This window comes from Actinomyces sp. zg-332, assembly GCF_011751945.2.
In the GTDB taxonomy this organism is placed as follows: domain Bacteria; phylum Actinomycetota; class Actinomycetes; order Actinomycetales; family Actinomycetaceae; genus ZJ293.
Window position 1 is genome coordinate 1,499,458 of the sequence record NZ_CP064951.1, and the last position, 41,372, is coordinate 1,540,829.

At 34.7% G+C, this 41,372-nt stretch carries 39 protein-coding genes and 1 tRNA gene (1 of these 40 running past the window's edge); 15 read left to right on the plus strand and 25 right to left on the minus strand.

What is annotated here, in order from left to right:
- Nucleotides 1-230: the end of a heavy metal translocating P-type ATPase gene (locus tag HCQ94_RS06015; RefSeq protein ID WP_166982634.1), read on the plus strand. 2,248 nt of this gene lie to the left of the window's left edge; the window shows 230 of its 2,478 coding nt (coding positions 2,249-2,478); its start codon lies beyond the left edge, outside the window; the stop codon is at nucleotides 228-230.
- A 73-nt stretch (nucleotides 231-303) separates the two neighbouring features.
- Nucleotides 304-975 carry a DedA family protein gene (locus HCQ94_RS06020; protein ID WP_232525724.1) on the plus strand — a complete coding sequence of 224 codons (672 nt, stop codon included), beginning with the start codon at nucleotides 304-306 and terminating at the stop codon, nucleotides 973-975.
- Nucleotides 976-1,288: 313 nt separating this feature from the next.
- Here HCQ94_RS06020 and HCQ94_RS06025 read toward each other — a convergent pair whose 3' ends face one another.
- The 8 genes from HCQ94_RS06025 to HCQ94_RS06060 all read right to left on the minus strand — a co-directional run bounded on the left by HCQ94_RS06025 (nucleotide 1,289) and on the right by HCQ94_RS06060 (nucleotide 9,196).
- On the minus strand, nucleotides 1,289-2,119 hold the full coding sequence (locus HCQ94_RS06025) for a cytochrome c biogenesis CcdA family protein (RefSeq protein ID WP_166982636.1): 831 nt from the start codon (nucleotides 2,117-2,119) through the stop codon (nucleotides 1,289-1,291).
- Nucleotides 2,120-2,929, minus strand: coding sequence for a DsbA family protein (locus HCQ94_RS06030; RefSeq protein WP_166982638.1), 810 nt, complete (start codon nucleotides 2,927-2,929; stop codon nucleotides 2,120-2,122). It abuts the gene before it with no gap.
- 462 nt (nucleotides 2,930-3,391) lie between these two features.
- On the minus strand, nucleotides 3,392-3,841 hold the full coding sequence (rplI, locus tag HCQ94_RS06035; RefSeq protein WP_166978257.1) for a 50S ribosomal protein L9: 450 nt from the start codon (nucleotides 3,839-3,841) through the stop codon (nucleotides 3,392-3,394).
- A 15-nt stretch (nucleotides 3,842-3,856) separates the two neighbouring features.
- Nucleotides 3,857-4,090 (minus strand): 30S ribosomal protein S18, encoded by a 234-nt coding sequence (rpsR, locus tag HCQ94_RS06040; RefSeq protein ID WP_166978255.1) that lies wholly within the window; start codon nucleotides 4,088-4,090, stop codon nucleotides 3,857-3,859.
- Nucleotides 4,091-4,161: 71 nt separating this feature from the next.
- A complete protein-coding gene (locus tag HCQ94_RS06045) occupies nucleotides 4,162-4,668 on the minus strand; it encodes a single-stranded DNA-binding protein (RefSeq protein WP_166982640.1) in 507 nt (168 codons plus the stop codon).
- A gap of 12 nt (nucleotides 4,669-4,680) precedes the next feature.
- Complete coding sequence (gene rpsF / locus HCQ94_RS06050; RefSeq protein ID WP_166978251.1) at nucleotides 4,681-4,968, minus strand: 30S ribosomal protein S6; 288 nt, start codon at nucleotides 4,966-4,968, stop codon at nucleotides 4,681-4,683.
- A gap of 308 nt (nucleotides 4,969-5,276) precedes the next feature.
- Nucleotides 5,277-7,349: a transglycosylase domain-containing protein gene (locus HCQ94_RS06055; RefSeq protein WP_166982642.1), complete on the minus strand. Its 2,073-nt coding sequence runs from the start codon at nucleotides 7,347-7,349 to the stop codon at nucleotides 5,277-5,279.
- A 413-nt stretch (nucleotides 7,350-7,762) separates the two neighbouring features.
- Complete coding sequence (locus HCQ94_RS06060; RefSeq protein WP_166982645.1) at nucleotides 7,763-9,196, minus strand: CCA tRNA nucleotidyltransferase; 1,434 nt, start codon at nucleotides 9,194-9,196, stop codon at nucleotides 7,763-7,765.
- 168 nt (nucleotides 9,197-9,364) lie between these two features.
- On the opposite strand from HCQ94_RS06060, the gene HCQ94_RS06065 reads away from it, so the two are divergent.
- The 6 genes from HCQ94_RS06065 (at nucleotide 9,365) to HCQ94_RS06090 (ending at nucleotide 18,401) form a co-directional block, all read left to right on the plus strand.
- Nucleotides 9,365-9,871 (plus strand): NUDIX hydrolase, encoded by a 507-nt coding sequence (locus tag HCQ94_RS06065; RefSeq protein ID WP_166978245.1) that lies wholly within the window; start codon nucleotides 9,365-9,367, stop codon nucleotides 9,869-9,871.
- 56 nt (nucleotides 9,872-9,927) lie between these two features.
- The gene (locus HCQ94_RS06070) at nucleotides 9,928-12,126 is read left to right on the plus strand and encodes a DUF6049 family protein (protein WP_166982647.1); all 2,199 of its coding nucleotides are present in this window, start codon (nucleotides 9,928-9,930) and stop codon (nucleotides 12,124-12,126) included.
- A 161-nt stretch (nucleotides 12,127-12,287) separates the two neighbouring features.
- A complete protein-coding gene (gene murJ, locus HCQ94_RS06075) occupies nucleotides 12,288-14,492 on the plus strand; it encodes a murein biosynthesis integral membrane protein MurJ (RefSeq protein ID WP_166982649.1) in 2,205 nt (734 codons plus the stop codon).
- 134 nt (nucleotides 14,493-14,626) lie between these two features.
- Complete coding sequence (locus HCQ94_RS06080; protein ID WP_166978239.1) at nucleotides 14,627-15,889, plus strand: MFS transporter; 1,263 nt, start codon at nucleotides 14,627-14,629, stop codon at nucleotides 15,887-15,889.
- Nucleotides 15,890-15,968: 79 nt separating this feature from the next.
- Nucleotides 15,969-17,078 (plus strand): lysylphosphatidylglycerol synthase transmembrane domain-containing protein, encoded by a 1,110-nt coding sequence (locus HCQ94_RS06085; RefSeq protein ID WP_166982651.1) that lies wholly within the window; start codon nucleotides 15,969-15,971, stop codon nucleotides 17,076-17,078.
- 27 nt (nucleotides 17,079-17,105) lie between these two features.
- Nucleotides 17,106-18,401, plus strand: a complete 1,296-nt coding sequence (locus HCQ94_RS06090) for a chloride channel protein (RefSeq protein WP_166978235.1) — start codon at nucleotides 17,106-17,108, stop codon at nucleotides 18,399-18,401.
- Between the two features lie 107 nt (nucleotides 18,402-18,508).
- Here the strand turns inward: HCQ94_RS06090 and dnaB are convergent, their stop codons facing one another.
- Nucleotides 18,509-19,855: a replicative DNA helicase gene (dnaB, locus tag HCQ94_RS06095; protein WP_166978233.1), complete on the minus strand. Its 1,347-nt coding sequence runs from the start codon at nucleotides 19,853-19,855 to the stop codon at nucleotides 18,509-18,511.
- A gap of 419 nt (nucleotides 19,856-20,274) precedes the next feature.
- Between dnaB and HCQ94_RS06100 the strand changes: the two genes are divergently transcribed.
- A tRNA-Thr gene (locus HCQ94_RS06100) sits at nucleotides 20,275-20,350 on the plus strand.
- 489 nt (nucleotides 20,351-20,839) lie between these two features.
- Here HCQ94_RS06100 and HCQ94_RS06105 read toward each other — a convergent pair.
- A complete protein-coding gene (locus HCQ94_RS06105) occupies nucleotides 20,840-21,358 on the minus strand; it encodes a ClbS/DfsB family four-helix bundle protein (RefSeq protein ID WP_166978232.1) in 519 nt (172 codons plus the stop codon).
- A 321-nt stretch (nucleotides 21,359-21,679) separates the two neighbouring features.
- On the opposite strand from HCQ94_RS06105, the gene HCQ94_RS06110 reads away from it, so the two are divergent.
- Nucleotides 21,680-22,096 carry an ATP-binding cassette domain-containing protein gene (locus HCQ94_RS06110; protein WP_166982653.1) on the plus strand — a complete coding sequence of 139 codons (417 nt, stop codon included), beginning with the start codon at nucleotides 21,680-21,682 and terminating at the stop codon, nucleotides 22,094-22,096.
- A gap of 469 nt (nucleotides 22,097-22,565) precedes the next feature.
- On the opposite strand, the gene HCQ94_RS06115 is transcribed toward HCQ94_RS06110, so the two are convergent.
- Entirely contained in the window at nucleotides 22,566-24,104 is a 1,539-nt protein-coding gene (locus tag HCQ94_RS06115) for an alpha/beta hydrolase (RefSeq protein WP_166982655.1), read from the minus strand.
- Between the two features lie 126 nt (nucleotides 24,105-24,230).
- On the opposite strand from HCQ94_RS06115, the gene HCQ94_RS06120 reads away from it, so the two are divergent.
- The 3 genes from HCQ94_RS06120 (at nucleotide 24,231) to HCQ94_RS06130 (ending at nucleotide 28,183) form a co-directional block, all read left to right on the plus strand.
- On the plus strand, nucleotides 24,231-25,040 hold the full coding sequence (locus tag HCQ94_RS06120; protein WP_166982657.1) for a hypothetical protein: 810 nt from the start codon (nucleotides 24,231-24,233) through the stop codon (nucleotides 25,038-25,040).
- 99 nt (nucleotides 25,041-25,139) lie between these two features.
- A complete protein-coding gene (locus tag HCQ94_RS06125; protein ID WP_166982659.1) occupies nucleotides 25,140-26,690 on the plus strand; it encodes a Re/Si-specific NAD(P)(+) transhydrogenase subunit alpha in 1,551 nt (516 codons plus the stop codon).
- Between the two features lie 2 nt (nucleotides 26,691-26,692).
- Nucleotides 26,693-28,183, plus strand: a complete 1,491-nt coding sequence (locus HCQ94_RS06130; RefSeq protein WP_166982661.1) for an NAD(P)(+) transhydrogenase (Re/Si-specific) subunit beta — start codon at nucleotides 26,693-26,695, stop codon at nucleotides 28,181-28,183.
- Nucleotides 28,184-28,541: 358 nt separating this feature from the next.
- Here HCQ94_RS06130 and HCQ94_RS06135 read toward each other — a convergent pair whose 3' ends face one another.
- Entirely contained in the window at nucleotides 28,542-29,450 is a 909-nt protein-coding gene (locus tag HCQ94_RS06135) for an alpha/beta hydrolase (RefSeq protein ID WP_166982663.1), read from the minus strand.
- A 415-nt stretch (nucleotides 29,451-29,865) separates the two neighbouring features.
- Between HCQ94_RS06135 and trxB the strand changes: the two genes are divergently transcribed.
- The gene (gene trxB / locus HCQ94_RS06140) at nucleotides 29,866-30,825 is read left to right on the plus strand and encodes a thioredoxin-disulfide reductase (protein ID WP_166982665.1); all 960 of its coding nucleotides are present in this window, start codon (nucleotides 29,866-29,868) and stop codon (nucleotides 30,823-30,825) included.
- A gap of 202 nt (nucleotides 30,826-31,027) precedes the next feature.
- Nucleotides 31,028-31,357 carry a thioredoxin gene (gene trxA / locus HCQ94_RS06145; protein WP_166978222.1) on the plus strand — a complete coding sequence of 110 codons (330 nt, stop codon included), beginning with the start codon at nucleotides 31,028-31,030 and terminating at the stop codon, nucleotides 31,355-31,357.
- 322 nt (nucleotides 31,358-31,679) lie between these two features.
- On the opposite strand, the gene HCQ94_RS06150 is transcribed toward trxA, so the two are convergent.
- The 13 genes from HCQ94_RS06150 to rpmH all read right to left on the minus strand — a co-directional run bounded on the left by HCQ94_RS06150 (nucleotide 31,680) and on the right by rpmH (nucleotide 41,199).
- Complete coding sequence (locus tag HCQ94_RS06150; RefSeq protein WP_232525725.1) at nucleotides 31,680-32,663, minus strand: D-alanine--D-alanine ligase family protein; 984 nt, start codon at nucleotides 32,661-32,663, stop codon at nucleotides 31,680-31,682.
- Nucleotides 32,664-32,672: 9 nt separating this feature from the next.
- Nucleotides 32,673-33,953 (minus strand): aminotransferase-like domain-containing protein, encoded by a 1,281-nt coding sequence (locus tag HCQ94_RS06155; RefSeq protein ID WP_166978220.1) that lies wholly within the window; start codon nucleotides 33,951-33,953, stop codon nucleotides 32,673-32,675.
- A gap of 79 nt (nucleotides 33,954-34,032) precedes the next feature.
- Nucleotides 34,033-35,091, minus strand: a complete 1,059-nt coding sequence (locus tag HCQ94_RS06160) for a ParB/RepB/Spo0J family partition protein (protein WP_166982667.1) — start codon at nucleotides 35,089-35,091, stop codon at nucleotides 34,033-34,035.
- Nucleotides 35,092-35,093: 2 nt separating this feature from the next.
- Nucleotides 35,094-35,972, minus strand: coding sequence for a ParA family protein (locus HCQ94_RS06165; protein WP_166978216.1), 879 nt, complete (start codon nucleotides 35,970-35,972; stop codon nucleotides 35,094-35,096).
- A gap of 128 nt (nucleotides 35,973-36,100) precedes the next feature.
- A complete protein-coding gene (locus tag HCQ94_RS06170) occupies nucleotides 36,101-36,970 on the minus strand; it encodes a DNA-methyltransferase (protein WP_166982669.1) in 870 nt (289 codons plus the stop codon).
- Between the two features lie 134 nt (nucleotides 36,971-37,104).
- Nucleotides 37,105-37,464 (minus strand): ArsC/Spx/MgsR family protein, encoded by a 360-nt coding sequence (locus HCQ94_RS06175; RefSeq protein WP_166978212.1) that lies wholly within the window; start codon nucleotides 37,462-37,464, stop codon nucleotides 37,105-37,107.
- On the minus strand, nucleotides 37,461-37,880 hold the full coding sequence (locus tag HCQ94_RS06180; protein WP_166982671.1) for a hypothetical protein: 420 nt from the start codon (nucleotides 37,878-37,880) through the stop codon (nucleotides 37,461-37,463). The genes HCQ94_RS06175 and HCQ94_RS06180 overlap by 4 nt, the downstream gene beginning before the upstream one ends.
- A 23-nt stretch (nucleotides 37,881-37,903) precedes the next feature.
- Nucleotides 37,904-38,695, minus strand: coding sequence for a 16S rRNA (guanine(527)-N(7))-methyltransferase RsmG (gene rsmG / locus HCQ94_RS06185; RefSeq protein WP_332835446.1), 792 nt, complete (start codon nucleotides 38,693-38,695; stop codon nucleotides 37,904-37,906).
- Nucleotides 38,696-38,750: 55 nt separating this feature from the next.
- Complete coding sequence (locus tag HCQ94_RS06190; RefSeq protein WP_166978206.1) at nucleotides 38,751-39,257, minus strand: Jag family protein; 507 nt, start codon at nucleotides 39,255-39,257, stop codon at nucleotides 38,751-38,753.
- A 71-nt stretch (nucleotides 39,258-39,328) separates the two neighbouring features.
- A complete protein-coding gene (gene yidC / locus HCQ94_RS06195) occupies nucleotides 39,329-40,435 on the minus strand; it encodes a membrane protein insertase YidC (protein ID WP_166982673.1) in 1,107 nt (368 codons plus the stop codon).
- A gap of 27 nt (nucleotides 40,436-40,462) precedes the next feature.
- Nucleotides 40,463-40,708, minus strand: a complete 246-nt coding sequence (gene yidD, locus HCQ94_RS06200) for a membrane protein insertion efficiency factor YidD (protein ID WP_442858902.1) — start codon at nucleotides 40,706-40,708, stop codon at nucleotides 40,463-40,465.
- Nucleotides 40,674-41,060 carry a ribonuclease P protein component gene (gene rnpA / locus HCQ94_RS06205; RefSeq protein WP_269775636.1) on the minus strand — a complete coding sequence of 129 codons (387 nt, stop codon included), beginning with the start codon at nucleotides 41,058-41,060 and terminating at the stop codon, nucleotides 40,674-40,676. The genes yidD and rnpA overlap by 35 nt, the downstream gene beginning before the upstream one ends.
- A 1-nt stretch (nucleotide 41,061) precedes the next feature.
- Entirely contained in the window at nucleotides 41,062-41,199 is a 138-nt protein-coding gene (rpmH, locus tag HCQ94_RS06210) for a 50S ribosomal protein L34 (protein ID WP_120789077.1), read from the minus strand.
- Nucleotides 41,200-41,372 lie beyond the last annotated feature (173 nt).

The window sequence follows — 41,372 nt, forward strand, 5'->3', positions numbered from 1 at the left end:
ATATAACTCTGCTAAACAGCGACATAGAGTTGATTTCTAAAACATTCAAAATTGCTAAAAAAACAATGAAAATTATAAAACAAAATTTATTATGGGCATTTGCTTATAACATTGTAGCTATTCCAGTAGCAGCTTTTGGATTAATAAACCCAAGTGTAGCTTCTATAGCAATGGTTACCTCTTCAATAATAGTTGTGACAAACTCTTTACGATTGCAAAATGTAAAATAAGTCATAACTTTTACATAAATCTTAGGTTATAGTTATATGTGAATATATAGATGCTAAGACGTTAGGAAAGAACTTGTTTACTGCTACCTCTTCATTCTCATCAATATGGGAGTATCTAACAAATCCTGAAGCTTTACTGCTCGCCATGGGACCATGGGTGCTAGTTGCAGTATCTCTAATTGTATTTATAGAATCTGGAGTGTTATTCCCAGTTCTTCCCGGAGACTCACTAATATTCACTGCCGGATTATTACACATACAACTAGGAATAGGTTTACCAACATTAATCGTATCAATAACAGTATGTGCTTTACTAGGTAATATTGTAGGTTACATACTAGGTAAAAAATACGGCAGACGCTTTTTCAAGGATGACGCACGCTTCCTTAAAACTGAGTATTTGGGTCAAGCAGAACAATTTTTTATAAAATACGGTGGACGTTCACTAGTCTTAGCTCGTTTTGTTCCTTTTGTCCGCACTTTTATTCCTATAGCAGCAGGAATAGCAAACTACAACATTAAAAACTTTACTAAATGGAACCTAGTAGGAGCATTACTCTGGGGTGCTGGATTAACTTATTTAGGTTCTTTACTAGGTAATATCTCTTTTGTAAGACAAAATATAGAAATATTAGCAATAATAATCGTGTTTGTTTCGATAATCCCAATGATTGTTGAGATTGTTATAAATAAGAGAAAATCAAAGAAAAACTCTGACATTATAAATCAAGATATTCAAAACTAAAACGACACTAAAGCAGCAAGTGTGAACAAATAACCGAAAGAAGCATATAAGCTAAGGGGAATCGTATAATTTACAATTCCCCTTAGAATTTACTAACACATACTCCATGCAATAAATAGTTGTTTCAATAAGAATGTACTTTAATAAAAGTGTTATAACACCTAAATCTCACATAAATTCTTATAAAGTGAAATTTCAGATAAATGATTTTAAAGAATTATACTTACCTAAAGAAACTCAATTAAATATCCTTAATGTTTCACGTGAAACAACCGACTGTTTGAAAGAATAACTACCGTAAATTCCATAAATGTTAGCGTTTCTTCATAAGCTCACGAACAAGTAGGGCAAGAACTATCGGCAATATTATTATGACCAGAACAAAAATCCAGTTCGGTATTACTGAGCCAACAAAAGCAGCTGATGACTCTATATCTCCATAAGAACTTGCGTCAATTCCAGTTATGTTAAAGCTAGGTATAAATAGAAATAACAAACCTAATATTATAAAAATACCACCTGAAATAATATTACCAACTGTAGTATTTCTACCAAATAGTTTTACAGGCTTAGGCTGTAATAATTTGCGTTCATTAATCCTTAGAACATCCCAGAATAATGCCATTAGGGCAACAGGAGTGACCATTCCAAAGCCATAAATCAACATCATAACAATCCCGGTAACAACACTGCCTGTTATAATCGCTGATCCTAAAACTGCTCCTAAAATAGGTCCTGAGCATCCTCCACCTATAACGGCGTATCCAAAACCTAGTAGAAAAACACCAAATACTGAAGATGAATTTTTGTTTTTAGCACTTATTTTAGCTGACAATCCAAGCTTAGGTAGAGGGACCTTGATAGAAAATACTTGCATGAAACCTATAAGGATAATCAATGCTGCAACTACCATGGATATAGTAGGAAAATATATTTTAAACAACCCACCAAGCTCTCCAGCCAAAGCCCCTAAAGGAACTAACCCTGATATTAAACCTAAATAGAATACTAGCGTTCGTGATAGTAGCTGCTTTGAAGAATTAAAAGCATAAGCAAAAAATGCTGGCAAAAGCATCGCTGAGCAAGGAGCCAACAAAGTCAACAAGCCACCAACGTATGCTATAGCAAAATTTATCTCAAACATTTACTTCAAAACCTTTTTAAGCTGATCGACAAGAGTAGCAGCAACGTATTCTTTAGGTACAGCACCATTTAAAAACGCTTTACCAACAACTGTTGCAGGAGTCCCATTAATTCCCCAAGAGGAGTATTTTAAAACATTTTCATCTAACTCTTTGTAAATAGCAGGATCGTTAATTACTTTGGTAAATTCCTCGATATTTTCCACTCCTGCTTCTTTAGCAAGACTAATCACAGAATCCTTATTATAAGACTGATGACCTGATGTTGTAGCCTTTGAAAAAGCAAGATTCATGTATTCACGGAATTTACCTTGTTTTCCAGCGGCAATGGCACCAGCAGCCGCTACATCTGAGCCATCAGCTTTAAAAACAGCAAAAGGCATATATTTGATACGCACTTTACCAGCATCAACTAATTTATTGACTATATCATATGACTCTTGGTGAAATTTCGCACACATAGGGCAAGAAAAATCACTAAATTCTACTACGGTCAGTGGTGCATTAATATCACCATAAGCAGTTGGATAGCTTTCGTCATATTGACTTATTTCTTGAAGAAATTTAAGAGTTTTTTCATCTTTTATATCTTCAGCTGCTTTACTAGGGTCATCTACTTTTATACCAAAAGTCTCTTCAGATTTTTTAGACTCAGATTTCTTACTAACACTACTCGAAGTTTTTTGTTTCGGATTTGCGTCTTCGCTTGAAAATGCCCAGATCGAAATAAAATACCCCGCTACTGCACTAACTATTACTAAAATCAAAAACACTAAAGCTGCAACTTTCTTGTTTGACTCTGGCTCGTACATTTTCACCTCTTCGTTTGTAAGTGTACGTTTTTATTTTGTGTACATTTATTAAAATAAAAATAAATAAAAGATTCTTTTTCTGAACAGCTATATGTATGTTTTTATTCCCTAATTAATAAAAATAAACAGCATGTTATTCTTTTATTGATAACATATTTATCAAATTATTTTCTAAACTTATAAACTAGCTCAATCTGAATTCAAATATTACTGATTTTATACCCTCTGCAAAATTCATTATTTTTTCTCATAAATAATTCACTATTTCGTATTATGCATATTTTATTCAACAAATAGTAAATATGAACTATCCAGAATTTTGCTTTTACCCTCAAGTTTTATAATAACTAAATTGCGAAATTTAGAAAATTATTTTAGAACAAGTATTAAAATTTCAACATTAAAAACAAATGACACCAAATTCAAAAAGTAAAGAATTTGATGCCATTTGAGTAAAATCTATTAAGCAGATACTACCTGAATCTTCAAGAATGAATCAACTTCTGGATGCAATTTAACAGCAACCTTGTAGTGACCTGTTGACTTGATAGTGTTTTCGATGCGAACCTTACGGCGATCGATATCAATGTTTAGGCCTTCTTTAACTGCTGAAGCGATTTGGCTTGTGGAAATAGAACCGAATAGACGGCCACCTTTACCAGCATGTGCCTTAACAACAACAGTTGATTCTTGTAGAGTGTCACGTATTTCTCTAGCCTTTTCAACATCAGCAATCTCACGTGCACGACGTGCTGCACGCATCTGATCAATCTGACGCTGTGCTCCCTTTGTCCAAGGAGTAGCTAGATTACGTGGTAGTAGGTAGTTGCGTGCGTAGCCATTCTTTACTTCAACTACGTCTCCTGCAGCACCTAGATTATCAACGTCATGAGTTAAAATAATTTTTGCCATAGCATATCCCCCTTATTAGCGACTAGAGCTAGAATATGGCAACAAAGCCATTTCGCGAGCGTTCTTAATTGCTTTAGCGATAGCGCGTTGCTCTTGTACGGATACACCTGTTACACGACGTGCACGAATCTTACCACGGTCGGAAATAAACTTACGCAATAGCGCAGTATCTTTATAATCAATTTTGCCAACTTTAACTGCACGAACTGGTGCAACTTTTTTCTTGGCTACCTTTGGCGCTTTGGCCATGATTGCTCCTAAAGTTTAATCTAAGAGAACACATAGTTCTCCCCACGAACTAACAAGTTCAAAGTTTAATATCAGAAAGGAGGCTCTTCACCAAATGAGCTTACACCAACCGATGAAGGCCATGGGTCTTCATTCTGCATAGGTGTAGCTTCTGCTGGTACAGAACCGTTTGCAGCATATCCATTATCTGGACTTGAGTAATCGCCACCGCCGCGTGATGAACGCTTAACTTCAGCAGTAGCATAACGTAATGACGGGCCAACTTCTTCAACTCTAATCTCAAAAGCAGTACGGCGTTCGCCTTCACGTGTTTCGTAGGAACGCTGAGTCAAACGACCGCGTACAATAACACGCATACCTTTCGAGAGAGAATCGGTAACATTCTCAGCAGCGCCATTCCAAACAGAACAACGCATAAATAATGTATCACCGTCACGGTATTCTCCTCTTGCACGGTCAAATGTGCGAGTAGAAGAAGCAACGATGAAAGATGCAACAGCTGCACCAGATGGTGTAAAACGCAATTCTGGATCAGCAGTTAAATTGCCAACAATAGTTACTGTAGTTTCGCCAGCCACGTGTACTCCTAATTATGCTTCTGGGCGCATTAACTTGGTGCGTAACACATCTTCATTTAGACTTAGCTGACGATCAAGTTCCTGTGCCTGTGCTGGAGTTGCTGTCATGTCGACAACAACATAAATTCCTTCTGAGTGCTTGTTAATTTCGTAAGCCAAACGACGCTTGCCCCAAATATCTACATTTTCAACTGAGCCACCATCGCCTGTGATAACTTTAAGTATCTTTTCCATTGTTGGAGCAACTGTACGCTCGTCAACAGTTGGAGAAAGAATAATCATCATCTCATATTTACGCAAATTCCCCACCTCCTTTGGACTAAACGACCACGGTCCTTCCGTGGCAGGAGGGTTTGCGTGTATGCAAAACACATACCCAGTTATTATATATCAGTTTTTAAAAATTACATACTTGAAGAAAAGATAAACTTAAAAATAAGTTTGAAAATACTGATAATTTATAAATTCTAGTTCAAGAATTATTCTATTTTACTTAAACTTTTAGTATGTGTATTTACGACACAAACTTGTATCTTAAATAGTTATAGGCCTATTAACAACAGGCGATAAAATTTCACCCAAAACTAATAAGCCTATAATCTTTATACTTATTGACCTGGAGCTGAAGGCTGAGACGGATTTGCTGGTTGCTCCGTCTGAGGAGACTGCTGATCTTGTTGCTCTTTCTCAGCTTCTTGTTCCGCAGCTTCCTCTTCTTCTCTCTTACGCTGTTGTTCTAAACGTCGCTGTTCCAAATATCGACTCTGATTATAAGTTTCCAAATACTTACCTGAACGCTTAGGGAACTGCTCATTAGGCTGATTCTTCAAAACTACAGCCATATAGTTCTTCCAAACTATAGTCGGAAAACTCTCACCATAAATTTCCCTATAACCACCAAATGGGGTAATAGTTTCAGGTTCACCTTTTGGACCAACCTGATACATAGCTACAAGCGTATAAAGCGAAGGAGTCCATCCGGAGAACAAAGCAGCTTTATTATCCTCAGCAGTACCTGTCTTACCAGCAATAGCGTGATTCAAAGTTCTGACAGCACCACCATGTTCCCTAGTTGCTTGAAGACCAGCATAATGTACTTCATTAATAAGATCCTCAGGAAATACCCTTTCCCCAGGTTTCTTACCTTTATAAACTACATTACCCTTAGTGTCTACAACATTTTCAACGATATAAGGACCATATTTAATTCCCCCAGAAGCAATAGTTGTAAACGCCTTAGCCAAATCTATAGGATGAACAGCTGAAGCACCCAATGTATTTGACAAATAAGGACCAAGCCCTGGCGAATTAGCAGGAATACCAGCCTTTATCGCTGTGTCCATAGTCTTTTCAGGACCAATCTTCTTATTCAAAGCGACAAAAGGTGTGTTAGCTGAATAAACCCAAGCTCGCAACAAACTAATATTCCCGTAAGAAACATTTCCATAGTTTTTCAAGGTATATCCATCAATAGTCATCGGTGAATTTCCAGGAAAATAAGAGTTTAAACTTTCACCATTTTGCAAACCTGCAATCAATGCAAAAGCTTTAAAGGTCGAACCTGGCAAAACATAATCATCAATAACAGCATTACGCTGAATCTTCAAATAATCTTCGCCACCATATTCAGCTTTTATAGCACCAGTTTTACTATCAATACTAACAAGCGCTGTACGCATGTTTTCAGCATGACCAGATGGTAGCTTAGCCACAGCATCAACAGCAGCATCTTGCTTATCTTTATCAATTGTAGTAACGATTTTATAACCGTTAGTATCCAGATCATCACCAGATAATTTTCCACGGTTTTCTAGTTCTCTACGAACATGTTCTAGTAAATAACCTGTGGAACCTGAATATTTATTTACAACAGTAGGTTCGATTGTTTCAGGGAATTTTAAGTCTTTCTTTTCTTTGGCAGCAATCATTCCGTCTTCACTCATGTATTTAATTACACGGTTCCAACGAGCTTTAGCCATATTAGCATCTATAGCAGGATCCCAAGCAGATGGAGCAGGAATGAGACCAGCTAGCAAAGCAGCCTGAGAAAGTGTGAGCTCAGAAGCACTCACATTGAAATATGCTTTTGCTGCTGCTTCAATACCGTATGCTCCACGCCCAAAGTAGATTGTATTTAGGTAAGAATCCAAAATTTCTTGTTTTGACACACGACTATTTATTTTCAAAGCTAATACAGATTCACGAATTTTTCCGATATATCCGCCGCGGCTACCTGAATAATAATTTTCAACATACTGCTGTGTAAGAGTGGAGGCACCTTGTCTTGCACCACCAGTTACATTGTTAACAGCCGCACGAATTATACCTTTAATGTCTATGCCATTATTGCTATAAAAGTTACGATCCTCAGACGCAATTACAGCATCTCCCACATATTTAGGAATAGTTTTAGTGTCTATAATAGTTCTGTTAACCTTAGAAAATTCACCCATCAAAGTTTTGCCATCAGAGTAGTAAACTTTTGTTGTCTGAGCCAAAGCTAATTCAGAAGGCTTAGGAATCGGTATTAGCAAATAAGTTAAAACAAATACTAATAAACCAGCTAATACACTCAAAGCCCCAGTTAAAAGAACTCCTCTAAGTATTCTTTTCCCCAAAGGACGCTTAGCCTTTGCAACCTTAGTCTTTCTCTTAGACGACCTTGAAGGTTTAGGAGACATTCTTACCCCAATTCATGAAATAACATTTCATTATCGAATAACTTACTAAACATTAAGTATAAGCATTACTGCTGTAAATGAGTAATTATTCAATTAATATTAATGAGAAAAGAGGATAAAAATAGAGTAAAATCATACTATAAAAAGCTATCAAAACACTTATATTTCAACAAAAATACTCAATACCAATCAGCATTAGGTAAAATAAAGTATTTCATAAAGACTTATCACAATGACACAAAACTTAACAAACCGAAGTAAATTTCAAATCTATACGCAAACAGTATGAAAGTAACAAAAATAGCTACATTAAACACATGATTAAAAAGTTTTACCGAAATCAAGGAAAGAAAAACTAGACTCAAAACAAGTAACACAAGTAAATAAATAAAATGTTTTATCTAAATCTCAGATTATTTATTTTCTTCCCACCACTGTAACAAACGCTCAGTAACAGCTTCTTTACCTAGCATACCTTCATCTAGACGTAAATTAAGCAAAAACTTATACGCTTTTCCAACCTGAGGTCCAGGTGATAACTGCAACAACTGCATTATTTCTTCACCGTCAAGCTCTGGTCTGATAGCAGCAAGTTCTTCCTCTTCGCGTAACCTTTGAATTCTGTTTTCTAAATCATCATAAGCTGCTGACAATATCTGAATTTTACGCTTATTCCGAGTAGTACAGTCTGAACGAGTTAAACGATTTAAACGCTCTAACATAGGACCGGCATCAGCAATATACCGACGTACAGCTGAATCCGTCCAAGCTCCCTCACTATAACCATGAAAACGCAAATGTAGAGCAACTAAATGGGTAACATCTTTTATTGTTTGCTTATCAAACTTCAAAGCACGCATACGCTTATAAGTCATTTTTGCACCCACTAATTCATGGTGGTGGAATGAAACCGTTCCATCTTCTTCAAATTTACGAGTAGCTGGTTTACCAACATCATGCATTATTGCTGAAAAACGTAACTTAAAATCAGGTTTTGGAACTGGACCTTGATCATCAGTTTCTAAAGCAATGGCTTTGTCTAAAACCGTCAAAGTGTGCTCGTAAACATCCTTATGTCTATTATGCTCATCAACAGTTTCTCTCAAAGCACTAAATTCTGGTAAAACAATATCGCACACGCCTGTATCAACAAGTAGTTCTAAGCCCTTGCGAGGATGTGAAGAACAAATTAGTTTAACTAACTCTGCTTGAACTCTTTCAGCTGAAACTATTTCAAGACGGTCCTTCATTTCAGACATTGCTTCATAAACATCTGTAGCAACTTCAAAACCCAATTGCGCAGAAAAACGAGCAGCCCTCATTATCCTCAAAGGATCATCATCAAAAGACTGTTTAGCACCAACTGGTGTTCGCAAAATTCCGTTAGCTAAGTCATCTAGACCATTGTAAGGATCAACAAGTACCATTGCAGGTAAACGCATAGCCATAGAATTAACTGTGAAATCTCGACGAGACAAATCACCTTCAAGGTTATCCCCAAAAGCTACTAAGGGTTTCCTGCTTTCAATGTCATATTTTTCATCACGATAAGTAGTCACTTCTACAACCACATCACCATGTTTTGCACCGATTGTCCCAAATTCTTTACCTATAGCCCAAGTGGTACCCCAAGTGCGTAAAATACGTTCAGTATCATCAGGAAGAGCAGAAGTTGTAAAATCAAAATCGTGGGGAGACAATCCTAAAAAGGCATCTCTAACAGGACCTCCAACTAAAGCTAAGTCAAAACCTTCTTCGGCAAATTTTGTAGCTAAGTCCATTATTGATTCTGGTAAATCTGACAAAACTTTTAATGCATTAGCATATAGAGCTGTATTATCCTGCATTTTTTCCTTAAATATATAAAAAGTTGATACACAAATATATTAGCCCATTAAAGTAAAATACTATAAGCAAAGTAAACTTTAACGCTGAAAGAAAAATTTTAACTTAAAAATTGAATTTCATCATTATTATGACTATCTTTTTTTTCATTATCAGTTAAAGTAATTAATATGTCCTTAAAGCACAACAATCTTGATCCTAAGCTACCTATAAAAACTTTGCGTACTAAAAACTCACATCTGCCTATAGTACACGAGACTTCAGCAGGCGGAATTATTCTTAAAGTCGAAGATGGCAAAGGATACGTAGCAGTAATTTCTAGGCGCAATCGTGCCGGGAAACTAGAGTGGTGCCTGCCAAAGGGACATTTAGAAGGAAAAGAAACTGCTCCAGAAGCCGCTGTTCGAGAAATATTTGAAGAAACTGGAATATATGGCAGACCTTTAAAGCATTTGTCAACAATTTCATACTGGTTCGTTGGTACTAAAAAGCGTGTACATAAAGTCGTACATCATTTTTTACTTGAAGCTTTAAGCGGTGAGTTAACCATAGAAAATGATCCTGATCATGAAGCAGAAGATGTTGCTTGGGTGGAACTAGAAAAAGTTTCATCACAACTAGCCTACCCAAATGAGCGACGCATAGTGAATATGGCAATTGACTTATTAATAAACTAGAATTTACTACAAGAGAATAATTTAATGAGCTGTTTGACATAATTGCAAGGATGAAGATGCATAGACACAATGACATAAACTTTATAAAGCATTTATCTATAATTTTTATGTCTTGTTTACTAACAGTAATCCTTATGGTCACATCTTTAAATGTACTCACAGCAAATGCAACCGTGAATACACTAAATGCTGTAAAAATAACTACCCCTAAAGACGCCAATAAAGATACAAAAAAACTAGACTTATCTATTGTTGATATGTCGCCTAAAACGATTTACGATGACAAAAAAATATCATTTACATTAAGAGTGACTAACAACACAAATAATACCTATACGAACGCAAATTTAAACGTATATGTAGAGAAAAAAACCCCTATTAGTAGACTAAATTTAAAAAAGCAACTAAAAACTAAAACTTACACTGAGTATGAATTAGTTGAATCTAAGCAAATCACTGAGATAACACCAGGCGTGAACAATAAATCTTTAGTTATAGATAGAGAACTCTTACCTTTAAACAATCCCAGCGAATGGGGTCCTAGAAAAATTACTTTAGAACTAGTTCCTGAAAACCAAAACCAGGTACCAGAGACTCCAAAAAATAGCAAAAATCATGCTTCAACAAATAATGATAATTACTTTCCAAGCGTTTTTGACTCAACATTTCTAATCTGGGACAGTAAAGCAAAAGTTGAAAAAACTAAATTATCAGTCTTAGCACCTGTCACATCAACTGACGAAGAACTACTTAAATCACAACAAACAGAAGTAACACCGCCTTCCACAGAAAAGGGCAGAGAACGTTTACTTAACCTAATGAAGTTATCGAGCATACCTTCAGTTACTTTAGCTGTTGATCCTGCACTTTTTGACAACACTTCGTCCAACTTTACAAAAATGAGTGCTAAAACTAATGAAGAAAAACAAAAAGCAACTGAGACGCAACATACTTATAAAAAAACAGATAGCTTAAATACTTTCCAAAAAAACTTACTACAAAGTTTTAACAGTCTTGATAAACCTGAAATAATAGCCTTACCATACGCTAACGCAAATCTATTACAAATGTCTCAGCTTAGAAATAATCCATTTGAAATAGAAAGCTTAAATGAAAGCAAGAAAAATCTTTCACACCTTTTCCCAACAGCAAAAATACACAGCGACATTTTATTTGCTGACAGCAACAATATAACTGAAAATCAGTCCACACCTGAAGGTATAAGCAACCTAATCGTGAGTGAAAAGTCGGTAAAAACAAAAACAAATTTGTCCTATAGCCCTAGTGGAATAACATCATTTGGCGATAAATCTCTAAGCATAGTTGACCAAGAAATGTCTGATTTGTTCAGTGATTCATCAATATCACAGTTAAACTTACGACAACTACTGCTTGCACATACTGCAATAATTACGAGGCAAAGACCTAACGATTCAAGACAATTTCTAATAAAACTACCAAATAATTTCCAAGCACAAGCTCATGCTATAAAAACACTCGAAGATTTATCTCTTACAAGTTGGGTACAAAACCTTAAATACAGCGAATTTATAAATGCTAATAAACAAAATATTTATACTGTAAATACTGAGCAACCTGAAAACCTAAAATTTTTAACTCTTGCTGTAAATGAACTTAGCACAGGTAAAAAAACTATTGAAAAACTCAAATCTATTATAAAAGAAAACAATAATTTAGATAAAAAATTCAACAACCTAGCCCTTAATGTTTTTAAAAACTGGGAAAACCCAATATATAGAGATCAGTATGTTAGAAATTTAAACAATAAAGCAGAACAAATTACTAACAAAATAAAAATTATCCCTTCAAAACATATAAATCTAATTAACTCTAAAACTCATATCCCAGTCACGATTACAAATACTCTGTCCTACCCAATCAAAGCAGATATGACTATTTCCAGCTCCCATACTTTATTACAATCTGGGGGTAAGAAAAATATTCAAGTCCCTGCTTTTGGTACTACTGTTACCGAAATACCAGTAAAAGCAATAGCTAATGGACAAGTAAATGTTAACTTTATCCTCACAAATAGTTATTACCAAGACATTATTATTTCTCCAACAGTAACAATAAATGTAAAAGCCAATTGGGAAGATACAGGAACAATAGTCACAGCTATATTACTGGGATTACTATTCGGAGCAGGTCTTTTCAGAAACATATATCGTAATAAGAAACGTATGAATGAAGATACTTCAAACCTAAGTACAGCTGAAAAATCTGACATTTAAATCACACAACTACTTGTACTAATTTTCACATCAAACTCCAAAAATATAATGGAAATAGGCTATAAAAAAGGTATCATGTAAAAAGATTATCGGTAATTCATAAGAAAAATAAAGTTGATTTTTTGAATTACTAGTCTAAAGTTTTTCGTGGAGGTAGAAAATTGACATCAGATAACTCGTCTAATAAAGGCATTAGTCAAGACAGTGTATCCTCTGAAAATAATCAATACAACTTAGTAAACAACACAGAATCTAGTTTAAAAAATAGTTCTAGTGTTGAAAAAAATGATACCTATTTTGATACCTTAAATGATACCCACGAAAACTGCGATGAAAGTCCTGAAAATAAAGGAAATCAAAGTCTATCAAGTAAATATAACTTAGTAGATAATTCTGTAGCTAATAATTTTGGAGACTTCAAAGAGTATAAATGTGAAAAATGCATAAATGCTGAGCAACACAACGAACACATAAACGCCAACATCTCAAGAAACACAAGTTGCGAAAACGCTGATATAAATTATGCTGTAAATCAAAACTACACAACACCTAGTTCACTTGTCGAAAAACTAAGCAAAACTGACCTCAACAGCACAAAAGTACTTTCAGATAAAGCTGAAGAAAAACAGCCTAATAAGACTTCGCGAAATCAAGGGCAAAATGCTGAGCCCCTAAATAACTCAGCTAAGCCACAAAACCCTGTAGCTGAACCATCAAATAACTCACTAGCAAAATCATCTCTGGTAATGTTTGCTGGAACATTTGTTTCGCGAATTTTAGGTTTGGTCCGTTCCGCTTTGCTATTAGCGACCTTAGGTGCTTTTGGAGCTCATGATGCTTTTAACGTAGCCAATACTTTACCTAACACAATCTTTAATCTTTTAGCCGGCGGTGTGTTAAACGCAATTCTAGTGCCTCAGATTGTTCGTGCTTTTAGGAAGAAAAATGGCGATGAATTTGTAAACAGATTGCTCACAACAGCAGCAACAATTTTACTCACCATAACAGTTTTAGCCACCGCTGGTAGCGCATTGCTCGTTTCAATATTTGCTTATAACATGCCAGCTGGTTGGAAAGCATTAGCTGTGGCATTTGCTTTCTGGTGCTTACCACAAATATTTTTCTATGGTTTATATGTTTTGTACGGACAAGTTTTAAACGCTAAATACTCTTTTGGTCCTTATATGTGGGCACCTGTTCTGAATAATATTATTTCAATAGCAGGACTTGGTGTATTCATATATTTCTTCGGTTTTGCCAGCCCAAATACAACTCAGCAACTTTCATTCTGGACTTTCGAAAAAATAATGCTGATTGCTGGAACTGGTACTCTGGGCGTAATAGCACAAGCTCTAATATTGATACCTATAATAAAACGTACAGGATTTAAACTGCGTTTAGTTTGGGGAGTACGTGGTTACGGAATGAAGCATACTTCTAAAATGGCTCTATGGGCTTTTGGAGTTGTTGCTTTATCCCAAGTAGAACTACTGCTCATAAGTAATATTGCTTCATCAGCGCAAGCATACGGTGAAAGAGCTTCACAGTTCATACCATCAATAACTGTTTATAGCTTTGCTTATTTGATTTACATAATTCCTCAATCTTTAGTAACTACTTCAATTATCACAGCACTGTTTACAAAACTATCAAACCAAGCTGCTAGTGGTGAAAACGAACAAATGAGCAAAGACTACATGTTTACCAGCACAGTTTTGAGTAGCATATCAATATTTGCTTCCCTAACTATGATGGTATTAGCTGTACCTTTAGCAACTTTAGTTGGACCCTCTCGACCAACATACGAGATAGTTGCTATCGCTCAAGTACTAGCAATAATGTGTATTTGTATACCATTCCAAGCATTTATAACTATAAATACTCGTGTTCTTTTCGCTTACGAGAAAACTAAAAATGCTTTCTTCTTTGAGATTCCGCGTGCTTGTATACTATCCTTGGGAGCTATACTAATACCTTATATTTTTACACCTAAATATTGGGTAGCTGGTTTTTGTGCTGTAAGTTGTATAGCTTTCGTTACAGTAACTTTTGTACAATCGCTGTATTTAAAACATACTTTCCCTATAATTTCATACAGATACTTGCTTACTAACTATTTGAAAGAATACTTAGTAATGCTATTTTCAGCTTTTGTTGGTTTAACTATCTCTAATTTGATATTTACATCGCCTGTATTATTACAAGGAACTTTGAACCGTTTTTCACTTGCTTTCATAGAGTTATCATTCATTGGAACTATAATGCTTGTTATTTACATAGCAGGTCTAACTATTGTGAAAATACCTGAAATCGATTCATGCATAAATATAGTAAAACAAAAACTCTCTGTAATACGTAAGAAATAAATCTTGTTTAATAGTAGCAATTTTGTGTTAAATATTACTTTTCTATATACCAAAATCTAGCATTATTTCTACTTGTATTTACCTTATATGGTATAGACTGTAAAAGGGTTATATATAAAAATAGGTAGGGGAAAATGAAAAGCACTCGTGCGCAAAAATTGTTGTTTTTAGTAGCTTTATTTTGGTTAGCTATAATTCTTAGATCAATTATTGCAACCTTACCACCGGTCTTACCTACCGTACAGCACCAATTAAATCTATCTAACGAGCTTGCTGGTGCTACGACAACTATACCTTTGATATGCTTTGGGGTATTTGCTTTTGTTACACCTAGTATCCAAAAACGCCTAGGTATTACTGCATCTATGACTCTAGCTCTTGTTCTAATAACTATAGGTACTTTGATAAGAGCTTTACCTTATTCTTCAGTTCTGATTTTTTCTAGTTTATGTATTGGTATTGGAACTTCTATAGCAAATGTACTTTTTGCTGTAACATTGCGTGCACACTATCCACATAAAATTGCTTGGGCAATGGGGATTTTCACATTTATAGTCAACATCGGCTCAGGTATAGGGGCTATGTCAGTTCCTTTTCTGGTTTCTTATGGCTTTTCTTGGAATTTAGCTTTATCTCTATGGTCAATTCCATCAGTTTTGACAATATTTTTCTGGCTAATTTCTCATGCTGGAGTCATAAAACTTCCTAGCCTCAGGAAGAAAAAGAAATCTAAAAATTCAAATGAAGATTTTTATGTGCCAGATGGCAATGAAGAGAAAATGGCTGAAGTTAAATATATACCTATGCGTGAACTTCTAGTAATGCCTTTGGCTTGGACAATAGCGTTATTTATGGGTATTCAAAGTTTAATTTACTATAATTTTATGACTTGGCTACCTACTATATTCGAAAGCACAGGTTTTAGTGTAAAAACTAACAGTATATTATTCACGACTTTCAACACTATCGCTATATTCGGATCTTTGCTTGCTCCATTTTTATTCAACGCTAAAAACTATAAACTCGCATCTACTGTTTTCTACGGAATATACATAATAACCGCTCTATGTTTCCCAATAGGTGGCACATTAGCAATTATTGCCAGTGTAATAGCTGGTATATGTCAGGGTGTAACTTACCCTGTTGGATTAACTTTGATAGCTTCTCATCCAGATAAAACAATCATTTCTTCAATATCTGCCTTTACTCAAGGCGTAGGTTATATTATTGCAGCTATAGGTCCAATTCTTATGGGAGCTTTATATTCACTTTCAGGAAATTGGTGGGTACCAACATTTTCAATTGTTATAGCTATGGTTTTGAACTGCTTATCGTTTATTATATGTAGAAAACAAATGAATGAAGCTAGTAAAAAGTACAATATTTCAGAGCAATAATAGCTAATAAATAACTTATTAGAGTGCATTAGCTAATAGTGAATGAAATTGTTTTTACAAAGTTCTATAATGTATATTTATGTTCAGTATTTTTAAAAAAAACGAGAAATCCGATGATAATTGTCATAAAAATGCTTTATCGTACCCAAAAACTGAACATGCTTCAGACTCTAATATAGAAATTTCAGATAAATTTTTCTTTGAAGAAAACTATAATTCTTTAGAAAATCCTACGAATACCGTCCCAGAGTTAAACTTATCGTCAGTTGATAGAAAAAAAATTAAAATATTAATAATGGTTACATTATTTGTAGTAACTATTTTCACTGTAATCTTAGGTTTTGACTACGAAAATGTTTTAAACGCTGCTAAAAAAGCTGACTATTCTATGTTAGGGATTGCTTTCTTATTTTCACTAATTCCGTACTACGGAGCTTCTTTAGCTTTATTGGCGTTTACTCCTAAAAAAATAAAGCTATGGGATACTATAGTCATGCATATTGCTGGGGGTGTTATTTCTCTGATAGCACCAGCTGGCCTTGGAATTATGGCTTTAAATGTAAGGTTTTTACATAAACATAAAATAAGTATGGCTCTAAGTGTTGCTATTGTTATCTTGTCTCAAACCATACCATTATTCACCCTTGTTTCTTTAATCCTTATTGCTTGTATAGTTTCAAGCTCTTATCCTGAGTTTTCTCTACCTTGGGGAGCAATAGCTATTGGTGTCGGATTTTTTGTATTAGTGGTTTTATCTATTTTTGCTTATCCACCTTTCTATAATTGGTTCAAAACTAAGCTTTCTAGCTACTATGCACAAGTAAAACCTCTATTTACTTGGGTTCTTAAAGACCCTAAACGTTTACTATTTGGTGTTTTGGGAAGTCTTATTGTGACTCTAGGCTATGCCACTTCCTTTTATTTTGTTTTATGCGCTTTTACTAGTAACTATTCTTATGCTTCAATTTTTATAGCTTTTGTAACTGCCAATCAAGTCGGTTCTTCATTACCTTCTCCTGGAGGAATAGGAGGGGTAGAATTAGCTTTATCTGGTGCATTACGAATAATCGGTATTTCAACTGGTATTGCAGTTTCAACAGTGCTTTTATATAGAGTAATTTCTTTTTGGATACGTATACCGTTGGGATGGATTGCATTGCAATATTGTCAAAAGAAAGATTTACTTTAGTTTTATGTAACAGAAAAGAGTCCACAAATGAACAATGACGGTCATTTCAGTTATAAGTACAATGACTTTGTTACGTATCTAGTAGTTTGTCTTGTTGCTGGGCTTCTTGGAATTTTGACTGGATTGTTTACAGCTTTATGTGGGTATGTTTTATTAGAAATTACATATTTACGTTCTGAGCACTTATTTTATTTCTTGGCGTCCATGCCTATAGTTGCCTCTTTGCTAATTTGGGTGAGAAACCGCTTTATGCCCAGAAATGTTTTGAGTGACGTATTTAGAATATGTTGTCTCGGTACTAAAATAGAGCATATTCCATTTCGCTATATGCCTTTCATTATGATTGGTACTTGGACTAGTCATGTTGTCGGTGCGAGTGTTGGACGCGAAGGTGTTGCAATGCAAATTGGAGCCACTATTTCTGATGCTTTCACTAAACGTATAAAAGCACTGTATACTTTCAAAGAATTTGATCGTATACGTAAAACGTTGCTAGTTTGTGGGTTTGCAGCTGGGTTTGCTGGACTTTTTCATGTGCCTTTTGCCGCTATAGTTTTTGCTTTCGAGTTATTAATTGTTAATGATTTGTTTTTATTTGCTATTATTCCAACTTTTTTATCTTCTTTTGTTTCTTTTGGAATTTCAACTTTAGTGGGTTTAAAAAAATTTGAGGTAGATTTTTCTGGAGTTGCTTTGCCTATTTTTTCGACTTCTGTAATTCTCAAATTAGTTTTCCTTGGAGTTTTATTTGGATTAATTGGTTTTTTATTTAGTGCTTTACTCAAAAATCTGAGACGTTTTGTAGAAATAATACTACCTAATTCGTTATTTAGGATTTTTATTTCTTCCATCTTTTTAGCTCCACTCTTACTTTTTACTTTTCAAGGCCGCTATACGGGACTGGGAATAAATTTCATAAACGATGTATTTTTTAGTTCTAATCCACATATTTATTGGTTTGACTGGTGTTTAAAGTTGTTATTTACTGTTCTTTGTTTAGCTGCCGGCTTCTTTGGTGGGGAAGTGACTCCTTTGTTTTCAATAGGAGTATGTTTCGGGTTCTGGATAGGCTCAATCGTAGGGATATCACCAGTTTTATGTGCTGCTTTAGGTTTTGTAGCTGTTTTTGCTGCAGCCACTAATACTTTTTTAGGTGCAAGTATTTTAGCTTGGGAAATTTTTGGATTCCATGTTTTTGTTTTCGCTATATTCGTAACATTTTTCGCTTATCTAGTGAACTTTAACTATTCTATTTACTCTAATTTATTTATACGTGATAAAGATAGCTTAGGTTTTAGAAAGTTCTTCAAGCTAGGTATATAGCAATTTAAATACACTACTTTTACTTGTGGTTTTGCTAGTCCTAGCTTTTTATGACTTTGAGTTTTATTTAACTAAAACGACTCAACAATACGATTAATCGGTTACAATTACGCTTCTTCTTTTGCCATGTTTGCAAATCTTGCAAAGTGTCCTTGAAATGCTACAGGAATCGTCCTAGTCTCACCGTTACGATGTTTAGCAACAATAATATCAGCCTCACCTGGACGAGCTGTCTCGTCAAAAACTTCAGGACGATGTAACAGCATAATCACGTCAGCGTCCTGCTCCAAAGAACCAGATTCACGCAAATCAGCCATCATAGGTTTCTTATCAGTACGCTGTTCAGGTCCACGGTTAAGCTGAGCAACAGCAACAATAGGAATCTCTAACTGCTTAGCCAACAATTTCAAAGAACGTGAAAACTCTGAAACCTCTTGCTGACGAGATTCCACACGTTTACCAGAAGTCATAAGCTGTAAGTAGTCAACAACAATCAACTGTAAATTCTCTTGTTGTTTCAATCTTCTACACTTAGCCCTAATCTCATTCATAGACATATTAGGAGAATCATCAATAAATAAAGGAGCGTCACTAACCCTAGACATCACTTCAGCAATCCTAGTCCAATCTCCTTCTTTCAAAGACCCTTTTCTAAGGGAGGATAAGAACACTCGAGATTCAGCAGCTAGCATTCTCATCGTTATTTCTTGACGAGACATTTCAAGAGAAAAAATCACAGAAGCCATATTTTGACGAATAGATGCATAACGACAAAAATCCAAAGCCAAAGTCGATTTACCCATAGCAGGACGAGCAGCAACAATAATCATTTGACCAGCTTGTAAACCACCAAGCAAAGCATCTAAATCATTAAAACCAGTAGGCACACCCAAAATAGAATCTGTCTTACTACCATTTTTTTCAATCTCATCAATAGTAGACTCTAAGATAGCTCCAATCTTTACATAGTCTTCGCCAGATTTGTCATTAGTAACAGACAGAATCTCAGTCTGAGCCTCGTTAACAATAGCGTCAACCTCACTACCATCACACGAGTAGCCAAGCTGAGTAATCCTAGTACCAGCTTGTACAAGCTTACGTAAAACAGATTGCTCTTTTACGATTCGAGCATAATACTCAGCATTCGTAGCAGTTGGAACACCAGCAATCAAAGTGTGTATATACTGAGCACCACCAATCTGTTCCAACTTACCAGCACGAGTAAGCTCAGCCACAACAGTAATAGCATCAGCAGGCTCACCTTTAGCATAAAGTCCTAAAATGACCTCAAAAATTACCTCATGAGCAGGCTTATAAAAATCCCCACCCCGAACTCTCTCAACAACATCAGCAATAGCGTCCTTAGACAACAACATCGCACCCAAAACCGACTCCTCAGCCGCCAAATCCTGAGGAGGTAATCTGTCAAAAGAACTGTCAACAAAATCAACCATAATAAACCTAAATGTAGTGCTATGTTAAAGACAAAGTACGTGTGTCACAACATATATCAACTATATATTATATCTAAATAATGTCTTTTGCTAGGAAGTTTTAACTAGTAACCTGTGGATAACTTTAGGATATTTGTGGATAAATAGGTATGTTTTCCACAGTTATGCACAAGTTATTCACATTCATAGATAAAATTACAATTAAAAATACGGAAATTTGAAAAAATTACAATGGCGTAGTTTGTGTATAAAAAAACTTTATAGTATATTTCTAAATTCGTGATAAATATTTATCTAATAAGCTATTAATAAAAGCACTGTAGCACTTAGGTAATGCGTAAAATAAAACAGAAAATGCTTATATAATTAGGCAACTTTGAATAAGCTAAAAAACAAGGTAGAATTTACTTGTTGAAAATGCCACTTTAGCTCAGCTGGTAGAGCAATTCACTCGTAATGAATAGGTCGAGGGTTCGAGTCCCTTAAGTGGCTCCACTTGTAAATCTCATTAACACAAACTGTAAGTTGGACTGTTTTTACGTCTATTTCCTAAAATATTTCAATCCAAACCTACGATGGTAAAACAACGACAGTTATAATAATTTCGATTTTCTCAGAAAGATTTTCATTCTGTAAGGTTTTGTAGTTTTAACTAAATCCTAACGAATAAAATGTTATCCACTATCTACCCTAGTATAAAGCTACTTTATAGATAGGCTTATTCACAACCTATCTTTATCCCTCATAAGATAAGAAAATATATACCTCCTCCTTTTTAGCAACCTTTAACACTCCACATTATCTGTGGGTATCTAACAAAACATTTTCTCATATCTGCATTACTTTAACGGAACTTAACAATTTTCTACACACTAACCAGACAACTTTATTCCATCATTACAAGCAATCTTCTTATACAAATAACAAAGAAATAGAACATAAAGTTTAAAAACTCGAATAAATCAGCACACACTACAACACAGCTTAAAGCATATTCTTCTTCCATTTCCTGATTTTTGTCCTAAAAGTAGTAAAAGGAGCTATAGTATTTACTCGAATAAATTTCCAAACTTCCCAAACAGCTGTCTTTGTAGCTTCATCTGCCCACTTCCTCTGATGAGGTTCAAAAAGTTCAGTTTCGCTCATGTTATCAACCATTACACAAATCTCAGCGACATTGTGATCAAGAATTTTTTTCAACTCTTTCAAAGACAAATGTGCGTAAGTTTCATTAAACCATTTATATAGTTCTCCCAGCTGGTTCCATTTAAAATCTGCAGAAGGAGTTTTAACTTCTAAACCCGCCTTTTCGTCATTTTCCCATTTCAAAAGCAAAGTTGTCCATCCAACCTGATAAGCTAAATTTTCAGCAGGTGTTCTATCTATACCTTCACAAGAACTATCTTTCAAATGCTCTGGTACAACCTCGAATTCAAGTATATATTTTGCGTAAGCTTTTTCTATTTCACTCTTTAGCTCAGCCTTATTCTGATAACTCTTCATACTAATTACCATACCCATTACTTGTGTTAAGTAAACCAACTATATACTATGACCAAAAGAAACGCTATAACTTTAATCTCATAAAAATTAGCAACAAAGTAAAGTATTTGCTAGACTATCAGCTATGAAAATATACTTGTAATAATGAATAGTTAATTCATTCATACAATTTATCTCAAACCTTTATATAAAGAATCAACTGTTTATTTCTTACTTACTTTACTTATTTGAAGTTTAAATTGTTAATCACAAATTATTTTTAACGCTTCATATCAAATCCTTAACCAGATTCCCTATTTAATAAAACTTGATGGGAGCATTATGTCGTTAATCAAAATAAATAATCTTTATTATTCATCAGTTAAACCACTTTTTGAAAATGTAACTTTTTCCTTAGACACGAATTGGAAAACAGCAATAATTGGACGAAATAGAGTAGGAAAAAGTACTATTTTCAAGTTACTTTTAGGAGAAGTAGATTACGAAGGAACTATCAGCAAAAGTGTTGAATGTGAAAAGTTTCCATTCGTAATACCAATAAATAACAAGGATAAAAATGCAATTGAGTTATTCAATATACACAGCCCTTCTACACAAGAATGGAAATTTTTCAAAGAAACAAGCCTATTAGAACTAAATGAAAACCTTCTATTTCAGCCATTTAAAACACTATCTAAAGGTGAGCGAGCCAAAATTCTATTAGCAATATTATTCACAAAAAATGGTTTTTACTATTAAACAAACCAATAAACTACGTTTATACAATTTCTAGAATCCAGAATACAGTTCGAAGAAATAATACTTTTAGCAGACCCCACAATGATTTTCATTGAACACGATAATGAATTTGCTCGTAAAATTGCTACGAAAATTATTGAGCTGTAAAGCACAGTTTCAAGTTTGCTACCTTTGAAATATTAGGTGCAGTCCAACACCTATAGTTTTATTACTTTTGTAACTTTAGATTGGTCAAAGTTTAAGTACTACACTGTAGTTTTGGATTGCTACAGTTTTAGTGTAAGGCTAGTGCCCCGTAATACTACCGTGTTATAACGCTGATGGGCTGTAGCTTAGCTGATGAACTATTGCTTTAGCTGATGGGCAGGGCGTTTTAATAAAGTTGGGGAGCATTTGGGATAATTGTGTACCCGAATGCTCCCCAACTTTTTGACATAAACTAAGTTTGGCTTAGATTCAAGAAAATTGCTTACTTCTCACACACAAGCCCTGACTTTTTAGGTAGTTTACCAGTTAACAAATATTTATCTACAGTGCTCTGTATACAACTAGACCCAGCCCCATAAGCACCATGCGTGAAATTCTTCCAAGTTAACAAGTACGAATTGTTAATATCCTTCGCAACATTTACAGCCATTTCGTAAGGAGTTGCAGGGTCCCCCTCTGTACCAACAATCAGAATCTTATGCTTAGGTTCAGCTTTTACACCCTGGACTCTAGGAACTTTTACTGGCCAATATCTAATCAATTCAGCCTGAGCAACAAAAAATTTACCAATATTTGGAGCATCTTTCATTATTTTTGCATCAAATTCCTTATACTCTTCATCAGTCAAGTTTTCTAAACTATAGTCCAAATTATTTACAGTTTGCAAAGCCTCATTAGAGTTATCGTAATGCCCTTTTTCATCTCTACCAGATAACTGATCAGCCAAACTTAACAGCTTATCAACCTTTTTCAAATCAATTAATTCCTCTAATGCCTCACGAACAACAGGGTAAGCATCAGAATTATACAAACCAGCTACTATGCCTTGAAGAGCAATCGAAGTATTAACACTTCTTCCATCTTCACTCTTTAAACCTTCATCACCTAAGTTATCCAGTAACTCGATAATTTGTTTACTTACTTCTTCAGGAGTATCAGCCTTAAAAGGACAGATTTTACCCTCAATACAGTCTTTAGAAAAAGCGTTCAGTGCATTCTCAAAGCCTTTTGCTTGGCTATACTGTAGTTCAGCTGAACTTATTTGAGTATCTACAACACCATCTAAAACAATACGACCTGTATTATTCGGGAATAAATCAATATATGTAGCCCCAACTGATGTTCCATACGAGTAACCAAAGTAATTTAAAAAGTTATCCCCAACTAGATGTCTCCATATGTCAAGATCTTTAGCCACTGAAATTGTATTTATATATTTGTATATATCACCTGAAGTTTTTTCACATTTTGCCGCATAGTCTTGTACATCTTTAACGTTTTCTTCATGAGATTTATCAATAACTGATGGTTTCGATTCTTCTCTATATTTATCCATCTCTTTGTCAGTAAAACATTTAACAGGTGTAGATTTTCCAACACCACGAGGATCGAATCCCACTATGTCATAAGAATCAGAAACTGAGTTAGAAGCTAAACCATTAGCATAAATACTGACAAACTCTATACCACTACCACCAGGTCCTCCCGGATTTACAAATAATGTGCCGATTGGATTTTTACCCTTTATTTTCTTAGCTTCCAAAGTTATTGTTTTCCCACTTGGGTCATCGTAATTCAAAGGAGCAATTATTTTTGCACACTCAGCACTAGATTTATCATCACAACTCGTCCAATTAATTTTTTGAGTATAGAATTTTTTTAGCTCTTTAGGGAAAGACGTTTTGCTCGCACTTTCAAGAGATTTTACTTCAGCATTTGGGCGACTTTGATAACTACAAGCTGTTAAACTGAAACATAAACTTATAGCTATAAACAGTTGCAACACATTGTATTTTTTCATTTTATACCTCGGAAAACAACGCATTTGGTAAAGTAGTGGCATTACTTTTATTATAAACATATAGGAATATATAATTAATAATATAGTAAATTTGAATTATTTTAGCTTTAAAAGTCAGGATATACTATGACTAAAGAAAATCATAATACTAAGGTGTCGTTTACATCTTCACTAAAGCTATTATCTGAAATATTTACTTGCTATTTAAAATCTTTTTTTCGCTCTGACTTAGTAATTGTCTTATTCGTTTTAGGGATTGGTGTTGCTACAAGTCTTTGGCTTTTCAGTGATAACGTTGAAAATACTAATGAATTAGAAGGTATAATTATTACAATATCTAATTTATCTTCACTTATTATTTTTACGATACCTTTTTCTATAACAATTTTGTCTCTAAATTTTCACCATATCTTTTCACTACTAGACAATGAATCAAAAGACACCGTTTTAAAACATAAAATATTTTTCACAACATTTTTTAGTTTTATCAGAGTACTTTTATTATCTTTTATAACTTTATTTTTTATCTGGACATTTACTGCCATAATGTGGCCTAAAGTTTTTGCTAACGCTAACTTGCTTTCCATATTTGTTTACTCCATTGCTTTTATTACCTTCTGGTTCCTTTTCTCAACAGTATGCCTAGATATATTTCCTAAAAAATATTTAACAACTTTTACTCAAATAACATCAATTATATTAATTATCAGCGGAGGATACATTATTCCTGCAATTAGTTTTCCACCAGCATTAAACACAATAACTCAAATACTACCAACTCGAGCAACTGGCGACGTTTTACTATACAATTTCTTTGGAACTCGTATTCCTGGTGGCGCAATAGTGACTTTCCTAGAATATTTCGTAGTATTTGCTTGCTTATTTGTTATAGTGTTGAAACGTTGTAAAAACAATCGTAGAGTTTTATTTTTCTAAATAAAGTTTTATTCAAACCAATATTTTACTAATTTTCTTGAGCGTCTATCTTTGTCTTGCCTTATACTTATATGTGGTAACTATTAAATGGAGGTTATAGTGCGTATTGGTATTCCAAAAGAAAGCATGTCAGGAGAAACGCTTGTTGCTTCCACACCTAAGACAATTGAGAAACTTAAAAAACTTGGTTTTGAAATTATTGTCGAGACTGGTGCTGGGGACAAAGCTTCTTATCCTGATTCCACATACAAAGAAGTAGCAACTATCGGTTCAAAAGAAGATGTTTTTGCTAGTGATATTGTTGTAAAGATAAATCAGCCAACTGACGAAGAAGTACAGTTACTCAAAGAGGGATCTTATCTTGTTTCAAAACTAGCACCTTCTAACAATTCAGAGCTTCTAGAAAAATTATCAGAAAAATCTGTTACTGCTCTAGCAATCGATACAGTGCCACGTATTTCTCGTGCGCAGTCAATGGACATTCTTTCATCACAAGCAAACTTAGCTGGTTATCGTGCAATTATTGAGGCAGCTAACGTATTTGGTCGTTTGCTTTCTGGACAAGTAACCGCTGCTGGAAAAATGGCTCCTGCTCGTGTCTATGTCATAGGTGCTGGTATTGCTGGCCTAGCAGCCATTGGCACAGCTGTTTCTATGGGTGCCCAAGTATTTGCTAGTGATGTTCGTCCAGAAGTAGCAGAACAAGTAAATTCAATGGGAGCAACTTTTATTCCACTAATTGAAAACGCTGAAGTTTCAACTGATGGCTACGCAAAGGAAATGAGCCAAAACCAACAAGAAGTTGCTGCAAAAATTTACGACGAGCAGGTCAGTCAAAGCGACATTGTAATAACAACTGCTCTAATCCCAGGACGTCCAGCTCCACGCCTTGTTTCACGTGAAACATTGGAAAAAATGAAACCAGGCTCCGTTGTAGTGGATATGGCAGCTATTACTGGTGGTAACGTTGAGCTTTCAAAAGCTGACGAAACTGTTGTTACAAATAACGGTGTTACTATACTAGGTATAACCAACCTCACTTCTCGCCTAGCAACTCAGGCTTCTGAACTGTTCGGTAATAACATTGCGAACTTATTCAAACTTCTAACTCCTAATAAAGACGGAGAAGTAAATATCGACTTTGAAGATGTTATCGTTCGTTCAATAACTGTAACCAAAGATAAAGATATAACTTGGCCTCCACCACCTGTACAAGTTTCAGCTGCGCCACAACCTGAAACTAAAAAAGAACCTAATACCAAAGCCCTCAGTGAAGCTGACAAAAAGAAGATAGCTAAGAAAATTTCTATAGCAAAACTAATCTCAGCTTTAATCGCCTCCGGTATTTTATTGCAAATAGGCGTATTTGCTGGTTTAGAAATGGTGAAACTGCTCACTATTTTCGCTTTGGCAATTTTTGTGGGCTACTACGTAATTTCAAACGTAACTCACGCATTACACACACCACTAATGTCAGTTACAAATGCTATCAGTGGTATTGTGTTAATAGGCGCTATCTTACAAATAGGTTCAACTAACATTTTTGTAACAGTACTTTCATTCATAGCAATTGTTATAGCATCTATCAATATTTTTGGTGGTTTCTTAGTTACCGATAGAATGCTCAAAATGTTTAGGAAGGAGGACTAAAAATGGACCAGATTTACACAGACGAAATACTTAACTTATTAGCTAACATTTTTAGCCTAAGCAATACTTCCTACGTAATTGCTATCGTTCTTTTCATTCTAGCCCTAGCTGGACTATCAAAACATGAAACAGCTAAACGAGGAAACTACTTCGCTATTACAGGTATGTTTATTGCGGTAATAGCCACTATAGGACTAGCTTTCGTAAACTCATTCACTCATGTGCGTCCAGAAGTAAAATCAAGCAGTTCACAAGCGCTAGAACTAACAGGTCAACGACCATTTTTAGTTACCCTACTGCTAATAGTACTAGCAATGTTAATAGGTGCGTTAATCGGCATTTACAAGGCTAAGAAAGTCGAAATGACTGGTATGCCTGAACTTGTAGCACTTCTTCATTCCTTTGTGGGTGCAACAGCAGTAATCGTAGGTTTTAACTCTTACGTTCTAGAAACTGATTTTGCTGAACTAACAACTGCTAGCATAATAGAAATCTACTTAGGAATATTCATTGGTGCAGTAACTTTGACTGGTTCTATCGTTGCCTACCTAAAACTATCAGGAAAAATAAAATCGGCCCCTCTAGTTCTACCAGCAAGAAACTGGCTAAACCTAATCGTAGTACTAGTTATCGCTATTGGTATGGTTGTAATCGTTGCACATCCATCAATATGGCTACTAGTAGCAATGACTGTATTATCTTTGCTATTAGGAATCCATTTAGTTGCCGCAATTGGCGGTGGAGATATGCCAGTTGTTGTATCTATGCTAAACTCCTACTCTGGTTGGGCAGCCTCAGCTTCAGGTTTCATGTTGTCAAATAACCTATTAATTGTGACTGGTGCTTTAGTGGGTTCATCTGGCGCAATTCTTTCAGCAATAATGTGCAAAGCTATGAACCGTTCATTCATATCAGTTATTTTGGGTGGTTTTGGACAAGAAGTAGCAGGAAGCTCAGACCAAGAATATGGTGAGCATGTAGAAATTTTTGCTGAAGATGTAGCACAGCTTTTGAAGAACTCACGCAGTGTAGTAATTACTCCAGGTTACGGCATGGCTGTTGCACAAGCACAATATCCAGTAGCAGATTTATGCGAAAAATTACGCGCTATGGGAGTAAACGTACGTTTTGCTATCCATCCGGTTGCTGGTCGTCTTCCAGGTCACATGAATGTTTTATTAGCTGAAGCTAAAGTTCCTTACGACATTGTTTTGGAAATGGACGAAATAAATGACGACTTACCAGAAACAGACGTAGTTCTAGTTATTGGTGCTAATGATACTGTAAACCCTGCAGCCTTAGATGAGCCAAACTCACCTATTGCAGGTATGCCAGTGCTACACGTTTGGGAATCAAAACACGTTATTGTTTTCAAGCGTTCCATGGCAGTTGGATATGCAGGGGTTCAAAATCCTTTGTTCTTCAAAGAAAATACAAGTATGCTTTTCGGTGATGCCAAAGAAAGCGTAGATAATATTTTGAAGAATTTATAGTTTGATAGTAAGTTGGGGAACGTGTATTTGCGTTCCCCAACTTTTATTTAAAGAGCGTAACTTTAAAGTTATTATCACTTTCGTTTTATGTTGTTTAAAACATAAAGTAACTTCACCATAGTTCCAGAAATATAAAGAAAATCTGTATAAGTGTAAAATAGAACCATTACCTTTGAAATACAAATATCTCATTTCCTTTTGTACACTCGCGTACTATAGCTACATACTTCATACTGCAAATTACATAAATATTAAATTTTAAGCACTTTTTATAAAGTTTTAGTCTAAACACGAAACTACACCACAGATAAGTCAACAGTAATGAATCATCTAATTTTAGACACAAAACTGCATTAGTTTATTTATCTATTCTCTCTAAAAAGCCCCGAATTAGATTTGTGTACTCTTCTAATCCCAAAACTTCCCTAGAATTAGCGTGACCTGCTTTTTTAACTAAATATAGTTCATCATAACTAGGATTCGCATCAAAAAGATCTTTGCTATTTTTAGGTGGAATAAAAGTATCTTCTTCTCCATGAATAAAATAAATCGGAACTCGGTTATTTTTCACAGCCGAAATAGCACTAGTATCTTTCATATCATAGTTATACCAATGTTTCATGACAAAATTAACGCCATGAATGAGAGGAGTTAGATGATAGTTTTGATAGCCACCTTTAATCAAATCATATAAGTTAGTAAAACCACAATCAGCTACCACAAACTTCAATTTTTGTGTTTTAGCCAAAACAGATAGGGAAATAGAACTACCCATAGATTCCCCATGCAAACCCAAAGTAATATCAGAACCAAAACGCTTGTAAACATATTCTATTATTTTGGCTAAATCAGCAGACTCAACATTTCCCAGCGTAACTGGAACTTTAGTATTTTTTCCATGCCCTCTAACATCATAAATAATAGTATTAAATCCAAGACTCCGATAAACATCCACGTATTTCGCACTGCCATTACGGTTAGAAGTAAAGCCATGTGACACAATCACATACTTATCAGATTTTTCTTTGGCTGGTACAAGAACAGCATTCAATGGGTAATTTTGATACCCTTTTACTTGGAAATCAACTTTTTCCAACTTATCAAAGTCATTCCAAAGACTATGGTCTTTTTCCCACTTTTCTTCTTCCTGCAAAGATAATGTATCTGGTTTAGCAATTGAATGTGCAAAGTAGATAGATAAACCTGCATAAATAAATACAATTGAAAAAGTTAAAATTATTACGGTAAAACGAAGTTTTTTCTTCAATATAAACTCCCTATACTTTACTACTTACTGCACCCATACTGCTAATAGCGAAATTTATTAACACCATTCAATAAAATAGCCTTAATTGATTTCAAAGCTAGATAGCATTTTACACATTTTCCCACTTTAAAATAAGCGGTTAAAACCATAATTTCAGTAATAATACTCATAGTGACACTAATTTTAAATTTCACCTTTAAATAATTTATATTTATTGTTTCTTCTTTAGTACAATGTAAAATTCACAGGAGTAGATACACATAAATTTTTACTATATAAAAGACTAAAAATCGTTTATAATCTTGTAATTACTAAAAGAATACATGACTATATGTGATGCGGAATTTTTACATAGAAACTTTTGTTCTAATAAAATATATACATATAAATTGTTTACAAAAGAAATCGGATAAATATGTCAGAAGAAAAAGTCAATCAAAAAGTACATGATGTCGTAATTATCGGTTCTGGTCCTGCTGGCTACACAGCAGCAATATACACAGCACGTGCTGACTTGAAACCAGTTGTGATTGCTGGTGTTTTCAGTGCTGGTGGCGCATTGATGACAACTAATGAGGTTGAAAACTTTCCAGGTTTCCCTGAGGGCATAATGGGTCCTGATTTGATGACTAATATGCAAGAACAAGCTGAACGTTTTGGCACTGAAGTCGTATATGCTGACGCTACACGCGTTGAATTAGATGGAGAAGTAAAGAAAATTATTACTTCTGACGATGAAGTTTACCTAGCAAAAACTGTAATTCTTGCTACAGGATCTGAACCTAGAAAATTAGGTTTAGCTGATGAAGAACGCTTATCTGGTAAAGGTGTTTCATATTGTGCTACTTGTGATGGTTTCTTCTTCAAAGATAAAGAGTTAATTGTTGTAGGTGGTGGAGATTCAGCTATGGAAGAAGCAACTTTCCTTACTAAATATGCCACAAAAGTTACTGTTGTGTACCGTAAATCGTTAGATAAAATGCCTGCATCTGAAATAATGAAAAAGCGTGCTTTAAATAACGATAAAATAGAGTTTGTTTTTGATAGTGAAGTTATTGGTATTAACGGTGATAACTCTATGGAATCAGCTCTTATACGCAATAACATAACTGGTGAAGAGACAACAATTCCAGCAGCAGGTATGTTCGTAGCTATTGGCCATACACCACGTACAGAGCTAATTTCTGAGCAAATTGACTTAGATGAACAAAAGTATATTAAAGTCCATGAACCTAATTCTTTCACCAATATTGAGGGCGTTTTTGCTTGTGGTGATGTAGCTGATCACACATATCAGCAAGCTATTACAGCAGCAGCCTCTGGTTGTAAAGCAGCAATAGACACTGAAAGGTATTTGTCCTCAATTGGGGAATAACTTTCAATAGACTTCTGTTCTGTTTAATAGGTTTTACCTAAGATGGAATAAACTTAGCAATACGTTGTTTAAACATATAGAAAGCTGTTTTTATTGTATTTATATAAGAGCAGTTCTAAATATAGAACAAACAAAGATTACTGAGAGATTAGTTCTATACTTATAAGTCTTTATGTAAACTCATTATCTTGGGAGGTACGAAATGGGTAAAGCACTTGCAGTTACAAGTGAAACATTTGAAGCTGAAGTTCTAAAAAGCGATGTTCCAGTTCTAGTTGATTTCTGGGCAACTTGGTGCCCACCATGCCGTGGAATGCTACCAACTGTCGAAAAACTAGCTGAAGAACTAGAAGGAAAAGCTAAAGTTGTTAAGGTAGATATTGACGAATCACGTGATTTAGCTGTTAAATATGGTGTTCTTTCAGTTCCAACATTCAACATTTTCTATGAAGGTGAAGCTGTAGCTAACATCGTAGGATCACAAACAAAACAGACACTTCTAGACGGTATAAATCGTTTCATTAGTGAATAATCTAATTATATCTAAAGGGTTAGGAGTTTAAGCTTCTGACCCTTTTTTATTTAAAGCTCAAGGATGGAGAATAGAATACTTAGTTTAAATGCTCTTATTGCTACTACTAGCTTAGTTGCACTCTTGTGCTTTATTCAGATATATCAACTTTAAAATACCCTCACTTCATGTCATATTCGTATTAATATTTGTAATTCAAGTCAGATAAACATAGAGCAAACTATATAAATATTAATTGTAACTTATATCAAAAAAGTATTGTAAACATAAGTTTTAAAAGCAAAAGTCCCTAGCAAAACACTAGGGACTTTTAGTGTATTAGTTATCTCTCTATTTGAGCGATGTGTTCAATTATTTCTTCAAATGATGAATAAGCTTGTGCTGCTTGTGGAAGAAGAGAAGTATCTGTCATTCCTGGTGTAACATTTGCGTCTAGGAACCAAATATTTTCCTCTTTATCTAGAATAACATCAATTCTTGACAAGTCCTTCAAACCCAAAGTTTCATGCACTTTCACAGCAAAATCTTTTACTTTTTCAGCTTGATTATCAGTTATACGAGCTGGCGTAAAGTACTCCGTACGTTCAGCAATATATCGAGCATCAAAGTCATAGTCACCTTCACGAGTTGAAATTTCAACTATAGGCAAAGCAATAGGCTTTCCGTCAAATTCAACTATACTCACAGCTAGTTCTTTACCTTTTACAGCTTTTTCGATAAGAACATGGCGACCGTACACAAAGGCTTCAATCATTGATTCACGCAAACTCAAATCGTCATTTGCAAACGATACACCTAATGCACTTCCTCCAGCTGACGGTTTTATGACTAAAGGATAACCAAGTTTACCAGCTATAGCTTTCAAAACCTTAGTAGCTCCAAAGTTTTTGAACGCTCTTTGTGGTAAAGAAATAAATTCTGGTGTTGTCAATCCTATTTCCATTATTTTAGATTTGGCTATTGGTTTAGATGACGCCATACGACATCCCTGAGCATTTGAACCAACATAAGGGTATTGCAAAGTTTCAAGCAAGTCTTGTAAAGAACCATCTTCACCTAGTTCGCCATGCACAAGCGACCAAACAAGATCTGGGGTAAAACTATTTATTTCATCTATAGTTTCTTCATTTAAATCAACTATTTTCACAATGTGACCGAGAGTTTTTAATATATTAGCCACACGGTTACCACTTCGTAATGAAATATCACGCTCATGATTTGAACCACCAGCAATAACAATTATACGTTTAGGATTGCTTGTAGTTATATTCAGTTCATTCGGCTCGTAACTCTTAGTCTCAGACACTTTTCTTCCTTACTCTTTACTTCCGAATAATTCGACTAGTTCTACTTCTCTGTTTAGTACTACTGATAATCTTCTCACACCTTCTCTGATGAACTCTGGTGTTGGGTAACAGTATGCTAATCGCATATAAGACGTACCTTGTCCATCAGCATAAAACGCTGTTCCCGGAACATAAGCGACCAGTTCAGTTACTGCTCTAGGTAGCATTTCTTTAGTGTTAATACCTTCTGGTACTTTTACCCATGTGTAAAAGCCACCTTTTGGAACAGTCCATGTACAGTTTGGCATATAGTCAGCTAAAGCTTGTAGCATTGCGTCTCTACGCTCTTTATACATACTTCTGAACTTTTCGATTTGTCCGTACCAGTCATATTCTTCCAAATAGCCAGATATACCCATTTGCCCAACCATGCTAGGAGAAAGAATTGCTGATTCAGCAGCCAAAATGAGCTTGTTGCGTATAGCGTGAGGAGCTACTGCCCAACCAACTCTAAAACCTGGTGCGAATATTTTTGAGAAAGATCCAAGGTAAACTACGCTTTCTGGAGCATAACTATGTAGAGCTGGGAAAGTCTCGTTGTTGAATCCTAGCAAACCGTAAGGATTGTCCTCCACAATCAATATGTGGTGTTTGTTACATATATCAACTATTTGTGGACGTCTTTTAACCGATAAAGTAACACCAGCTGGATTATGGAAGTTCGGTATTGTGTATAGGAATTTTATTGTTTTTCCTGACTTTTTTACCTCTATAATTTTTTCTTCCAAAGCTTCAGGAATTATTCCATCTTGGTCCATTAGGACGTGTTGGATATCTGCTTGATAAGATCTAAATCCCCCCAAAGCACCAACATATGATGGAGATTCAACTAAAACTACATCACCAGGGTTTATAAAAATACTAGTAATAAGGTCTAGAATTTGTTGTGAACCTGTTGCTACAACAATATCATCAGGATCGCATTTGATATTTTCATAAGCCATCACATTTAGAATTTGTTCACGTAAACGTTTATAACCTTGCCCTTGACCATATTGCATTGCAACAGCACCGTTTTCTAGAATCAGCTTTTTGGCACTTTCTGCTAGACGTTCTATAGGTAGATCTTTAAGGTTAGGCATACCACCAGCTAGGGATACAACTTCTGGACGTGAAACTACTGAAAATAGCGCTCGTATCTCAGAGGATCGAAGGTTGTTAGCTCGTTCTGCATAGTTATTAATCCATGGGTCGAGCATTGTTCCTTTCGTTTCTTTTGACTCGTTTGAGTCATCTCTGAGATTTGTCATTTTTACCTACTTTGTTTTAATCCAAATGATTGTTTATACAAGTTATGGAGATTTTACTATATTTTGTTTGTTATAGATACTATTCCGTAATTAATTGAATTAATCTTTCTAATTCTTCATCACCTTTAAATTCTATAACGATTTTACCTTTCCTTTTACCCATACTTATAGATACTTTTGAGCCTAAAGTATCATTTAGTTTTTTAGTATGTGCATGGAATTTGCGGTCATTAGGCTTAGCTTTTTCTTTTACTTCTTGTTTTACTTCTTCACCCAAACCTACTATTTTTTCAACAGCTCGAACAGTCAAACCCTCTTTTATGATACGTTCAGCTAAACTTTGGATTTTACTTTCATCTTTGAGTGATAGTAAAGCTCTTGCATGGCCATTAGTGAGCTCACCTGAAACAAGTTTTTCCTGTACAGACATTGGCAGTTTTAGCAGACGAAGAGTGTTAGTTAATTGTGATCTTGATCTGGCTATGCGGTTTGCCAGTTCTTCTTGCGTGCAGCCAAAGTCCTCTAATAACTGCTTATATGCCGAAGCCTCTTCAATCGGATTTAGCTGAACCCTATGTAAATTTTCAAGTAAAGCATCACGTAAAATATCATCATCACTAGTTTTACGTATAACTGCTGGGATTTTTTCCTTACCAGCAAGCTTAGAGGCACGCAAACGCCTCTCACCCATTATTAGTTCATACTTTGGCGCTGAAGCTTTAGAGCTTTCAATTGCCCTAACTACGATAGGCTGTAGTACTCCTACTTCTTTTATGGACTCAGAAAGTTCCTTAATGTATTCATCTTCAAAGACTTTTCTTGGTTGCTTTTGATTTGGAACAATCTCACTTATTAAAATTTCACCGAAACTAGTTCCTGGTATAGGTAATAAATTACTGGTAGCTTTAGTTTCACGTGAAACATTATTTTTTTGCTTAGCGATAACACGTTCAAAACCGCTTGTTTTTGGTGTTAGCAAGTCACGCTTAGAACCACCCTTTTCATGCTTGCTTGAGGATTGTAGGAGATCGCTCATAGGGTTAGCAATATTTGGCTCACTAACGTTTTTATCTTCGTTTTCAGGCTGTTTTGGAGCTTGTGGTATTAGAGATGAAATTCCTCGACCTAATGCTAACATTTTTATCTCCCTGCAATTTCGAAAGCGGCTAATTGGTATGCTAGTGAACCTACCGACTGTTCACTATAGGTTATTACAGTCTGACCATAAGAAGGAGCTTCAGCAATTTTCACTGACCTAGGTATTTCTACTTCCAAAGTGTCATCAGGAAAATAGTTTCTAACTTCTTCAGCAACTTCTTGTGATAAATTTGTACGTTTATCAAACATAGTTAATAGAATTGTTGACAACTTTAAATCTGGATTCAAGTTAGTTCTAATCATTTCAATTGAATTCAACAGCAAACTTAGCCCTTCAAGAGCGTAGTACTCGCATTGAATAGGAATGAGAACTTCTTTTGCTGCCGTAAAAGAGTTAACTGTCATCAACCCTAGAGATGGCGGACAGTCAATGAAAACAAAGTCAAAGTCTTTATATTTTTGTAGAAAGTTTTGAAGGCTATTTTTTAATCTAAATTCACGATTAGTAGCTGAAACTAGTTCAATTTCTGCACCAGACAAGTCTATTGTAGAGGGACAAACATACAGATTTTCAAAGCTTGAACACTTCTGAATAACTTCTTCGATTGGCTTATTGTCAACTATAACTTCATATATCGAAGGTGTTCCTACTTGATGCTCCACACCTAGAGCTGTCGAAGCATTTCCTTGAGGATCAGCATCTATAACAAGAACATTCAATCCATGTTTAGCCATTGCTGCTGCAATATTAACTGTGGTTGTAGTTTTTCCCACTCCACCTTTTTGGTTGCTGACTGTAATAATTCTTGTACTTGATGGCTTAGTAATTTCTTTAGTTTCAAGCAACTTCATTATTCTCAGTTTTTCAGCAACACTTGCAGCTAATGGTGTGGAATTGTCAGCATTTGGAGTATATGCCATTTCAATCCCTTTCAATGTTTCTTGTCGTTATATACAAAGTTTGCGATATTGTAGTACGTTAAATACTACTACTTTTTCAATCAGTTTTCACATTTGAACGCTGATAAGAATTGTTTCACGTGAAACATTTATATTTCACTAAATTCAATATCTATATTTTCATATTTTTCAAAACGTTTTTTAATTACTTGCATTGATTGAGAGTTTTTATCCACTAAGAAAAACTTTCTATTCAACTCAAGTGCTGCAGCACCAGTTGTACCACTTCCAGCGAAAAAATCTAAGACCCAATCATTTTCTTCAGAGCTTGCCTGTATTATTCGTCTCAGAATACCAATAGGTTTTTGAGTTGGATAACCAGTTTTTTCTTTCCCGTTAGGTGAAACAATTGTATGCCACCAAGTATCTGTTGGTAGTTTACCGTTATTAGCTTTTTCACTGGTTACTAGTCCTGGAGCCATATATGGTTCACGATCAACTGCTTCGCTATTGAAATAGTACTTATTAGGATTTTTTACGTAAACTAATATATTGTCGTGTTTTGCTGGCCATTTTTTCTTTGACTTTGCACCGTAATCATATGCCCAAATAACCTCATTCAAAAAGCATTCTCTACCAAAAAGTGCGTCTAATAATATTTTTGCATAGTGTACTTCACGGTAATCTAAATGCAGATAAAATGTACCATCTTCACTCAGTAGTCGCCAAGCTTGTTCAATGCGTGGTTCCAAGAATTCCCAGTATTCTTCAAAGCTATCATTGTAACTATAAGCAATGCCTTTTATTGTGTCGTAACTTTTACCTTTGAAACCTATACGGTTGCCATTTTCGCTTCTAATAGTTTTAATACTTTGTCTTTTTTGTACAATACCAGTATTAAATGGTGGATCAATGTATATCACTTTAAAAGAGTTATCTGGTAGTTGCTTTAGTACGTTTAAATTGTCACCAAAAACTACCTGATTTGGTGAAGTTTCTTTAGAAAATTTAATAGCCACTAGAAAATATTAACACAATATACATACTTTTAAAATTATATATCGTTATAAATTATTTTTATTTTAATATTTCTAATTATTTAACTAATGAAATATTTTTAATATTAAAGTGTTAGTTATTTTTAACAATTACTTTATATATTTTCTAAGTATTTTTTAACCTGTGGACCAACATATACTTGTTCATTTACTAGTAATATTGGGCGTTTAACTAGCATTCCATCACTTGCAAGTAATTCATACTGTTCATCTATAGTATAGTTTTGTAAGGTTTTTGCTAACCCTTTTTCTTTATACACAAGTCCTGAAGTGTTGAAAAACTTTTTTAAAGGTAATTCTGTCACTTCATGCCAAGCTTTAATTTCTTCAACACTAGGGCTATCTTTATCTATTTCACGGTAAGTATAGTCTATATCTTTATCTTTTAGTATAGTTTCTATATTTTTACAAGTTGAGCATTTTTTATAACCAATTAGTGTTGCTGTATTTTTCATCTTTTGAAAACTCCCCAAGATTGTGGTTTCTTCTTTATAATACAGTTATCTGCAAGCAAATCCATCATTTTTTCTAAGCGTTTTTCAGCCTTTTCAGCTCTTTCAACTTCTATTTCAAGCATATTTTTTAAATCTTTAATTTGTTCTTCATATACTTTAGTTATATTTTCTAATTCGTTTTTTAGTTGACGTTCATAAGGTTTATTATTGCTTGATTTAACAGCTGTTTTAGATTTTTTCGTGGCTTTTTTCATTAGTCCAGCTTCAGTTAATTGCTCAACTGTTACTTGCCATCCTTTTGTTGAACATACTGCGCCAAGTTCTTCTAAAACAGCCTTTTTACGCCTAATTGTAGCTATAGATTTACCTGTTATTTCTACTGCTTCTTTTAAGCTTAAGTATTTTTTAGTTTCCATAGCATATCCCTCTACAATTTTATTTATCTTTTCTTTATTTCAACAACTGTAGTTTCTTCATCATACATTACAGATTTAACTTTATATATCTGTGGATTTTCAAGCTTATGTTTTTTCAAAGTATATTTTGCTTTTTCTAGCTCTTCGCCAGCCTTATCTCCTTTTAAAAGCACCATTTTACCGCCACTTCTTATGAGTGGAGCACCTATAGCTGACAATGTTTCTATAGAGCCTACTGCTCTAGCTGTTACACAATCAAAACTAATTTTTTTATGTAATTCTTGTGCACGATTGTTATAAATTGTCACATTATCTAAACCTAATTCTTCAACGCAGTCTTGTAACCATTGAACTCTACGTTGCATAGTTTCAATTAAGTGTACATCCAATTCTGGATTCATTATCGCTATTACTATACCTGGAAGCCCAGCACCTGACCCTATATCAGCCAAGGTACCCTTTTTAGGTATATATTCATCTATTGCAGCACAGTTAACTATGTGTCGAGACCATATTCTAGACAGTTCACGGGGTCCTATAAGTCCTCGTAAATTACCCTCTTCTATGAGCATATTTACATAGTGTTCTATCTGTCCGAATGCATAACTAAATAGTTCTTTTACAGATTCAGTATATTCTTCTACTTCTATAGTTTCTAGCAATGAGTCTTCTTGTTTTTCTGAATGTAAGTTATTATTTTGGGAATTTAAATTTGTGTTTATTATTTTCTCATTCTCTTTAGATTTTGGTTCGCTATTTTTAATCTCTACGAATTCTTTATTAAATCCATGGTCTAGACTTACTTCGTTTTTCAAAGACTCAATTCCTCTCATTTAAATAAAATAAACCCGAATGCTCGGGTTTATTTTATTAAACTTCGCTATTAGATGGGTATACAACTACGTAACGATTAGGTTCAATTCCATCTGAGTTTGAAATCAAACCAGCATTTGAAACTACATCATGGCAAATTTTGCGTTCAAATGGATTCATCGGAGGTAGCTGTACAGGTTCCCCTTTTGCTAGTACTGCTGTTACAGCTTCATCAGCTATTTTTGATAGCTCATTACGACGGTTTTTTCTGAAATTAGCAATATCAAGCATCAGACGTGATCGTTCACCAGTTGAAATTTGTACAGATAGTCTCATTAGCTCTTGTAAAGCATCTAAAACTTGTCCATCTTTACCAATTAGTGTTTCTAAAGCATATGGATTGTCTTCACTAACTAATTCAACTAAAGCGCGACCATTATCGATATCTATCTCAATATCTCCATCTAGATCACAGATATCAAGCAGCTCTTCCAGATAATCAGCAGCTAAATCGCCCTCTTCTTCGAGACGTGCTATCTCTTCTTCATCAAGCTGTTTTGACATTATTGTCAATCCTTTCATTGAACATATTGTTCAAACCCTTATTACTATGTTATCGAAGTTTTCTGTTTTTATTAATTATTTTTCTTATTTCTCTTCTTAGCTGCTGCTTTACGTTCAGCTGCTCTTCTTTCATATCGACGACGTGCGATTTCTTCTTTACTTAGTTTAGTATTAGGGTTTTCTTGTATATTTTCTGTTTCTGATTCCTCAGTTTCATTTTCTAATTTATTTTCCACTTGGTTAGCTTTACCAGATTTTTGGCGTTTTTTACTTACTGGTTGTACACGCTGACCACGTGGTTTTTCTTCAATTATTTCTTCTGGTGGTAAACCTTTCTTAGCACGCTTTGCAGCACGTTTTGCTTTTAGTTTCTTTTCAGCTTCTGATCCTGGTGCTGGCATTCTTTCGATTGCATAGAACTGTTGTCCCATTGACCAAATATTTGTTGTTAGCCAGTAAATTAGTACACCAATTTGGAAGTTTACACCTGTAACTGCCATGATTACTGGCATTGTGTACATCATAATTTTGTTAGTTTTTAATGCTGGGTTATTCTCATCATCTAGTGCTGAAGCTGGCATATTCTTCATAGTTAATTGTTTCATTGTGAAGAATTGTGATGCAGCCATAAGAAGAATCAAAACCATCGAAATAATTTGTACGGTAGTATCACTTGTTGATACGAAAGTATCTGAAAGTGATGCACCAAATAGTTTTGAAGTACTAATTTCTTTAGTGTATTCGAGTGTAATCGGACCAACTACTTGTCCATAATAAGAAGATCTCAATACAGCATATAGAGCAAAGAATACTGGGAGCTGGAATAGTAAAGGCATACAAGAAGAGAACGGGCTTGTTCCATGTTTACGGTACAATTCCATTGTTTCACGTTGCATTCTTTCACGTGAAATTGAGTCTGTACGTCCTTTGTATTTTTTACGTATTTTATTTACTTCTGGTTGAAGTAATTGCATTGCCCTACTAGATTTTATTTGTTTGAAGAATAGTGGTATTAGAAGAATACGAACAACTATTGTCAAACCTACAATTGATAGAATCCAAGCCCAACCTGGACCTTTTGGTAATCCAGCCAACAAAAGTAAGTCATGTATTCCTACTAAAATCCACGAAATTACTATTTTGAATGGCCAGAGTATTGTATCAAAGAAATCTATCATCGTTTTATTCTCTCCCAGTATTATTTTTTACTGTTTTTTGAAAAATTTATCAGGAACATCATCTACACCGCCCTTACTAAAAGGATTGCATCTTAGTAGTCTGTAAGTTCCTAACAATAAGCCTTTTATTGCTCCGTGTTTTTGCAAAGCTATTATCATGTATGATGAACAGCAAGGATAGTATCTACAGGTTGGTCCTATAATTGGGGATATAAATATTTGATATCCTCTAATTATTTTACTGAATAACCAAACTATCGCTTTTGTCAACACGATTATCCATTTTTTCTTTAGCTCTTTTTAACGCTATATCTAGTTTTTTTTCTAATTCAAAAGATTTTTTACCTTTTGCATCAGCCAAAATTCGAATAACGATATGTGTACCTGAATCTATTTTACCTATTTTTCCTGCAAATATATGTCTAAACTGCCTTTTTACACGATTTCTATCAACAGCTTTTGGTAATTGCTTTTTAGGTACAACGAAACCGACAAGTGGAGTAGCTACATTCCTCTTGTCGGTTTTGTAATGAACAACCATGTATTTGTTCGATACACGTACGCCGTTTCTTATCACCTCAAGAAAATCTGAGGGATTTTTCATTCTGTAGGGTTTTTTTAACACACTATGCAGATAGTTCTGAACGACCCTTGCGACGACGTGCTGCTAGAATTGCACGACCTGCACGTGTACGCATACGCAAACGAAAACCGTGTACTTTTGCACGACGGCGATTATTTGGCTGGAAAGTCCTCTTTGTCACGAGATTCTCCTGTTAGTTAATTGAATATTTCTTTTTCATATTCATAATATGATAAGACAAATACCCAGTTTATACGTTGTTTTATATTAGGTCAAAAAAATTATACCGTATTTTCTGTTTTTTATTTTATATTTTTATCTACATAAATTTTATACACAAATTTTATATTTTTT

Bases quoted from the DNA above. Each gene is read 5' to 3' on its own strand.
- HCQ94_RS06025 (WP_166982636.1), bottom strand. From the start codon at position 2,119: ATGTTTGAGATAAATTTTGCTATAGCATACGTTGGTGGCTTGTTGACT.
- HCQ94_RS06030 (WP_166982638.1), bottom strand. From the start codon at position 2,929: ATGTACGAGCCAGAGTCAAACAAGAAAGTTGCAGCTTTAGTGTTTTTG.
- rplI (WP_166978257.1), bottom strand. From the start codon at position 3,841: ATGGCAAAAATTATTTTAACTCATGACGTTGATAATCTAGGTGCTGCA.
- rpsR (WP_166978255.1), bottom strand. From the start codon at position 4,090: ATGGCCAAAGCGCCAAAGGTAGCCAAGAAAAAAGTTGCACCAGTTCGT.
- HCQ94_RS06055 (WP_166982642.1), bottom strand. From the start codon at position 7,349: ATGTCTCCTAAACCTTCAAGGTCGTCTAAGAGAAAGACTAAGGTTGCA.
- HCQ94_RS06060 (WP_166982645.1), bottom strand. From the start codon at position 9,196: ATGCAGGATAATACAGCTCTATATGCTAATGCATTAAAAGTTTTGTCA.
- HCQ94_RS06065 (WP_166978245.1), top strand. From the start codon at position 9,365: ATGTCCTTAAAGCACAACAATCTTGATCCTAAGCTACCTATAAAAACT.
- HCQ94_RS06070 (WP_166982647.1), top strand. From the start codon at position 9,928: ATGCATAGACACAATGACATAAACTTTATAAAGCATTTATCTATAATT.
- HCQ94_RS06080 (WP_166978239.1), top strand. From the start codon at position 14,627: ATGAAAAGCACTCGTGCGCAAAAATTGTTGTTTTTAGTAGCTTTATTT.
- HCQ94_RS06085 (WP_166982651.1), top strand. From the start codon at position 15,969: ATGTTCAGTATTTTTAAAAAAAACGAGAAATCCGATGATAATTGTCAT.
- HCQ94_RS06090 (WP_166978235.1), top strand. From the start codon at position 17,106: ATGAACAATGACGGTCATTTCAGTTATAAGTACAATGACTTTGTTACG.
- dnaB (WP_166978233.1), bottom strand. From the start codon at position 19,855: ATGGTTGATTTTGTTGACAGTTCTTTTGACAGATTACCTCCTCAGGAT.
- HCQ94_RS06105 (WP_166978232.1), bottom strand. From the start codon at position 21,358: ATGAAGAGTTATCAGAATAAGGCTGAGCTAAAGAGTGAAATAGAAAAA.
- HCQ94_RS06110 (WP_166982653.1), top strand. From the start codon at position 21,680: ATGTCGTTAATCAAAATAAATAATCTTTATTATTCATCAGTTAAACCA.
- HCQ94_RS06115 (WP_166982655.1), bottom strand. From the start codon at position 24,104: ATGAAAAAATACAATGTGTTGCAACTGTTTATAGCTATAAGTTTATGT.
- HCQ94_RS06120 (WP_166982657.1), top strand. From the start codon at position 24,231: ATGACTAAAGAAAATCATAATACTAAGGTGTCGTTTACATCTTCACTA.
- HCQ94_RS06130 (WP_166982661.1), top strand. From the start codon at position 26,693: ATGGACCAGATTTACACAGACGAAATACTTAACTTATTAGCTAACATT.
- trxB (WP_166982665.1), top strand. From the start codon at position 29,866: ATGTCAGAAGAAAAAGTCAATCAAAAAGTACATGATGTCGTAATTATC.
- trxA (WP_166978222.1), top strand. From the start codon at position 31,028: ATGGGTAAAGCACTTGCAGTTACAAGTGAAACATTTGAAGCTGAAGTT.
- HCQ94_RS06155 (WP_166978220.1), bottom strand. From the start codon at position 33,953: ATGACAAATCTCAGAGATGACTCAAACGAGTCAAAAGAAACGAAAGGA.
- HCQ94_RS06160 (WP_166982667.1), bottom strand. From the start codon at position 35,091: ATGTTAGCATTAGGTCGAGGAATTTCATCTCTAATACCACAAGCTCCA.
- HCQ94_RS06165 (WP_166978216.1), bottom strand. From the start codon at position 35,972: ATGGCATATACTCCAAATGCTGACAATTCCACACCATTAGCTGCAAGT.
- HCQ94_RS06175 (WP_166978212.1), bottom strand. From the start codon at position 37,464: ATGAAAAATACAGCAACACTAATTGGTTATAAAAAATGCTCAACTTGT.
- HCQ94_RS06180 (WP_166982671.1), bottom strand. From the start codon at position 37,880: ATGGAAACTAAAAAATACTTAAGCTTAAAAGAAGCAGTAGAAATAACA.
- HCQ94_RS06190 (WP_166978206.1), bottom strand. From the start codon at position 39,257: ATGTCAAAACAGCTTGATGAAGAAGAGATAGCACGTCTCGAAGAAGAG.
- yidC (WP_166982673.1), bottom strand. From the start codon at position 40,435: ATGATAGATTTCTTTGATACAATACTCTGGCCATTCAAAATAGTAATT.